This is a genomic window from Streptomyces sp. NPDC042346 (genome assembly GCF_055581845.1).
On sequence record NZ_JBVJEH010000009.1, the window covers coordinates 226,789 to 284,459 of the forward strand.

49 protein-coding genes (2 of these 49 only partly in view) are annotated in these 57,671 nt (G+C 71.4%); 33 read left to right on the top strand and 16 right to left on the bottom strand.

Features of this window, described 5'->3' with window-relative positions; genetic code table 11:
• From uvrB to ACZ6K0_RS30920, 4 genes are all read left to right on the top strand, one after another.
• Positions 1-791 carry the end of an excinuclease ABC subunit UvrB gene (gene uvrB, locus ACZ6K0_RS30905; RefSeq protein ID WP_376395065.1) on the top strand. It extends 1,345 nt beyond the left edge of the window, so only the last 791 of its 2,136 coding nucleotides appear in the window; its start codon lies beyond the left edge, outside the window; it ends in the stop codon at positions 789-791.
• A 139-nt stretch (positions 792-930) separates the two neighbouring features.
• The gene (locus ACZ6K0_RS30910; RefSeq protein ID WP_376395062.1) at positions 931-1,509 is read left to right on the top strand and encodes a TerD family protein; all 579 of its coding nucleotides are present in this window, start codon (positions 931-933) and stop codon (positions 1,507-1,509) included.
• A 156-nt stretch (positions 1,510-1,665) separates the two neighbouring features.
• The gene (locus tag ACZ6K0_RS30915) at positions 1,666-3,552 is read left to right on the top strand and encodes a TerD family protein (protein ID WP_469228184.1); all 1,887 of its coding nucleotides are present in this window, start codon (positions 1,666-1,668) and stop codon (positions 3,550-3,552) included.
• A gap of 244 nt (positions 3,553-3,796) precedes the next feature.
• Positions 3,797-4,810, top strand: a complete 1,014-nt coding sequence (locus ACZ6K0_RS30920) for a TerC family protein (RefSeq protein ID WP_469577395.1) — start codon at positions 3,797-3,799, stop codon at positions 4,808-4,810.
• A 72-nt stretch (positions 4,811-4,882) separates the two neighbouring features.
• On the opposite strand, the gene ACZ6K0_RS30925 is transcribed toward ACZ6K0_RS30920, so the two are convergent.
• The 3 genes from ACZ6K0_RS30925 to ACZ6K0_RS30935 form a co-directional block, all read right to left on the bottom strand.
• Positions 4,883-6,253: an MFS transporter gene (locus tag ACZ6K0_RS30925; protein WP_469228823.1), complete on the bottom strand. Its 1,371-nt coding sequence runs from the start codon at positions 6,251-6,253 to the stop codon at positions 4,883-4,885.
• 150 nt (positions 6,254-6,403) lie between these two features.
• Positions 6,404-7,060, bottom strand: a complete 657-nt coding sequence (locus ACZ6K0_RS30930) for an MBL fold metallo-hydrolase (protein WP_469228182.1) — start codon at positions 7,058-7,060, stop codon at positions 6,404-6,406.
• Positions 7,061-7,095: 35 nt separating this feature from the next.
• A complete protein-coding gene (locus ACZ6K0_RS30935; RefSeq protein WP_469228181.1) occupies positions 7,096-7,785 on the bottom strand; it encodes a maleylpyruvate isomerase family mycothiol-dependent enzyme in 690 nt (229 codons plus the stop codon).
• Between the two features lie 156 nt (positions 7,786-7,941).
• Between ACZ6K0_RS30935 and uvrA the strand changes: the two genes are divergently transcribed.
• Together uvrA and ACZ6K0_RS30945 are read left to right on the top strand one after the other, a co-directional pair.
• Entirely contained in the window at positions 7,942-11,013 is a 3,072-nt protein-coding gene (uvrA, locus tag ACZ6K0_RS30940) for an excinuclease ABC subunit UvrA (RefSeq protein WP_376395047.1), read from the top strand.
• A 136-nt stretch (positions 11,014-11,149) separates the two neighbouring features.
• A complete protein-coding gene (locus ACZ6K0_RS30945; RefSeq protein ID WP_376395044.1) occupies positions 11,150-11,575 on the top strand; it encodes a Rieske (2Fe-2S) protein in 426 nt (141 codons plus the stop codon).
• 45 nt (positions 11,576-11,620) lie between these two features.
• Here ACZ6K0_RS30945 and ACZ6K0_RS30950 read toward each other — a convergent pair whose 3' ends face one another.
• Positions 11,621-12,550: a hypothetical protein gene (locus tag ACZ6K0_RS30950; protein ID WP_376395041.1), complete on the bottom strand. Its 930-nt coding sequence runs from the start codon at positions 12,548-12,550 to the stop codon at positions 11,621-11,623.
• Between the two features lie 235 nt (positions 12,551-12,785).
• On the opposite strand from ACZ6K0_RS30950, the gene ACZ6K0_RS30955 reads away from it, so the two are divergent.
• Positions 12,786-13,373: a papain-like cysteine protease family protein gene (locus tag ACZ6K0_RS30955; RefSeq protein WP_376395038.1), complete on the top strand. Its 588-nt coding sequence runs from the start codon at positions 12,786-12,788 to the stop codon at positions 13,371-13,373.
• 5 nt (positions 13,374-13,378) lie between these two features.
• Positions 13,379-14,152 carry a hypothetical protein gene (locus ACZ6K0_RS30960; RefSeq protein WP_469228821.1) on the top strand — a complete coding sequence of 258 codons (774 nt, stop codon included), beginning with the start codon at positions 13,379-13,381 and terminating at the stop codon, positions 14,150-14,152.
• Between the two features lie 459 nt (positions 14,153-14,611).
• Here the strand turns inward: ACZ6K0_RS30960 and ACZ6K0_RS30965 are convergent, their stop codons facing one another.
• Positions 14,612-15,298, bottom strand: a complete 687-nt coding sequence (locus ACZ6K0_RS30965) for a response regulator (protein WP_469228818.1) — start codon at positions 15,296-15,298, stop codon at positions 14,612-14,614.
• A 45-nt stretch (positions 15,299-15,343) separates the two neighbouring features.
• On the bottom strand, positions 15,344-16,573 hold the full coding sequence (locus ACZ6K0_RS30970) for a sensor histidine kinase (protein ID WP_376395035.1): 1,230 nt from the start codon (positions 16,571-16,573) through the stop codon (positions 15,344-15,346).
• 259 nt (positions 16,574-16,832) lie between these two features.
• On the opposite strand from ACZ6K0_RS30970, the gene ACZ6K0_RS30975 reads away from it, so the two are divergent.
• Together ACZ6K0_RS30975 and ACZ6K0_RS30980 are read left to right on the top strand one after the other, a co-directional pair.
• A complete protein-coding gene (locus tag ACZ6K0_RS30975; RefSeq protein WP_376395032.1) occupies positions 16,833-19,070 on the top strand; it encodes an MMPL family transporter in 2,238 nt (745 codons plus the stop codon).
• Between the two features lie 220 nt (positions 19,071-19,290).
• Entirely contained in the window at positions 19,291-20,652 is a 1,362-nt protein-coding gene (locus ACZ6K0_RS30980) for an erythromycin esterase family protein (protein ID WP_469228177.1), read from the top strand.
• Between the two features lie 140 nt (positions 20,653-20,792).
• Here ACZ6K0_RS30980 and ACZ6K0_RS30985 read toward each other — a convergent pair whose 3' ends face one another.
• A complete protein-coding gene (locus tag ACZ6K0_RS30985; protein ID WP_469228174.1) occupies positions 20,793-21,557 on the bottom strand; it encodes an SDR family NAD(P)-dependent oxidoreductase in 765 nt (254 codons plus the stop codon).
• Between the two features lie 58 nt (positions 21,558-21,615).
• Here ACZ6K0_RS30985 and uvrC point away from each other — a divergent pair, with 58 nt between their 5' ends.
• The 10 genes from uvrC (at position 21,616) to ACZ6K0_RS31035 (ending at position 33,843) form a co-directional block, all read left to right on the top strand.
• A complete protein-coding gene (gene uvrC, locus ACZ6K0_RS30990) occupies positions 21,616-23,613 on the top strand; it encodes an excinuclease ABC subunit UvrC (RefSeq protein ID WP_376395023.1) in 1,998 nt (665 codons plus the stop codon).
• Positions 23,610-24,653 (top strand): RNase adapter RapZ, encoded by a 1,044-nt coding sequence (gene rapZ, locus ACZ6K0_RS30995; RefSeq protein WP_469228172.1) that lies wholly within the window; start codon positions 23,610-23,612, stop codon positions 24,651-24,653. Before uvrC ends, rapZ begins: the two co-directional genes overlap by 4 nt.
• On the top strand, positions 24,650-25,675 hold the full coding sequence (locus ACZ6K0_RS31000) for a gluconeogenesis factor YvcK family protein (RefSeq protein WP_376395017.1): 1,026 nt from the start codon (positions 24,650-24,652) through the stop codon (positions 25,673-25,675). The genes rapZ and ACZ6K0_RS31000 overlap by 4 nt, the downstream gene beginning before the upstream one ends.
• Positions 25,666-26,655, top strand: a complete 990-nt coding sequence (gene whiA, locus ACZ6K0_RS31005) for a DNA-binding protein WhiA (RefSeq protein ID WP_017238652.1) — start codon at positions 25,666-25,668, stop codon at positions 26,653-26,655. Before ACZ6K0_RS31000 ends, whiA begins: the two co-directional genes overlap by 10 nt.
• A gap of 164 nt (positions 26,656-26,819) precedes the next feature.
• Positions 26,820-29,771, top strand: coding sequence for a M14 family metallopeptidase (locus ACZ6K0_RS31010; protein ID WP_469228170.1), 2,952 nt, complete (start codon positions 26,820-26,822; stop codon positions 29,769-29,771).
• A gap of 218 nt (positions 29,772-29,989) precedes the next feature.
• Positions 29,990-31,000 (top strand): type I glyceraldehyde-3-phosphate dehydrogenase, encoded by a 1,011-nt coding sequence (gene gap, locus ACZ6K0_RS31015; protein WP_376395010.1) that lies wholly within the window; start codon positions 29,990-29,992, stop codon positions 30,998-31,000.
• A 105-nt stretch (positions 31,001-31,105) separates the two neighbouring features.
• Positions 31,106-32,317 (top strand): phosphoglycerate kinase, encoded by a 1,212-nt coding sequence (locus ACZ6K0_RS31020; protein ID WP_376395007.1) that lies wholly within the window; start codon positions 31,106-31,108, stop codon positions 32,315-32,317.
• Positions 32,318-32,346: 29 nt separating this feature from the next.
• Positions 32,347-33,102, top strand: a complete 756-nt coding sequence (tpiA, locus tag ACZ6K0_RS31025; protein WP_376396114.1) for a triose-phosphate isomerase — start codon at positions 32,347-32,349, stop codon at positions 33,100-33,102.
• Between the two features lie 97 nt (positions 33,103-33,199).
• Positions 33,200-33,430, top strand: coding sequence for a preprotein translocase subunit SecG (gene secG / locus ACZ6K0_RS31030; RefSeq protein WP_376395004.1), 231 nt, complete (start codon positions 33,200-33,202; stop codon positions 33,428-33,430).
• A 77-nt stretch (positions 33,431-33,507) separates the two neighbouring features.
• Positions 33,508-33,843, top strand: coding sequence for an RNA polymerase-binding protein RbpA (locus ACZ6K0_RS31035; protein ID WP_071891222.1), 336 nt, complete (start codon positions 33,508-33,510; stop codon positions 33,841-33,843).
• Positions 33,844-33,938: 95 nt separating this feature from the next.
• On the opposite strand, the gene ACZ6K0_RS31040 is transcribed toward ACZ6K0_RS31035, so the two are convergent.
• On the bottom strand, positions 33,939-34,790 hold the full coding sequence (locus ACZ6K0_RS31040; protein WP_376395001.1) for a MurR/RpiR family transcriptional regulator: 852 nt from the start codon (positions 34,788-34,790) through the stop codon (positions 33,939-33,941).
• A gap of 84 nt (positions 34,791-34,874) precedes the next feature.
• On the opposite strand from ACZ6K0_RS31040, the gene ACZ6K0_RS31045 reads away from it, so the two are divergent.
• The 6 genes from ACZ6K0_RS31045 (at position 34,875) to ACZ6K0_RS31070 (ending at position 41,772) form a co-directional block, all read left to right on the top strand.
• The gene (locus tag ACZ6K0_RS31045; RefSeq protein ID WP_469228166.1) at positions 34,875-35,825 is read left to right on the top strand and encodes an N-acetylglucosamine kinase; all 951 of its coding nucleotides are present in this window, start codon (positions 34,875-34,877) and stop codon (positions 35,823-35,825) included.
• A gap of 62 nt (positions 35,826-35,887) precedes the next feature.
• Entirely contained in the window at positions 35,888-36,664 is a 777-nt protein-coding gene (locus ACZ6K0_RS31050; RefSeq protein ID WP_376394995.1) for a sugar isomerase domain-containing protein, read from the top strand.
• Positions 36,665-36,750: 86 nt separating this feature from the next.
• Positions 36,751-37,974, top strand: a complete 1,224-nt coding sequence (locus ACZ6K0_RS31055) for an MFS transporter (protein WP_469228164.1) — start codon at positions 36,751-36,753, stop codon at positions 37,972-37,974.
• A 51-nt stretch (positions 37,975-38,025) separates the two neighbouring features.
• Positions 38,026-39,681, top strand: a complete 1,656-nt coding sequence (pgi, locus tag ACZ6K0_RS31060) for a glucose-6-phosphate isomerase (RefSeq protein WP_469228816.1) — start codon at positions 38,026-38,028, stop codon at positions 39,679-39,681.
• A 4-nt stretch (positions 39,682-39,685) separates the two neighbouring features.
• Positions 39,686-40,186, top strand: coding sequence for a PH domain-containing protein (locus ACZ6K0_RS31065; protein WP_386295843.1), 501 nt, complete (start codon positions 39,686-39,688; stop codon positions 40,184-40,186).
• Positions 40,183-41,772 (top strand): PH domain-containing protein, encoded by a 1,590-nt coding sequence (locus ACZ6K0_RS31070; RefSeq protein WP_469228162.1) that lies wholly within the window; start codon positions 40,183-40,185, stop codon positions 41,770-41,772. Before ACZ6K0_RS31065 ends, ACZ6K0_RS31070 begins: the two co-directional genes overlap by 4 nt.
• Positions 41,773-41,794: 22 nt before the next feature.
• Here ACZ6K0_RS31070 and pgl read toward each other — a convergent pair whose 3' ends face one another.
• From pgl to tkt, 5 genes are read right to left on the bottom strand one after another with little or no spacing between them, the layout of a single operon-like run.
• Positions 41,795-42,577, bottom strand: coding sequence for a 6-phosphogluconolactonase (gene pgl, locus ACZ6K0_RS31075; RefSeq protein ID WP_376394983.1), 783 nt, complete (start codon positions 42,575-42,577; stop codon positions 41,795-41,797).
• Positions 42,574-43,629, bottom strand: coding sequence for a glucose-6-phosphate dehydrogenase assembly protein OpcA (gene opcA / locus ACZ6K0_RS31080; protein ID WP_376394980.1), 1,056 nt, complete (start codon positions 43,627-43,629; stop codon positions 42,574-42,576). The genes pgl and opcA overlap by 4 nt, the downstream gene beginning before the upstream one ends.
• The gene (gene zwf / locus ACZ6K0_RS31085; RefSeq protein ID WP_376394977.1) at positions 43,626-45,158 is read right to left on the bottom strand and encodes a glucose-6-phosphate dehydrogenase; all 1,533 of its coding nucleotides are present in this window, start codon (positions 45,156-45,158) and stop codon (positions 43,626-43,628) included. Before zwf ends, opcA begins: the two co-directional genes overlap by 4 nt.
• 5 nt (positions 45,159-45,163) lie before the next feature.
• Entirely contained in the window at positions 45,164-46,282 is a 1,119-nt protein-coding gene (gene tal / locus ACZ6K0_RS31090; protein WP_024757161.1) for a transaldolase, read from the bottom strand.
• A 36-nt stretch (positions 46,283-46,318) separates the two neighbouring features.
• Positions 46,319-48,406 carry a transketolase gene (tkt, locus tag ACZ6K0_RS31095; RefSeq protein ID WP_469228159.1) on the bottom strand — a complete coding sequence of 696 codons (2,088 nt, stop codon included), beginning with the start codon at positions 48,404-48,406 and terminating at the stop codon, positions 46,319-46,321.
• 314 nt (positions 48,407-48,720) lie between these two features.
• On the opposite strand from tkt, the gene ACZ6K0_RS31100 reads away from it, so the two are divergent.
• From ACZ6K0_RS31100 to ACZ6K0_RS31110, 3 genes are all read left to right on the top strand, one after another.
• Positions 48,721-49,668, top strand: a complete 948-nt coding sequence (locus ACZ6K0_RS31100) for a heme o synthase (RefSeq protein WP_376394971.1) — start codon at positions 48,721-48,723, stop codon at positions 49,666-49,668.
• Between the two features lie 118 nt (positions 49,669-49,786).
• Entirely contained in the window at positions 49,787-50,107 is a 321-nt protein-coding gene (locus tag ACZ6K0_RS31105; RefSeq protein ID WP_376394968.1) for a hypothetical protein, read from the top strand.
• Between the two features lie 70 nt (positions 50,108-50,177).
• Complete coding sequence (locus ACZ6K0_RS31110) at positions 50,178-51,281, top strand: amidohydrolase family protein (RefSeq protein ID WP_469228156.1); 1,104 nt, start codon at positions 50,178-50,180, stop codon at positions 51,279-51,281.
• A 29-nt stretch (positions 51,282-51,310) separates the two neighbouring features.
• Here ACZ6K0_RS31110 and ACZ6K0_RS31115 read toward each other — a convergent pair whose 3' ends face one another.
• Entirely contained in the window at positions 51,311-52,282 is a 972-nt protein-coding gene (locus tag ACZ6K0_RS31115; protein WP_376394962.1) for a COX15/CtaA family protein, read from the bottom strand.
• A 187-nt stretch (positions 52,283-52,469) separates the two neighbouring features.
• On the opposite strand from ACZ6K0_RS31115, the gene ACZ6K0_RS31120 reads away from it, so the two are divergent.
• Complete coding sequence (locus ACZ6K0_RS31120; protein WP_376396108.1) at positions 52,470-53,675, top strand: RNA-guided endonuclease InsQ/TnpB family protein; 1,206 nt, start codon at positions 52,470-52,472, stop codon at positions 53,673-53,675.
• 34 nt (positions 53,676-53,709) lie between these two features.
• On the opposite strand, the gene ACZ6K0_RS31125 is transcribed toward ACZ6K0_RS31120, so the two are convergent.
• Together ACZ6K0_RS31125 and ACZ6K0_RS31130 are read right to left on the bottom strand one after the other, a co-directional pair.
• Positions 53,710-54,477, bottom strand: coding sequence for an ABC transporter permease (locus ACZ6K0_RS31125; protein ID WP_376394959.1), 768 nt, complete (start codon positions 54,475-54,477; stop codon positions 53,710-53,712).
• Positions 54,474-55,409 carry an ABC transporter ATP-binding protein gene (locus tag ACZ6K0_RS31130; RefSeq protein WP_469228153.1) on the bottom strand — a complete coding sequence of 312 codons (936 nt, stop codon included), beginning with the start codon at positions 55,407-55,409 and terminating at the stop codon, positions 54,474-54,476. The genes ACZ6K0_RS31125 and ACZ6K0_RS31130 overlap by 4 nt, the downstream gene beginning before the upstream one ends.
• Positions 55,410-55,520: 111 nt before the next feature.
• Here ACZ6K0_RS31130 and ACZ6K0_RS31135 point away from each other — a divergent pair, with 111 nt between their 5' ends.
• From ACZ6K0_RS31135 to sufB, 3 genes are all read left to right on the top strand, one after another.
• Entirely contained in the window at positions 55,521-56,321 is an 801-nt protein-coding gene (locus ACZ6K0_RS31135) for a formate/nitrite transporter family protein (RefSeq protein WP_469228151.1), read from the top strand.
• Positions 56,322-56,424: 103 nt separating this feature from the next.
• Positions 56,425-57,150: a helix-turn-helix transcriptional regulator gene (locus tag ACZ6K0_RS31140; protein WP_376394950.1), complete on the top strand. Its 726-nt coding sequence runs from the start codon at positions 56,425-56,427 to the stop codon at positions 57,148-57,150.
• Positions 57,147-57,671: the start of a Fe-S cluster assembly protein SufB gene (sufB, locus tag ACZ6K0_RS31145; RefSeq protein WP_376394946.1), read on the top strand. It continues 891 nt past the right edge of the window; only the first 525 of its 1,416 coding nucleotides appear in the window; the start codon lies at positions 57,147-57,149; the stop codon falls past the right edge of the window. The genes ACZ6K0_RS31140 and sufB overlap by 4 nt, the downstream gene beginning before the upstream one ends.

Genomic DNA, 57,671 nt, shown 5'->3' on the forward strand with positions numbered 1-57,671 from the left:
GCACCGAGAAGGACGAGCGGGTCCTCGTCACCACCCTCACCAAGAAGATGGCCGAGGACCTCACCGACTACTTCCTGGAGCTCGGCATCCAGGTGCGCTACCTCCACAGCGACGTCGACACCCTGCGCCGCATCGAGCTGCTGCGCGAGCTGCGCGCCGGCGAGTACGACGTCCTCGTCGGCATCAACCTCCTCCGGGAAGGCCTCGACCTCCCCGAGGTCTCCCTCGTCGCCATCCTCGACGCCGACAAGCAGGGCTTCCTGCGCTCCGGGACCTCCCTCATCCAGACCATCGGCCGCGCCGCGCGAAACGTCTCGGGCCAGGTCCACATGTACGCGGACCGGATCACCCCGGCGATGGAGCAGGCCATCGACGAGACCAACAGGCGCCGCGAGAAGCAGGTCGCGTACAACACCGCCCACGGCATCGACCCGCAGCCGCTCCGCAAGAAGATCAACGACATCGTCGCGACCATCGCCCGCGAGGAGGTCGACACCGAGGAGCTCCTCGGCAGCGGCTACCGCCAGGGGAAGGACGGAAAGGCCGCCAAGGCACCCGTCCCCTCGCTCGCCGCCCACGGCCCCAAGTCCCGGGGCAAGGCCGGCGGGTCCGGCACGATCGAACTGGGCGACCGGCCCGCCACCGAACTGGCCGCGATCATCGAGGAGATGACCGACCGGATGCGCGCCGCCGCCGCCGAGCTGCAGTTCGAGGTCGCGGCCCGGCTCCGCGACGAAGTGGGAGAGCTGAAGAAGGAGTTGCGCCAGATGAAGGAGGCGGGCATCGCCTGACCGGAGGCGGTCCGGTGTGTTGCAAGACCGACACAAATCCGGACCGCGGTTCTGCGGTGTCAGTACCTCTGCGTAGGGTGCTGGACAACCGCACGCACCGGACAGCGGGCGCGGGGAACGCAACGAGAGGGGCAAGCGCGTGACGGTCAACATGACCAAGGGTCAGGCCATCAGCCTGGAGAAGCAGGGCGGGGGCAGCCTCAGCCAGGTGCGGATGGGGCTCGGCTGGCAGGCGGCACCGCGCCGCGGTCTCTTCGGCAAGCGCACCCAGGAGATCGACCTGGACGCCTCGGCCGTCCTCTTCGCGGACAAGCAGCCGGTCGACGTGGTCTTCTTCCGGCACCTGGTCAGCGACGACGGCTCGGTCAAGCACACCGGTGACAACCTCGTCGGCGGCGCGGGCCAGGGCGGGGACGACGAGGCGATCCTCGTCGACCTCCAGCGGGTCCCGGTCCACATCGACACGATCGTCTTCACTGTGAACTCCTTCACCGGTCAGACGTTCCAGGAGGTGCAGAACGCCTTCTGTCGGATCGTCGACGAGACGAACGGCCAGGAGCTCGCGCGCTACACCCTCGACGGCGGCGGCAACTACACCGCGCAGATCATGGCGAAGGTGCACCGGGTCGGCTCCGGCTGGCAGATGACCGCCCTGGGCAACGCGGCCAACGGCCGTACGTTCCAGGACCTGATGCCCGCGATCCTGCCGCACCTGTAGGCAGGCCCGCGCAGGACGCACTCACAGCTCCCGGAGGCAGCAGGTCACCGGGAGCTGTCCCGCACCACCGCACCGCCGCACGACCGAACCACCGCACCGCTGCACCGCCGCACATCCGCACCATTCGTACCGGGAACCGCTGAGGGGACAGAGCCGATGACGGCCGAGCTGGTCCGGGGGCAGAACCACCCCCTGCCCGACACCCGACTGGAGATCAGGGTGTCGGCCGGTCACCCGGTCGTCGCCGGGGCCGCCCTCGGCGACGAGCGGGGCAGGGTCCCGGGCGTGGAGTGGATCGCCCACCCCGTCGCCCCCTCGCTCCCCGGCGTGGACGTCCCCCGGCAGGCCGCCGCCGACCAGCGCCTCGCCGTCGACCTGGCGGCGGTCCCGGACACCGTCCACCGCGTCTCCGTCCTCCTGGCACTGCCCGACGGCACCGGCGGGCCGACCTCCTTCGGGAGGGTCGCCGCCCCCTTCGTCGCCGTCACCGGCCCCGACGGCACCGAGATCGCCAGCTACACGATCACCGGGCTCGGCAGCGAGTCCGCCGTCGTCGCCCTGGAGCTGTACCGCCGGCAGGGCGCCTGGAAGGTCCGCGCCATGGGCCAGGGATACGAGGGCGGTCTCGCCGCCCTCCTCGGCGACCAGGGCCTGGAGCGCCCCGCCGACCTGGCCGCGTCGATCCTGGAGACGGAGCGCGCACGCCACACGCCGCCACCCGCCCAGGTCCCGGTCCACCCGGACCCTGCCCCGGAGCCCGCCCCCGCCGCCCCCCGGCCCGCCCCCGGCACGGGAGGCCCGATCAGCTACGCCCACCCCCGGCGCCGGCCCACCACGCCGGAGCCGCAGCCCGCACCGGCCCCCCAGGCTCCTCAGCGTCCGCCCGGGCCGCAAGGGCCGCAGGTGCCGCCCCTGCCCGTCGCCGGGGACGCGGCAGGCTGGTCCATGGACGAGCGCCTGTACAACCAGGTGTGGGGGATGTTCGAGGACCTGGCCCGTACCGCCGCCGCCTACCGCAGTGCCTGCGAGTTCGCCGAGTCCCGGCTCGACCGGGAGCTCGACGAGTCGCTCTCCGACTACCGCTCGCGGGTCGGCGGCGCGAACGACGCCGCGCGGGCGGCCGCCCGCGCCCGGCACGACGAGCTGGTCGAGCGGGCCCAGGAGGTCCTGGACCGGGACCTCGCCCAGCTCGCCGTCGAGTCCGAGGTCGTCGAACCGGCCCTGCCGCCCGCCTACGCCCGCTGGGACAACCCGGTCTGGCACGCCTACCGCCCCCCGGCGGAGGAGCCGATGGCCGTGCGCCTGGGCGACCTCCACCTCCCCGAGCGCACCGAGCTCCGCATCCCCATGCTCGTCCGGCTCCCCATGGAGCGAGGGCTCTGGGTGGACAGCGGCCGCGGCCGCTCGGAGGCGGCCGCCCTCCTCGACGAGACCGAGCTGAAGCGGCTCGCCCTCGACAGCGCGGTCGCGCACACGGCCCGGCTGCTCGCCGTCCACCCGCCGGGTGAGTTCGCGGTCCACGTCGTCGACGCGGCCGGTGCGGGCACCGCCGCGCTCGCGCCGCTCGTGGACACCGGTGTGCTCGCCGCCCCGCCCGCCCGGGGCGCGGCAGGCGTCTCGGCCGTCCTCGAGCAGCTCACCGAGCGGGTCGACCTGCTGCAGATGGCCCTGCGGAACGGCGCGGTCGACGCGCTGCCGCCCGGCCTGGACACGGCCCGGCAGCTCCTGATCGTGCACGACTTCCCGCACGGCTTCGACGACCGGGCCGTCACCCGGCTCCGGTACCTCGCCGACGAGGGCCCCGGGGTCGGCGTCCATCTGCTGATGGTGGCCGCCCGCGAGGACGCCGCCGCGTACGGACCCGTGCTCGACCCCCTCTGGCGCTCGCTGCTGAGGCTCACCCCCGTCCCCGACGACCACCTCGCCGATCCGTGGGTCGGTCACGCGTGGTCGTACGAGCCCCCGCTGCTGCCGCCGGGCAGCCGGATCCTCCGTCAGGTCCTCGCGCAGGTCGTGGACGCCCGCCCGGCAAAGCGACTCTGACCTGGCCTTTTGGCGGCTCTTTACCCTCCCCTTTACCTTCTCTTGGTCTTTCGGGTAGTGTTCATGGTGCGGAGGGGAGTACTCCCCGTGTGCGGCGTACCCGTCAATACGGACGGATCCTCAGTGATCCGATCCCGGGGCGTCGGCCCGACCGCGGTGTGAGCCGCTCGGGTGGAAGAGACCTCCGGCAGCGACGACGCTGATCAAAGAGCCGTACGACGCCGGAGGCGCAGTGGACGTTTCAATGACCCTGTGGGTGCTGACCATTCTCGGTCTGGTCGCCCTCATCGGAGCCGACTTCTTCATCGGGCGGAAGCCCCATGACGTCTCGGTCAAGGAAGCCGGAATCTGGACGATCGTCTGGGTCGTGCTCGCCGTGCTCTTCGGAGTCGGCCTGCTCTTGTTCGGCAACAGTCAGGCGGCCGGGGAGTTCTTCGCCGGCTACGTCACCGAGAAGTCGCTCAGCGTCGACAACCTCTTCGTCTTCATCCTGATCATGGCGAAGTTCTCGGTCCCCTCCCACCTCCAGCAGCGCGTGCTGCTCGTGGGTGTGGTGATCGCCCTGGTCCTCCGCACGATCTTCATCGTCGCGGGCGCCGCGGTCATCGCGAACTTCTCGTGGGTCTTCTACATCTTCGGCGCGTTCCTGATCTACACCGCCTGGAAGCTCATCCAGGAGGCGCGCGCCGACGAGGAAGAGGAGGACTGGGAGGAGAACCGCCTCCTCAAGTCCGTCGAGAAGAAGTTCGGCGTCGCCGACAAGTACCACGGCACCAAGCTCTTCATCCGCGTCAACGGCAAGCGCGTCCTGACCCCGCTGATGGTCGTCATGATCGCCATCGGCACCACGGACATCCTCTTCGCCCTCGACTCCATCCCGGCGATCTTCGGCCTGACCCAGGACCCGTACATCGTCTTCACCGCCAACGCCTTCGCCCTCATGGGCCTGCGGCAGCTGTACTTCCTGATCGGCGGCCTGCTCAAGAAGCTGGTCCACCTCAGCTACGGCCTGTCGGTGATCCTCGGCTTCATCGGCGTGAAGCTCGTGCTGCACGCCCTGCACGAGTCCGGGGTGCACGTCCCGGAGATCTCCATCGGGTTCTCGCTGGCGGTCATCGGTGGCGTCCTGGTCGTCACCACGATCACCAGCCTCATCGCCTCCAAGAAGCAGTCGGAGCGAGCCGCTGCCGAGGGCGCGGCCGACACCAAGGGTGTCGAGGACGCGGACGGCGTCGAGAAGGACAGCGTCGACGCCTGACGCGTCTTCCACGGCGACGGCCGGCCCGGGGCACCCGCCCCTGGCCGGCCGTCGCCGTCTCGCGCCCCTCCCTCAGGCGGGCGCGGCCCCCGCCGCCTCGGTCTCCGTCTCCTTGACGGCCGTCGCCTCGGCCTCGTCCGCCTCGACCTCGTCCGTCTCGGTCTCGCTCGCCTCGGTCTTCGTCGTCCCGACGCGGTCCGGCAGGGTCTCCGGGAGGAGCGCGAAGCAGCCCAGGCTGATGAGGGCCACCACGGTCAGATAGGCCGCGACGCCCCAGGGCGGGCCCGAGCCGCCGTCCGAGAGGGTCGTGGCGACGATGGGCGTGAGCGCGCCGCCGAGGACGCCCGCGAGGTTGTAGCCGACGGCCGCTCCGGTGCAGCGGACGCGGGGCTCGTAGAGCTCAGGGAGGTACGCGGCGATCACCGCGAACATCGTGATGAAGGCCAGCAGCGAGCCCAGGAAGCCGAGGAACATCAGGACCGGCTCCGCGGTGTGCAGCAGGGCCACCATCGGGAACATCCAGAGCGCGGAGGCCGCGCACCCCGCGAGACACAGCGGGCGGCGGCCCCAGCGGTCGGCCAGCAGGGCCACGAAGGGCGTGGCCGCGCCTTTGACCGCCACCGCGGCCATGACACAGGTCAGCATGACCGTGCTGCTCACCCCGAGCCGTTCGGTGCCGTAGGTCAGGGCCCAGGTGGAGACCGTGTAGAACACCGCGTACCCGACGGCGAGCGCCCCGGCCGTCAGCAGCACGAGACGCCAGTGGTCGCGCGCGATCTCGGCCAGCGGGGCGCTCGCCCGGCCTCCAGACGCGGACAGCTCCTCGAACTGCGGGGTCTCCGCCAGCGAGGAACGCAGCAGCAGCCCGGCCGCCGCGAGGACACCCGCCGCCCAGAAGGGCACCCGCCAGCCCCAGGAGCGGAACTCCGCGTCGCTCAGCCCCGCCGTGAGCGCCAGCATCACCCCGTTCGCGAGGAGGAAGCCGACCGCCGGGCCGATCTGCGGGAAGCTCGCCCACAGCGCGCGCCGGTTCGCGGGCGCGTGCTCGGCCGTCAGCAGGACGGCGCCGCCCCACTCGCCGCCGAGGCCGAGGCCCTGGAGGAAGCGGAGGGTGAGCAGGAGCAGCGGCGCGGCGATGCCGAGCGTCTCGTACGTGGGGACACAGCCGACCGCGACGGTGGCGCAGCCGGTCAGGAGCAGCGAGGCGAAGAGGACCGGCCGGCGGCCGTACCGGTCGCCGACGTGCCCGAAGAGCACCGAGCCGAGCGGGCGGGCGACGAAGCCGATGGCGAAGGTGCCGAAGGCGGCCAGGGTCCCGGCGAGCGGGGAGAAGGTCGGGAAGAAGAGCGGCCCGAGGACGAGGGCGGCGGCGGTCCCGTAGACGAAGAAGTCGAAGAACTCGATGGCGGTGCCGACGAGCGAGGCGGTGGCGAGCCGGACCATCGAGGGAGGAGCGGGCGGAGCCGGGGGAGCGGGCGGCGACGGAGAGTGACTGGTGCGCATGTGGCGCCAACTACCCGGCGGCCATCCGGGTTACGGGGGCGTACGGTAGCGCGCGGCCGGTGAGCCGCGCGCCGGGGGTACGGCGGTGGGTCACCAGCCGCGCTCGCGCCACTCCGTGAGGTGCGGGCGCTCGTCACCGAGCGTGGTGTCCTTGCCATGACCCGGGTAGACCCAGGACTCGTCCGGCAGGGCGGCGAAGAGCTTGGTCTCCACGTCGTGGATCAGGCTCGCGAAGGCCTCCGGGTCCTTCCAGGTGTTGCCCACCCCGCCGGGGAAGAGGCAGTCGCCGGTGAAGACGTGCGGGTGGCCGTGCGGGTCGTCGTAGACGAGGGCGATCGAGCCGGGGGTGTGCCCGACCAGGCGGCGGGCGGTCAGCTCGACCCGGCCCACGCGGACCGTGTCGCCGTCCTCGACCGGCACGTCGGTGGCGACCGGGATGCCCTCCGCGTCGTACGCCCCCGCGTAGGTCCGGGCGCCGGTCGCGGCGACGACCTCCGCCAGGGCCTGCCAGTGGTCGCCGTGCCGGTGGGTGGTGACGACGGCGGCGATGCCGTCGTCACCGATCAGCGTGAGCAGTGTGTCGGCGTCGTTGGCCGCGTCGATCAGCAGCTGTTCGCCGGTCGCCCGGCAGCGCAGCAGGTACGCGTTGTTGTCCATCGGGCCGACCGAGACCTTCGAGATCATCAGGTCCGTCAGCTCGTGCACGTCCGCCGGTCCGCCGACCTTCACACTTCCGCTGTACGTCATGGGCTCAGCCTAGCTCCGCCCACCGACAGCGGTGGCTACAGCGGCGGGAGAGCGGGGAGCGGGCCGCCCTCGGTCTTGAGGGCGGCGCCGTCGCGGCGGCCGGCGAGCCAGCCGAGGAGCTCGGCGGCCGGGCCGGTCACGGTCACCTCGGCGCCCTCGGCGGAGCCGGTGGTCCAGGTGCCCGTGCCCTCCGCGGCCACGATCCGGGTCGGCGGCACGGTCGCGTTGCCCGTGAAGCGCTCCGCGAGGAAGTCGATCTCCCGCCGGACGAACTCCCCGGGCAGGTCCTCCAGCTCGTAGCCGACGCCCAGGTCGACGTGGTGCAGGGCCACCTCCACCCAGCGGCGGAACGGGATCCGGGAGGCGCTGTCCGTGACGCCGTTGCGGAGCTCGACGGTGCGGCTCCAGTCGGCGGGCTCGGCGCCCGCGGCCTGGAAGCCGTCGCCGCTCTCGCGCACGTCGGCGAGCTGGACGGCGAGGGGGCGGGCGGCGTCGCGCTCGATGTCGGCGTCGCGGGTCGCGGCGTCGGCGTACATGGGGCGGCCCTGGAGGACGTTCACCAGAGCGTCGGCGTTCCGGGCGATGTGGGCCAGGACATGGCCGCGGGTCCAGCCCGGAAGCCGTGACGGCTGGGCCGCCGCCGCGTTGTCCCAGGAGGCGGCCGCGGCAAGCAGCAGGTCGGTCGCCGCCTTGACAGAGGCGAGATCACGTTCGTGGTCGATCATGGCGCCGACCCTAGCGCCGCCACTCGTTCGGGTGAAGCGGCCTCCATGAGGCCGGAAATCGAATGTGCGTGCTATAGGCTCGACGGAAGCATCCGGCATCCTTGGTTGTTGGGTGTGTCAGGCACATCCGCTCTCTCAAGAAAGGTGCGGACCGGCGTGGCCGACCGTCTCATCGTTCGTGGCGCTCGCGAGCACAACCTCAAGAACGTCTCGCTCGACCTCCCGCGTGACTCCCTCATCGTCTTCACCGGGCTCTCGGGATCGGGCAAGTCCTCCCTCGCGTTCGACACGATCTTCGCCGAGGGGCAGCGCCGGTACGTCGAGTCGCTCTCCTCCTACGCCCGGCAGTTCCTCGGTCAGATGGACAAGCCGGACGTCGACTTCATCGAAGGTCTGTCGCCCGCGGTCTCCATCGACCAGAAGTCGACCTCGCGCAACCCGCGCTCGACGGTCGGCACCATCACCGAGGTCTACGACTACCTCCGCCTGCTCTTCGCCCGCATCGGCAAGCCGCACTGTCCCGAGTGCCGCCGGCCGATCTCCCGCCAGTCGCCTCAGGCCATCGTCGACAGGGTCCTGGAGCTCCCCGAGGGCAGCCGCTTCCAGGTCCTCTCGCCGCTCGTGCGCGAGCGGAAGGGCGAGTTCGTCGACCTCTTCGCCGACCTCCAGACCAAGGGCTACAGCCGCGCCCGGGTCGACGGCGAGACCGTACAGCTGAGCGAACCGCCGACGCTGAAGAAGCAGGAAAAGCACACGATCGAGGTAGTCGTCGACCGCCTCACCGTGAAGGACAGCGCCAAGCGCCGCCTCACCGACTCCGTAGAGACCGCGCTCGGCCTCTCCGGCGGCATGGTCGTGCTCGACTTCGTCGACCTCCCCGAGGACGACCCCGAGCGCGAGCGGATGTACTCGGAGCACCTCTACTGCCCGTACGACGACCTCTCCTTCGAGGAGCTGGAGCCGCGCTCCTTCTCCTTCAACTCGCCCTTCGGCGCCTGCCCCGACTGCACCGGCATCGGCACGCGCATGGAGGTCGACCCCGAGCTGATCGTCCCGGACGAGGACAAGTCGCTCGACGAGGGCGCCATCCACCCCTGGTCGCACGGGCACACCAAGGAGTACTTCGGCCGGATGATCGACGGCCTCTCGCAGGCCCTCGGCTTCCGCACCGACATTCCCTTCGCCGGTCTTCCGCAGCGGGCCAAGAAGGCCCTCATGTACGGCCACAAGACCCAGATCGAGGTCCGCTACCGCAACCGCTACGGGCGGGAGCGCGCCTGGACCAGCCCCGCCTTCGAGGGAGCGGTCTCCTTCGTCAAGCGGCGGCACGGCGAGGCCGAGAGCGACTCCAGCCGCGAGCGCTTCGAGGGCTACATGCGTGAGGTGCCCTGCCCCACCTGCGAGGGCACCCGCCTCAAGCCGATCGTCCTCGCGGTCACGGTCATGGACCGGTCCATCGCCGAGGTCTCCGGGATGTCCATCAGCGACTGCGCCGAGTTCCTCTCCCGGCTGACCCTCAACGCCCGCGACAAGAAGATCGCCGAGCGGGTCCTCAAGGAGGTCAACGAGCGGCTGCGCTTCCTCGTCGACGTCGGCCTCGACTACCTCTCCCTCAACCGGGCCGCCGGCACGCTCTCCGGCGGCGAGGCCCAGCGCATCCGGCTCGCCACCCAGATCGGCTCCGGCCTCGTCGGCGTGCTGTACGTGCTCGACGAGCCGTCCATCGGCCTCCACCAGCGCGACAACCACCGGCTCATCGAGACCCTGGTCCGGCTCCGGGACATGGGCAACACGCTCATCGTCGTCGAGCACGACGAGGACACCATCAAGGTCGCGGACTGGGTCGTCGACATCGGCCCCGGCGCCGGCGAGCACGGCGGCAAGGTCGTCCACTCCGGCACCATGAAGGAGCTCCTCGCCAACGAGGAGTCGATCACCGGGCAGTACCTGTCCGGCCGGAGGGCGATCCCCACCCCGGACATCCGCCGCCCGGTGGACCCCGGGCGACGGCTCACCGTGCACGGCGCCCGCGAGAACAACTTGCTGGACATCGACGTCTCCTTCCCGCTGGGCGTCCTCACGGCCGTCACGGGCGTCTCCGGCTCCGGCAAGTCGACCCTGGTCAACGACATCCTCTACACCCACCTGGCGCGCGAGCTGAACGGCGCCAAGTCGGTGCCGGGGCGCCACACGCGCGTGGACGGCGACGACCTCGTCGACAAGGTCGTGCACGTCGACCAGTCCCCGATCGGCCGCACCCCGCGGTCGAACCCGGCGACCTACACCGGCGTCTTCGACCACGTCCGCAAGCTCTTCGCCGAGACGATGGAGGCCAAGGTCCGGGGCTACCTGCCCGGCCGGTTCTCCTTCAACGTCAAGGGCGGCCGCTGCGAGAACTGCTCCGGCGACGGCACGATCAAGATCGAGATGAACTTCCTCCCGGACGTCTACGTCCCGTGCGAGGTCTGCCACGGCGACCGGTACAACCGGGAGACCCTGGAGGTCCACTACAAGGGCAAGTCCATCGCCGAAGTCCTGAACATGCCGATCGAGGAGGCCCTCGACTTCTTCGAGGCCGTCCCCACCATCGCCCGGCACCTGCGCACGCTCAACGAGGTGGGTCTCGGGTACGTCCGCCTCGGGCAGTCGGCGCCGACGCTCTCCGGCGGTGAGGCCCAGCGCGTGAAGCTCGCCTCCGAGCTCCAGAAGCGCTCCACGGGCCGCACGGTCTACGTCCTGGACGAGCCGACCACGGGTCTGCACTTCGAGGACATCTCGAAGCTGATCAAGGTGCTGTCCGGCCTGGTCGACAAGGGCAACTCGGTGATCGTCATCGAGCACAACCTCGATGTCATCAAGACCGCCGACTGGCTCATCGACATGGGCCCCGAGGGCGGCAGCGGCGGCGGCCTGGTCGTCGCCGAGGGCACGCCGGAGGAGGTCGCCTCGGTCCCGGCCAGCCACACCGGCAAGTTCCTCCGCGAGATCCTCGGCGCGGACCGGATCAGCGACGCGGCCGGGACCGTTCCGGCGGCCCGGGGGGCGCGGAAGACGGCGGCGAAGAAGGCTCCGGCCAAGGCGCCCGCCAAGAAGGCCGCGGCGACGAAGACGGTTGCCGCGACCAAGACGGCCGCGGCGACCAAGACGGCCGCCAAGAAGTCGGCCACGAAGGCGACCGCCACCAAGGCCGCCGCGAAGAAGGCGACGACGCGGGCCCGCAAGGCCTGACGTTCCCGGCAGGGCCCCCCTCCTCGGGGGCCCTGCTCCGTCTCCGGACGGACCCCGGGCCCGGCCGTCGGCGCAGGGAACCCCGCCGGTATCGTCGGTTCGGTCACGCCTTGCCCCGATCCACCGTGGAGCGCCTATGTCCGGCCAGTCCAGCCGCCGCACCGTACTGAAGGGCGCCGCTCTCGCCGGTGCCGCCGGGCTGGGAGTCGCCGCCTGCTCCACCGAGTCCAAGCTGGGCCACGCCGGAGTCCCGACCCCGACCGCCCCGGTCGCCCTCGGCGCCCCGGACGAGATCCCCGTCGGCGGCGCCAAGCTCTACCGCGAACAGAAGGTCGTGGTGAGCTGCCCGGCCAAGGGCCAGTACAAGGCGTTCAGCGCCCAGTGCACCCACGCCGGCTGCGTCCTCGACAAGATCGAGGACAACGAGGGCAACTGCCCCTGCCACGGCAGCCGCTTCGACGTGACGACCGGCAAGGCGGTCAAGGGCCCGGCCACGGTCCCGCTCCCCGAGGTCCCGGTCCGCGTCGAGAACGGCAAGCTGGTCGCCGGCCCGGAGGCGTAGCCCCGAGTCACCGGCCCCGCGACGTAGGCCCCGAAGGCCGGACCCTCACGACCAGTCCCAGTCGATGCCCAGGATCCCCGGGCGTACCCCCTGCTCCACGACGTGCACCGTGCGGTGCCGGCCGCTCAGGGTCAGCTCCGCACGGCCCCCGCGCGGCGCGCCCGCCGAGGTCTGGGCGAACCTCCGGCACCGCACCGGCAGCGCCGCCTCGTCGAAGCGCACCTGGAGCACGTACTGCCCGCCGGCGAAGCTGAACCCGCGCACGTACTCCCCGCTCGGGCCCGCCGTGCCGTCCTCGAACCCGTACGAGAACAGATGCGTGTCCCCGGCCCGCAGCCGCGCGTCGAAGAGCAGCTCCGCGACCAGCACACCCGTCCCGGCGTGCCACCGCACCCGCCCGGTGCGGCAGTTCTCCACGGCCCGCACCTCCACCCGGGACGGATCGCACCCCGGATCCCCGTGGTGGATGGCCAGATAACGGTCGACCCCGTCCCGGTGCGCCCGCACGACGTGCTGCGACTCGCGCCCCACCAGCTCCCGCGCCGCCCCGATCCGTACCCGCTCGTGGTGCCCCACCGTGTGCAACCCGCCGTCCGCAGGGGACTCCAGCTCCGTGAGCAGCTCCTCGACCGACCCGGACGCCTCCACCAGTGAGCGGTACGAGCGGCCCGCCGGGCGCTCCACGTCCGCCCGGCCCGCCGCGTCCCCCGACAGGAGCCGGAGCAGCGAGTTCCCGGGCAGCTGGAGCACCTCCTCCAGGGCCCGCACGGCCTTCAGGGACTCCGGCCGCTGCGGGCGCCGGGCGCCCTGCTGCCAGTAGCTCAGGCTCGTCACCCCGACCCTGATGCCCCGGTGCGCCAGATGGTGCTGGACCCGCTGGAGCGGCAGCCCGCGCACGGCGAGCGCGGTGCGCAGCGCCAGATGGAAGGGACCGGTGTGCAGCAGCTGTGCCAGATCGGCCTCGGTGTGGCTCACGAGGGCTCCTCAGTGAACGTTCACGGTGGGGGAGCGGACCGTCGCGCCGCGAGCGGTGGGCGGGCAGGTGGGCCGAGGGCGTCCGTTCACACCCGGGTCACACCGTTCACAGTCCGATGTCACCCCGCATTGAAGCGTGTTGACCCGCTCCCGACAACGGCAGATGCTCCTGACCAGCGTCCGGACGCGATCCTCCACTCCCCACATCCCCACCCCCCTCCACGGGAGGAACGCGATGCGCAGCAGAAGACTGTCCCTCGCGGCACTCGCCGCAGCCGCCCTCTTCTTCGTCCCCACCACCACGGCGTCCGCCGCGCCCGCCGGTGAGGACGTCTCCACCCTCGCCTCCAAGCAGCTCGACATCACCATGCAGGCCCAGCAGAAGACCAACTGGTGCTGGGCGGCGGGCGGCAACACCATCGCCACCTGGTTCGGCCGCAACTACAGCCAGAACCAGTTCTGCAACGCCGCCTTCAACCGCCAGCAGGGCTACGACTGCCCCAACAACCAGGCCACCCTCGGCAACGTCCAGACGGGACTGAGCTGGGCCGGCGTCAACCCCGGCTCGTACGTCACCGGCTGGCTGCGCTACCCGACCGTACAGACCGAGATCAACGCGAACAGGCCGATCGAGACCCGCATCCAGTGGTCGAGCGGCGGCGGTCACATGCACGTGATCTACGGCTACGACGACGCCAACAGCTGGGTCTACTGGGGCGACCCCTGGCCCTCCAGCGACCGGTACAACTGGGCCTCGCACGCCTGGTACGTCAACAACAACTCCTTCTCCTGGACCCACTCGCTCTACCGGATCGGGGCGTGACGACGATGAACGGACGTGCCATCGGCGCCGGTCTCCTGACCACCGCCGCCCTCGTCGCCCTCGGGGCGCTCCCCGCCGCCGCGGAGACCCTGCCGTCCGCGCCGACCCCCGAGCAGGCCGCCTCCGCGCCGCAGACCCTGGACACCCTGTCCCGGTTCTTCGCCCGGGACGGGGCGCTCGCCCGCTCGGCCGCCGCCCCGCGCGTCGAGGGCGGATCGGTGCCGGTACGGATCCTGTCCCCGGACTTCGTCGCCGGGAAGGCGGGGGCGCCGGTCGCCCGCGTCGAGTTCCGGGCCAGCCGGGCCGTCGCCTCCGACGGCCAGAAGGCCTCGCTGTGGACGGTGAAGCAGCCCGGCGGCTGGCAGGTCGTGAACATCGCCACCGGCGACGACGAGATCCGGTACGCCGAGCAGGGCGGGCGCGTGCTGCCCGGCGGGCTCGTCTTCCGGGAGCCGCAGATCGACGCGTGGTACGTCCAGAAGGGCGCGAAGGTGCTGCCGCTGGACGAGGACGCGGTGCGGGCGGTCGGGAAGAACGGGACGAGTCTGGCCGCGTACCGGGAGCGGGTCGCTCGCGACTATGGGGACAAGCTGCCCGGCTCGGCGTACGCGAAGAAGGGGGCGGCGGGCGGGTACGCGCCGCAGGCGAGCGGGCCGGTGCCGCACGAGGAGCCGGCCGTCACGGTGGCCTCCACGGCGGCGGGCGCAGGTGCGGTCCTGGCCCTCGCCCTGATCGCCACAACGGCGATACGCCGTCGGCGCGCGACCCAGGAGCCCTGAGCCGCCCCCGGTGGCTGGCGCGCCGCCTCCGGTGGCCGGCGCGCCGCCTCCGCGCTGGGGCCTGCCCCCTCTCGGGGCAGGCCCCAGCGGGCTACTTCCGAGACGTCGGGCTGGGAGGCCAGGGCCCGGACTCGAGGCTGAATCCGTCGTTCCGCGGAAGCTCGCCGCGCCGCGACAGGGCCGGCGCTGATCTCGCGGTGTGCAGCGGGATGCGGTGGCAGGAGTGGGCGACGGTGCTGCTCCCCGCGCTGGGGATGGGCCCGGGCGCGTGCGCGGAGGAGGCCGATTTTCGGGTTCAGGCGTGTGCGAAGTCGGCGGTCGGGTTCCCGAGCAGGCGATGCGGTCGGTCGAGACGTATTGCCTGCTGGAGCGTCCACCGTACCCAGCGCCGTCGCCTCTGGCCTGAGGCGGGGCAACAGATGACACGGCGGGACGTCATCCTGGCCCGAAGGGCTCGGTTCAGTCCGGATCGGCGGCCTGTCGGGCTGCCACCAGGCCCGACTCGTAGGCCGCAATCACAGCCTGCGCCCGGTCACGGACGCCGAGTTTGTCGAAGATGCTGGTGATGTAGTTCTTGACGGTGGAGACACTGATCTCCATGGTGCGTGCGATCTGGTTGTTGTCCAGGCCGGTAGCCACCAGGCGCCAGACCTCCACCTCGCGCGGGGTGAGACCGGGGGTGCTTTCTGCGGCGGGCAGCCGACGGTTCGGGGGCGCAACCTGCTCGTTCCTGACGTAGGCGGAGATCAGCCGGGTCAGCAGACGGGGAGCGACGGCGGCCTCGCCCGCACGGACGGTGCGGATCGCGGCCACGAGGTCCTCGGGCGAGCTGTCCTTGGGCAGGAAACCGTATGCGCCGGCGCGCAGGGCGGCGACCACGTACTCGTCCATGTCGAAGGTGCTGAGGGCGAGCACCCGGCACTCGGGAAGGTCACGAGCCAGTCGCTCGGTGGCGGCCACCCCGTCGAGGACGGGCATCCGGATGTCCATCACCACGACGTCGGGACGGTGCTCGCGGGCGAGCACAAGAGCCTGCTCGCCGTTCTCGGCCTCGGCAACCACGGTGATGGCAGGAGAGGGGCCGAGGATCAGGGCCAGCCCGCGCCGCACAAGCGGCTGGTCGTCCGCGATCAGTACCCGGATCATCCGCTCGCCCGCGGCCTCGTTTTCGGCGTCTGTCCCGCTCACCGGTCAGTCCTCCTCATCCTCGCCCGTCGGAGCTTCCAGCGGCAGGCTGGCCACGACCCGGAAGCCGGCCTCGGGCAGCGGACCGGCCTCCAGCGCGCCGCCGTGCAAGGCGACCCGTTCACGCATGCCGACCAGACCGTATCCAGCGCCCTGCCTGATGCCGGGGGCCAAAGCTGCCGCGTCCATCGCGCCTTGGTCGGTGACGGACACACGGACACGCTCGGGCAGACAGGTGAGGCGGACCTCCACCGGGACGTCGGGCCCTGCATGCTTGCGGGCATTGGTCAGTGCCTCCTGGACGACCCGGTAGAGAGTGAGACCGACCACCGGCGGCAGTCGTCCGGGCTCGCCATCCACGGTCAGCTCGGTGGGCTGTCCGGCCTCCCGAGATTCCTTGATCAGGCGGTCGAGGTCGGCAAGGCCAGGCTGTGGCGCCTCCGGGGTGCCGTGCCGGTCGGTCGCCGTGTCCTCGTCGGTCCGCAAGACGTCGAGGAGCTGCCGCATCTCGCGCAGGGCCAGCCGCCCCGACTCCTCCAAGGTGACCAGGGCATCGCGGGCGACACCGGGGTCGTGGTCGAGGTTGGCGCGGGCGCCGCCCGCCATCAGCTGCATGATCGTGATGCGGTGGGCGACGATGTCATGCAGCTCCCTGGCGATGCGGCGGCGTTCCTCGGCTACCGCCCGGTCGGCGAGGAGCCGGCGGTTGGCCTCCGTCTCCTGGTGCCACCGGTTGACCGCGAGGCCGGTGGCGGCGATGAGGCAGGCGGCGAGGCAGGCGCTGGTCACGTTCAGGAGCCCGTGCGGGGCGGAGAGGTCCGGGGTGAGCAGGGTGACGCCGATCGCCCCGATCGTCAGGGCGGCCGTCGCCCACGGGCGGCCGGTCCGGGCGGCCGAGTAGAGGGCAACCGCCAGGGCGGCGCCGAAGTGGTGGTCTATGGGCGTCGTCAGGTTCAGCAGCGCGACGAGCACCAGGCTGACGGTCATGACGGTGAGCGCGAAACGGCGCCTCATGAGCAGCGGCAGCGCGGAGACGGTCACCAGCAGGACGCCGGCACTTGACACGGGTGAACCCTTGACCTGCGAAAAAGCGGTATATCCGACGAGGTCCACGACAGCCGCGCCGACGGCCACCAGGGCGTCGTTGCGGGTCCACGGCAACGTGTCGGCGTCCGGCGGGAAGAGGCGCCCGCGCAGCGCCTGACGCGTCGGCACGGTGCTGCGACGCGTCACCATTTTGGTCCTCTCTTGCTGTTCTCCGCTGTGGTGCCGGACGGTCCGCCCGGCACCGGGGCCTTCCGCCATTGTCCCTGCGCGCCGCAGCCCCTGGCTCCGCCCCAGGGCCGAAACCGGACCAGGACCAGGGTCCCGGTCCGGCGGATGGCCGGTCCCAGGGCCCTGTACGGCTTCTCGTCCCACGCTCGTACGATCTCCGCGCATTCCGGTGATGTGCTGTAAGGGAACTGCCCGAGATAGTTTTCGAACGGAAGTCCCTGTGATTCGCACCCTGGCCGGATTCTCCACGAGAAATCCATGGAAGGTCATCACCCTCTGGGTACTGCTGGGAATTGGACTGGCCATAGTGGGTCAGGCGCTGATGTACCGGGCCACCGAGAGCCAGCTCGGTGACTTCCTGCCCGAGAAGTACGATTCGGCAGCGGCGCTGAAGGTCGCCGAGGACAAGTTCGGGATCAAGCCGGACGCCAATGCGGTGACCATGCTGGTGAAGCGGGCCGACGGAAAGCCGCTCGGCGCGGCCGACCAGCAGCGCGCGGAGGCAGCGGCAGCGGCGCTCGGCAGGCAGCGGGTGACCATGCCGAAGCCCAAGGACACCCCCGACTTCCTGGCGAAGGACTATTCCCAGACGCCGAAGGTGACGCCCGGCACGGTCGCACCCCACCGCGCTTTCGTTCTCTTTTCCGTAGGCCTTTCCGGTAATTCGACCGACCCCGGCCTGCAGAACCTATTCAAGGAATTCCGGAATACCGCCTCCGACAGGTACGCGCAGGACGGACTGCGCACCGGATTCGCCGGCGGTCTGGCCGACCTCGTCGACAGCCACGAGGCGGAGAAGACCACGAGCACAGTGGCCGGGGCACTCACCATCGGTCTGATCGTGCTGCTGAACGTGCTGGTGTTCCGTAGTGCCTTGGCGGCGCTGCTGCCGCTGCTGGCGGTCAGCATCGTCGGCGGGGCCGCCGCGGGTGCGGTGGTCGGCACGGCGCTGCTCACCGGGATCAAACTGGACCCGAGCACACCGCAGCTGATCAACGTGGTGCTGCTCGGCATCGGGATCGACTACTTCCTGTTCCTGCTGTTCCGCTTCCGTGAGCGGCTGCGCGCGCAGCCCGAGCGGAGCGCCCGCGAGATCGCGGGTGAGGTGACGGGGCGGGTGGGCTCCGCGATCACCTCGGCGGCGCTCACCATCGTCGCCGCCTTCGCCACTCTCGGTGTCGCCAGCTTCGGGCAGTTCCGGGTGCTCGGCCCGGCCGTCGCGATCTCGGTCATGGTGATGCTGCTGGCCAGCCTGACCTTCATGCCCGCCCTGCTGGCGGTCACCGGACGCAGGATGTTCTGGCCCTCCCGCGCCCTGAAGCGCGCGCCGCGCGAGGGTTCGGCCGGACGCTTCGGCGACACCGTCGCCCGGCGACCGCTCGCCGTCACGGTCGGCGCCGTCGTCCTGCTGGGTGCGCTGGCCGCCGGGATGGCCGGCATGAAGATGGACTACAGCACCGGCAGCGGCAGCGGCGGTACACCGGCCGCGGCCACCGCCGCAGAGATCTCCCGCGCCCTGCCCGCGGGGGTGTCCGACCCAACCGAGGTCTACGTCACCAGCGGCGACGGCGGCGCCCTCGACCGGCACGGCGTCGACGTCCTGGTCAAGGCGCTCGGCCGCACGCAGGGCGTGGGCCAGGTGACTCCGGTCGTCTACGACAAGGCGGGCGGCGCCGCCCGGATCGGCCTCTACCTGACCGCCGACCCACAGAGCCAGGAGGCACGCGACCTGGTGTCCGGGCCGGTGCGGGCGACCGTCGCACGGCACACACCCACGGGCGTCGAGGCACACGTCGGCGGCACGGCGGCGATCTTCGCGGACATTTCCACCGCCGTCTCCGAGGATCTGGAGCTGGTCTTTCCCATCGCCGCCGCGCTCATCGCGCTGATCCTGCTCGTCCTGCTTCGCAGCCTGCTGGCACCGGTGGTGCTCATGCTCTCCGTCGGGCTCGGCTTCGCCGCCACGCTCGGCGCCTCCACCCTGGTGTTCCAGCACGTACGCGGCGAAGCGGGCGTCAACTTCACCCTGCCGCTGGTGCTCTTCCTGTTCGTGGTCGCCCTGGGCACGGACTACAACATCCTGATGAGCGACCGCATCAGGGAGGAGATGGAGCGCCCGGGCCCGGCCCGCTCGGCAGTGGCCCGCGCCGTACGGCACACGGCACCGGCCATCGCCACCGCCGGACTGGTGCTGGCCGGTTCCTTCGGCAGCCTCGCGGTGAACCCCGCCCCGTCCACCCAGCAGATCGGCTTCGCGACTGCCCTCGGCATCCTGCTGTCGGCGTTCGTTCTGTCCGTCGCGCTGGTCCCGGCGCTCGCCGCGCTGCTCGGCCGCTCCCTGTGGTGGCCCGTCCGGCCGCGCCGCGCCGCGAGGCAGCCCTTGCCGTACGAGCCCGGGCGGCAGCCCGGCGAGCCGGGTCCCACCCCGGTCCCGTACGACCGCATCGGCACAAACTGACCGCCGCACCGCCGCCTTCGCGCTCCCGCACGGCCGTCACCGCAAGGAACGCGCGGGCGAACACGGCGAGCCTGTGTGCCGATCGCGTCCGGGGAGGGCGTTCACCACCCGAACCGCCTGTAAACCTCCACCCGATCGAGCGCTCGGACGGCCACGCGCAGTGGCGGGTCCCGTGCGCCTTCTGGAATCCACACGCAAGTTGATCGAAGGGCAAGAACACATGGCTAGGCACACGAAGCGCATCACCCGCCGGCGGCTGCTGGCAACGGCGGCGATCGTGGCGGGGGCTGTCCTCACTCCGGTGGCGGTCCAGGCGGCCACCGTCGACAAGGTCGACACGACCAGGGGGAAGCAGAACCCGGTACACGGGCTGGAGCGGGCGGCCCACCCGCTGCGTGCGACCGAGCCCGGCGGAAACACGGCCGACCTGCGAGCCCTGTCCACGATGATCGGCGACGCCAAGGTGGTCGGCCTCGGCGAGGCCACCCACGGCTCCCACGAGTTCTTCACCATGAAGGAGCGGGTCTTCCGCCACCTGGTGGAAAAGAAGGGCTTCACCACCTTCGCCCTGGAGCTGAGCTGGTCCGCGGGACTCCAGATCGACGACTACCTCCAGACCGGCAAGGGCGACGCTCGCGAGATCGCCGAACAGACGCTGGCCAACTCTCCTTGGGAACGCGAAGAATTCGTGAGTCTCATCGAGTGGATGCGCGACTACAACCGCAACCACCCCGACCGTCCCGTGCACTTCATGGGCGACGACATCGGCGCCCCCTCGTTGAATGACGCGTTCTTCGAACGAGTGACCGGCTACGTGAAGAAGAACCACCCCGATGCGCTGCCGCGGCTCAACGAGCTCTACACCGGCCTGCGGCCCATCGACGACGTCTTCGCCTACCTGGCCAAGCCGCTCGCGGAGCGGCAGCAGCTCGCCGCCAAGGCGCAGCAGGCCCTGGAACTGGTCAGCAGCCAAAAGGGCTCCGGCGGAGACGCGTTCGACTGGGCCGAGCAGAACGCCCGCTCCATCGCCCAGACCGCCAAGTTCCTCACCTTGAACCCCGCCGACCCGGAGTCCCTGAACAGCCTTCAGCGCTTCCGCGACGAGGTCATGGCCCAGAACGTCACGTGGTGGCAGAAGCACACCGGCGACAAGATCCTGGTGTCGGCGCAGAACAACCACGTCGGCTACGTCTCCGACAACCCCGAGATGTACTCCAAGACGCAGGGGGCGTTCCTGCGCGACACCATAGGCAAGAACTACCTGCCCATCGGCTTCACCTTCAACCAGGGCTCGTTCCTGTCGAAGGACGCCGCCCTCGGCGGCGAGTGGAAGAAGTTCACCGTGGGCGCCGCCGAGCCCGGCCGGAATGAGCACACCCTCGACCAGGTCCGTTACCGGGACTTCTACCTCGACGTCCGCAAGGCCCCGGCCGCCGCGCGCGCCTGGCTGAACGTCGCCCGGCCCACGCTCAACATCGGCACGCAGTTCCCCGAGAAGCCCCGCGACGTCACGATCGCCAAGTCCTTCGACGTTCTCATCCACCTCCACGAAATCCGGGAGGCCGAAAAGATGAAGCCGTGACGCCCGCGACGCGCCCCGCCTGGACGAGCCGCGAGAAGAGGCGGGTCAACGACTCACCGTCCACAGCCCACGACGCTCCGTAGCAGGAGGGGCCGGCACCAACCCGGCGGGCGCTGACACGCCCGCCGGGCCGGCGCTCATCAGCGGGCCAGGTAGCCGCCGTCTACCGGGAGGATCGCGCCCGTGATGAAGGACGCTTCGGCCGAGGCCAGGAAGAGGATCGCCGCCGCCACCTCCTCCGGCGTGCCGAAGCGGGCCATGGGGTGGGCCCGGAGGACCTCGGAGAGGTACTCCGGGCCGCCGGGCTCCACGCGGGCCGCCGCGACCCGCTCCGTCTCGATCGTGCCCGGGGCCACCGCGTTCACCCGGATCCCGCGCTCCGCCCACTCCACCGCCAGGTGCTTGGTCAGCCCGCTCGCGACGAACTTCGCCGGACCGTAGACCGCCTGCCGTGCCTGCCCGGCGACCCCCGAGATCGACGACGTGCACACGATCGCCCCGCCGCCCGAGGCGAGCATGGCCTCGATCGCGTACTTGCAGGTCAGGAACATGCCCCGGCCGTCGACGGCCATGACCGCGTCGAAGTCCGCCCCATCCGCCTCGGTGATGTCGAGTAGCGGGATGACGCCCGCGTTGGCCACGAGCACGTCGAGCCGTCCGAAGCGCTCCACCGCCGTGTCGATCATCCGCCGTGCGTCCTCCGCCAGGGAGACGTCGCCGATCACGGGGACGACCCCCTCCAGCGTCGCGAGACCGTCCCCGTCGAGGTCCGCGGCCACGACCCGCGCGCCTTCGGAGAGGAAACGCTTCGTCGTCGCCCGGCCGATCCCGCTCGCCGCGCCCGTGATCACGCACACCCGGTCCGCCAGCCGTCCCGCGGCCCGTCCCGTCACCTGATTCGCCATGCTTCGCCAACGAGTGCGCGAGGCCGGAGTGTCGGTCCCCGCCAGTAGGGTGGGGAGTATGGCAGACCCCTCCAGCTACCGCCCCAAGCCGGGGCAGATCCCCGACTCGCCGGGGGTCTACAAATTCCGCGACGACCACCGCCGGGTGATCTACGTGGGGAAGGCGAAGTCCCTGCGTCAGCGGCTGGCGAACTACTTCCAGCCGCTCGTGAGCCTGCACCCGCGCACGGCCACCATGGTGACGACCGCCGCCTCCGTGGAGTGGACCGTCGTCTCGACCGAGGTCGAGGCGCTCCAGCTGGAGTACTCCTGGATCAAGGAGTTCGACCCCCGGTTCAACGTCAAGTACCGGGACGACAAGAGCTATCCGTACCTCGCGGTCACGCTCAACGAGGAGTTCCCGCGCGTCCAGGTCCTGCGCGGTCACAAGAAGAAGGGCGTGCGCTACTTCGGTCCGTACGCGCACGCGTGGGCGATCCGCGAGACCGTCGACCTGATGCTGCGGGTCTTTCCGGTGCGGACCTGCTCGGCGGGAGTGTTCCGGAACGCCGCTTCGGCCGGCCGCCCCTGCCTCCTCGGCTACATCGGCAAGTGCTCGGCGCCGTGCGTCGGCCGGGTCACGCCCGAGGAGCACCGCGAACTGGCCGAGGAGTTCTGCGACTTCATGGCCGGCCGCACCGGCACGTACATCCGCCGGCTGGAGAAGCAGATGATGCTCGCCGCCGCGGACATGGAGTACGAGAAGGCCGGCCGGCTCCGGGACGACATAGAGGCCCTGCGCCGGGCCATGGAGAAGAGCGCGGTCGTCCTCGCCGACGCCACCGACGCCGACCTGATCGCCCTCGCCGAGGACGAGCTTGAGGCCGCCGTCCAGATCTTCCACGTCCGCGGCGGGCGCGTGCGCGGCCAGCGCGGCTGGGTCACGGACAAGGTGGAGGCCGTCGACACGGCCGGGCTCGTCGAGCACGCGATCCAGCAGCTGTACGGGGAGGAGAGCGGCGACGCCGTCCCCAAGGAGGTCCTGGTCCCGGCGCTCCCGGAGGACGCCGAGGCCGTCACCGCCTGGCTCTCCGGCCGTCGCGGCTCCAACGTCTCGCTGCGGATCCCGCAGCGCGGCGACAAGAAGGACCTGATGGAGACGGTCGCGCGCAACGCGCAGCAGGCCCTCGTCCTGCACAAGACCAAGCGCGCCAGCGACCTGACCACCCGCTCCCGGGCCCTGGAGGAGATCGCCGAGGCCCTGGACCTGGACTCGGCGCCGCTGCGGATCGAGTGCTTCGACATCTCCCACCTCCAGGGCGAGGACGTCGTCGCCTCGATGGTCGTCTTCGAGGACGGGCTGCCCAGGAAGAGCGAGTACCGCCGCTTCCAGATCAAGGGCTTCGAGGGACAGGACGACGTCCGCTCGATGCACGAGGTGATCAGCCGGCGCTTCAAGCGCTATCTCGCCGAGAAGGAGAAGACCGGCGAGTGGGTCGACGGGGACGTGCCGGAGGGCGAGGTCCCCGCGCAGGCCCCCGGCGAGGACGACGGCCGGCCCAAGCGCTTCGCGTACCCGCCCCAGCTCGTCGTCGTCGACGGCGGGCAGCCGCAGGTCGCCGCCGCCCGGCGCGCGCTCGACGAGCTCGGCATCGACGACATCGCGGTCTGCGGGCTCGCCAAGCGCCTGGAGGAGGTCTGGCTCCCCGGCGACGACGACCCGGTGGTGCTGCCCCGCTCCAGCGAGGGCCTCTACCTCCTCCAGCGCGTGCGTGACACGGCTCACGACTTCGCCATCCGCTACCAGCGCTCCAAGCGGACGAAACGCATCCGGACCAGCCCCCTTGACGCGGTCCCGGGTCTCGGCGAGACGCGGAAACAGGCGTTGATCAAGCATTTCGGCTCGGTGAAGCGGCTCCGGCAGGCGACAATCGAGCAGATCTGCGAGGTCCCCGGCATGGGCCGGAAGACCGCGGAGTCGGTGGTCGTGGCCCTCGCCCAGGCGGCCCCGGCCGCACCCGCCGTGAACACGGCGACAGGAGAGATCATGGAAGACGACGGGGGCGGCACGGCATGACCGCGCACGAGCAGCACGACGAGAACGAGCAGCACGAGCAGCACGAGCAGCACGACGAGAACGAGCAGCAGGACCAGCAGGACCAGAGCGAAGAGCAAGACCAGCACGACCGAGAAGACGGAGCAGGACACGTGAGTACGGGCACGAAGGAGACCCCCGGCGACAACGGCGCCGAGGCGGCCATTCCCGAGCTGGTGATCATCTCCGGCATGTCCGGAGCCGGCCGGTCCACCGCGGCGAAGTGTCTGGAGGACCTCGGCTGGTTCGTCGTGGACAACCTGCCGCCCGCGCTGATCCCCACCATGGTGGAGCTCGGCGCCCGCTCCCAGGGCAACGTCGCGCGGATCGCCGTCGTCGTGGACGTCCGCGGCCGGCAGTTCTTCGACAACCTCAGGGACTCCCTCGCCGACCTCGACTCCAAGCAGGTCACCCGCCGGATCGTCTTCCTGGAGTCGTCCGACGACGCCCTGGTCCGGCGCTTCGAGTCGGTCCGCAGGCCGCACCCCCTCCAGGGCGACGGCCGGATCACCGACGGCATCGCCGCCGAGCGCGACCTGCTGCGCGAGCTGCGCGGCGACGCCGACCTGGTGATCGACACCTCCAGCCTCAACGTCCACGAGCTGCGCGCCAAGATGGACGCCCAGTTCGCCGGGGACGAGGAGCCCGAGCTCCGGGCGACCGTCATGTCCTTCGGCTTCAAGTACGGCCTGCCGGTCGACGCCGACCTCGTCGTCGACATGCGCTTCCTGCCGAACCCGCACTGGGTCCCCGAGCTGCGCCCCTTCACCGGCCTCAACGAGGAGGTGTCGAACTACGTCTACAACCAGCCCGGCGCCAAGGAGTTCCTGGACCGCTACACGGAGCTCCTCCAGCTGATCGCCGCGGGCTACCGCCGCGAGGGCAAGCGGTACGTGACCATCGCCGTGGGCTGCACGGGCGGCAAGCACCGCTCCGTCGCCACCGCCGAGAGGCTCGCCGCCCGCATCGCCGCCGAAGGGGTCGAGACCGTCGTCGTGCACCGGGACATGGGGCGCGAGTGAAGCCGTACCGCCGCCGCGCCTCCACCCTGACGGCGCGGCGCTCGCTCCGCAGACGAGGTGCCCAGCCCAAGGTCGTCGCCCTGGGCGGCGGCATGGGCCTGTCGGCCTCCCTGGCCGCCCTCCGCCGGATCACCGGTGACCTCACCGCCGTCGTCACCGTCGCCGACGACGGGGGCTCCAGCGGCCGGCTCCGGGAGGAGCTCGGCGTGCTGCCCCCGGGCGACCTGCGCAAGGCGCTCGCCGCGCTGTGCGGGGACGACGACTGGGGCCAGACCTGGGCCCGGGTGATCCAGCACCGCTTCCAGTCCAAGGGCGAGATGCACGGCCACGCCGTCGGCAATCTGCTGATCGTCGCCCTCTGGGAACAGCTCGGCGACCCCGTGCAGGCCCTGGACCTGGTGGGCAGGCTGCTCGGCGCCCAGGGCCGGGTGCTGCCCATGTCCGCCGTACCGCTGGAGCTCCAGGCCCTGGTCAAGGGTCACGACCCGGAGCGGCCGGAGGACGTGGACACCGTGCGGGGGCAGGCGACGGTGGCGCTCACCCCGGGTGAGGTGCAGTCCGTGCACCTCGTGCCGCACGACCCGCCGGCCGTGCCCGAGGCGGTCGCGGCCGTGCTCGACGCGGACTGGGTGGTCGTGGGTCCGGGCTCCTGGTTCTCCTCGGTGATCCCGCACCTTCTGGTCCCCGAAATCCTCGACGCGCTCGTGGAGACGAAGGCCCGGAAGGTGCTCTCGCTGAACCTCGCGCCGCAGCCCGGAGAAACAGAGGGCTTCTCTCCGCAGCGTCATTTGGAGGTTTTGGGACGACACGCCCCTAAACTCGCCCTGGACGTGGTGCTCGCCGACGAGGCAGCCGTGCCCGATCGCGAGTCCCTCGCCGATGCCGCCAAGCGGCTCGGTGCCGCGGTCGAGCTGGCGCCGGTGGCCGGGCCCGACGGCTCCGCGAAGCATGACCCGGAGCTGTTGGCCGCCGCGTACGACCGTATTTTTCGGATGCATGGAAGGATCGGCCCATGGCGATGACGGCAGCGGTGAAGGACGAGATCTCCCGGCTTCCCGTCACCCGGACCTGCTGCAGGAAGGCAGAGGTCTCGTCGATCCTGCGGTTCGCGGGCGGGCTGCACCTGGTGAGCGGCCGCATCGTGATCGAGGCGGAGCTGGACACGGCGATGGCGGCGCGCCGCCTGAAGCGGGACATTCTGGAGATCTTCGGACACAGCTCCGAACTGATCGTGATGGCCCCCGGCGGGCTGCGGCGCGGCTCGCGCTTCGTGGTGCGGGTGGTGGCCGGCGGCGACCAGCTGGCCCGCCAGACGGGCCTCGTGGACGGCAGGGGCCGCCCCATCCGGGGTCTCCCCCCGCAGGTGGTCTCCGGCGCGACCTGTGACGCGGAGGCGGCCTGGCGCGGCGCCTTCCTCGCCCACGGCTCGCTGACCGAGCCCGGCCGGTCCTCCTCCCTGGAGGTCACCTGCCCGGGACCGGAGGCGGCGCTCGCCCTGGTCGGCGCGGCCCGTCGGCTCTCCATCGCGGCGAAGGCCCGCGAGGTGCGGGGCGTGGACCGGGTCGTCGTCCGCGACGGCGACGCGATCGGCGCCCTGCTGACCCGGCTCGGCGCGCACGAGTCGGTGCTGGCCTGGGAGGAGCGGCGGATGCGGCGCGAGGTCCGCGCCACGGCCAACCGCCTGGCCAACTTCGACGACGCCAACCTGCGCCGCTCGGCGCGGGCCGCGGTCGCCGCGGGGGCCCGGGTGCAGCGCGCCCTGGAGATCCTCGCCGAGGAGGTGCCCGAGCACCTCGCCGCCGCGGGCCGCCTCCGCATGGAGCACAAGCAGGCCTCCCTGGAGGAGCTGGGCGCGCTCGCCGACCCGCCGCTGACCAAGGACGCGGTGGCCGGACGGATCCGCCGTCTCCTCGCGATGGCCGACAAGCGGGCGCAGGACCTGGGCATTCCCGGGACCGAGTCCAACCTGACCGAGGAGCTCGACGACAGCCTGGTCGGCTGACCGGCCCCCGTCGCCGTACGGAATCACGAACTCCACGCTGCCGGTGCCCTTCTGAGGCACCGGCAGCTTTTCCGTACCACCGCGAGGCACCCTTGACAGGCCCATGGGTGCCCATGAGCCTGGCGTCTGTTCACCTTCGTGGCAGGCAACAGCAAGGGGGGCTCATGAGACGCAGAGCGAGATCGATCCTCGCCGCGGCTTCACTGCTGATCGCGGGAGTGGCGGCGGCACCCGTCGCCGGAGCACAGCCGAACGACCGGGACGGCGGCGACGCCCTCTCCGTATGGCGCGCCAAGGTCACGCAGGAGCAGGTTCCGCTGCTCCTCGACGCCGGCGCCGACGCCCATGAGATGACCGAGCAGGTGCCCGACCAGGGCTCCGCGACGGTCGAGCTCTTCCTCACCGACCGGCAGGCGGGGCAGCTGCGCGGCCAGGGGGTCGAGCTCGCCGAGCACACCCTGACCGAGCGGGCCGAGCAGCGGAACGCCGCCGCCGGCGACGGCGTCTTCCGCCCGTACGGCGGTCCGAACGGCCTCAAGCAGGAGATCCTCGACACCGCCCGGGCCAACCCCGGCATCACCAAGGTCGTCTCCATCGGCAAGACCCTCAAGGGCCAGGACATCCTCGCCCTCAAGGTCAGCAAGGGCGCGCAGCGCGTCAAGGACGGCTCCAAGCCCGCCACGCTGTACATGTCCAACCAGCACGCGCGCGAGTGGATCACCCCCGAGATGACGCGGCGGCTGCTCCACCACTACCTCGACGGCTACGGCAAGGACGAGCGGCTCACCCGGATCGTCGACTCCACCGAACTGTGGTTCGTGCTCTCCGCCAACCCGGACGGCTACGACTTCACCCACGCCGACCCCGACAACCGGCAGTGGCGCAAGAACCTCCGCGACAACGACGGGGACGGGCGGATCACGTCGGGCGACGGCGTCGACCTCAACCGCAACTTCGCCTACAAGTGGGGCTACGACAACGAGGGTTCGTCCCCCGACCCGGCCGACGAGACCTTCCGCGGCACCGGCCCCGTGTCCGAGCCCGAGACCAAGGCCCTCGACGCCTTCCAGAAGCGGATCGGCTTCTCGTACGGCATCAACTACCACTCGGCCGCGCAGCTCCTGCTGTACGGCGTCGGCTGGCAGGTCGCCACCGACACCCCCGACGACGTGGCCCTCAAGGCCCTCGCCGGCACCCCGCAGAACTCGGCCGTGCCCGGCTACCGGCCGCAGGTCTCCTCGGAGCTGTACATCACCAACGGCGAGGCGGACGGACACGCCGCCAACGTCAACGGGATGCAGATGTTCACCCCGGAGATGTCGACCTGCGCCACCGCCTCCCGGGTCGACCCGAACGACGCCTGGAACCCGGCCGACTGCGCCTCCGTCTTCACCTTCCCGGACGACGAGAAGCTGATCCAGGCCGAGTTCGCCAAGAACATCCCGTTCGCGCTCGCCGTCGCCGAGACCGCCGCCCACCCGGACCGGCCCGTCTCCCCGGTCGGCATCGACGCCCCCGACCTCACCCCGGCCGCCTTCACCGCCTCCTACGCCCGCGGCGGGGAGCAGGAGGTCGCCGTCACCGCGCGCAAGTCCCTGCGCGACAAGACCCTCACCTACCGGATCAACGGCGGCCGCACCCACCGCGAGGACCTCGACGCCTGGAAGGGCGGCGAGACCTACGGCGGCGAGGACAACCTCTACTTCGACGAGTACCGCGCCGAGGTCGAGGGCGCCCGGCCCGGCGACTCCGTCGAGGTCCGCTTCACCGCCCGCACCCGCGAGGGCCGCGCCACCGCCTCCGCCCCCTTCACCTACAAGGTGGCCGAGCGGCCCCGCGGCGACGTCCTCGTCCTCGCCGACGAGGGCGGCACCACCGCCGCGAAGCACACCGCCGCGTACGTGAAGGCGCTCGCCGACAGCGGGCGCAAGGCCGCCGTCTGGGACGTCGCCACCCAGGGCACCCCGGACGCCCTCGGCGTCCTCTCCCACTTCCGCACCGTCGTCTGGTACACCGGCGCCGAGCGGCCCTCCGGGCCCACCCAGCTCGCCGTCCGCGCCTACCTCAACGAGGGCGGGAAGCTGATCAACGCCGGCGAGAAGTCCGGCGGACTCACCGAGGTCGGCCGGGCCGAGACCAACGACTTCGCCCAGTACTACCTCGGCGCCTACCACCGGGCCGGCCTCGGGCAGCCGCCCGCCTTCGCCGGCACCGGCGCCTTCGCCGGCGTCGGCGCGAGCCTCGGCGCCGCCGCCGACAACCCGCTGGACAACGCCGGCGCGTACACCGTCACCTCGGACACCCTGAAGCCGAAGGAGTTCCCGCAGTTCGCGAGCAGCGCCTCCGCCGGTGACTACCCGGGCGTCCGCACCCCCTTCGAGCCCGCCGAGGGCACGACCTTCGCGGCCGTCAAGCACGCCGACGGCACCTGGGCCCGGCTCGGCAGGACCGTCGACCTCACCGGCGTCCCCGCCGCGTCGAAGCCGCGCCTGGACTTCCAGGTCAGCTACGACACCGAGCCCGGCTACGACAACGTCATCGTCGAGGCCCACACCGTCGGCCAGGACGACTGGACGACCCTGCCCGACACCAACGGCGGCACCTCCACCGCGCCCCCGGCCGACTGCGGCGAGGGCTACTACGTCCGCGGCCACCCCTTCCTCGCCCGCTACCTCACCGTCGGCGAGGACGGCTGCGCGTCGACCGGCACCACCGGCTCCTGGAACGCCTTCACCGGCCCCTCCAACGGCTGGCGGCAGGCCTCCGTCGACCTGAGCGCCTGGGCGGGCAAGCAGGTCGAGCTCTCGATCTCGTACGTCTCCGACCCCGGTACGGGAGAGATGGGTGCCTTCGTCGACGACACCCGGCTCGTCACCGGCACCACCACGCAGGCGGAGGGCTTCGAGACCGGCCTCGGCGCCTGGTCGGTCCCGGGCGCACCGGAGGGCAGCCCCGGCAACGGCGCCGACTGGACGCGCTCCGCGGCGCTCTTCCACTCCCAGGCCGCCGTCACCACCCGGGACACCGTCCTCCTCGGCTACGGCCTGGAGCACGTGCCCGGTGCGACCGAGCGGGCGAGGCTCGTCGGCCGCGCCCTCGCGGTGCTCCGGCGCTGACGGAGAGTAGTGGGGACAAAGGTCCCACGACGGCCCGTACCCGTTGGTAGGTGCGGGCCGTCGGCCGTTTTTCCTCACTTTCCGGGCTCGTACGGTTGCGCTCGATGTCACTCCCAGGGTCCCGGAGAGGTAGGGTCGTAAGCGGTCGGGGACATCCCTAAAAACAAAAATCTCGCCGGCGTCGAGCACACCGGCGTACCTAACGAGGAGATCGGTTCGTGACGATCCGCGTAGGCATCAACGGCTTTGGCCGCATCGGCCGGAACTACTTCCGCGCGCTCCTTGATCAGGGTGCTGACATCGAGATCGTGGCCGTCAACGACCTGGGTGACACCGCGACCACCGCGCACCTTCTGAAGTACGACACCATCCTGGGGCGCCTCAAGGCCGAGGTCACCCACACCGCCGACACCATCACCGTCGACGGCCGCACCATCAAGGTGCTCTCCGAGCGCAACCCGGCCGACATCCCCTGGGGCGAGCTCGGCGTCGACATCGTCATCGAGTCGACCGGCATCTTCACCAAGAAGGCCGACGCCGAGAAGCACATCGCCGGCGGCGCCAAGAAGGTCCTCATCTCGGCTCCGGCCTCCGACGAGGACATCACCATCGTCATGGGCGTCAACCAGGACAAGTACGACGCGGCCAAGCACCACGTCATCTCGAACGCGTCCTGCACGACCAACTGTGTCGCGCCGATGGCCAAGGTTCTCGACGAGAACTTCGGCATCGTCAAGGGCCTGATGACCACGGTCCACGCGTACACCAACGACCAGCGCATCCTGGACTTCCCGCACAAGGACCTGCGCCGCGCCCGCGCCGCCGCGGAGAACATCATCCCGACCACGACGGGTGCCGCCAAGGCCACCGCCCTGGTCCTCCCGCAGCTCAAGGGCAAGCTCGACGGCATCGCGATGCGCGTCCCGGTCCCGACCGGTTCCGCCACCGACCTGGTCGTCACCCTGGACCGCGAGGTCACCAAGGACGAGGTCAACGCCGCGTTCAAGAAGGCCGCCGACGACGGCGACCTCAAGGGCATCCTGTACTACACCGAGGACCCGATCGTGTCCTCGGACATCGTGAGCGACCCGGCCTCCTGCACCTTCGACGCCTCCCTGACCATGGTTCAGGAAGGCACCACGGTGAAGATCCTGGGTTGGTACGACAACGAGTGGGGCTACTCCAACCGTCTCGTCGACCTCACCGTCTTCGTCGGCGGCCAGCTCTAAACTTCAGGGCAGGCTTTCGATGTGAGCAGGGCTCGGGCAGCGCAACGCCGCGCTGTCTGAGCCCTGTCTCGTGTGCTCCACCGCGTACCAAGGAGTCTGTGACAGATGAAGACGATCGACGAGCTTCTCGCCGAAGGCGTCTCCGGCAAGCGGGTGTTCGTCCGCGCCGACCTCAACGTGCCCCTCGACGGCACGACCATCACCGACGACGGCCGCATCCGCGCCGTCGTCCCCACGGTGAAGGCACTCGCCGACGCCGGCGCCCGTGTCGTGGTCGCCTCGCACCTGGGCCGCCCCAAGGGCGCCCCGGACCCGGCGTTCTCGCTCGCCCCGGCCGCCGCTCGCCTCGGTGAGCTGCTCGGCGCCGAGGTGGCCTTCGCGACCGACACGGTCGGCGATTCCGCCACCGCCACCGTCGCCGGCCTCGCCGACGGCGGGGTCGCCGTGATCGAGAACCTCCGGTTCAACGCCGGCGAGACCTCGAAGGACGACGCCGAGCGCGGCGCCTTCGCGGACCAGCTGGCCGCGCTCGCCGACCTGTACGTCGGCGACGGCTTCGGCGCCGTGCACCGCAAGCACGCCTCGGTCTTCGACCTCCCGGCGCGCCTCCCGCACGCCGCGGGCTACCTCATCGCCACCGAGGTCGGCGTCCTGAAGAAGCTCACGGACGACGTCCGGCGGCCGTACGTGGTCGCGCTCGGCGGCGCCAAGGTCTCCGACAAGCTCGGGGTCATCGACCACCTCCTGGAGAAGGCCGACCGCATCCTCATCGGCGGCGGCATGGCGTACACCTTCCTCAAGGCCCAGGGCCACGAGGTCGGCATCTCGCTGCTCCAGGAGGACCAGATCCCGGCGGTCAAGGAGTACCTGGAGCGCGCCGAGGCCCGCGGGGTGGAGTTCGTGCTCCCCGTCGACGTCCTCGTCTCGCCCGAGTTCCCGGACCTGAAGACCAAGGCTCCGGCCAACCCGACCACGGTCGCCGCGGACGCCATCCCGGCGGACGAGGAGGGCCTGGACATCGGCCCGGAGACCCGTAAGCTCTACGCCTCGAAGCTCGCCGACGCGGGAACCGTCTTCTGGAACGGTCCGATGGGCGTCTTCGAGCACCCCGACTACGCCGAGGGCACCAAGGCCGTCGCCCAGGCGCTCGTCGACTCCCCGGCCTTCACGGTGGTCGGTGGTGGCGACTCCGCCGCCGCCGTCCGCATCCTGGGCTTCGACGAGAAGGCATTCGGCCACATTTCGACCGGCGGCGGCGCCTCCCTCGAGTACCTCGAGGGCAAGACGCTTCCCGGCCTCGCCGCACTGGAGGACTGAACACCTTGAGCAGCACCCGCACCCCGCTGATGGCGGGCAACTGGAAGATGAACCTCAATCACCTCGAGGCCATCGCCCACGTCCAGAAGCTCGCCTTCGCCCTGACCGACAAGGACTATGACGCCTGTGAGGTCGCCGTCCTGGTCCCCTTCACCGACCTGCGGTCCGTCCAGACCCTGATCGACGGCGACAAGCTGAAGATCAAGTACGGCGCCCAGGACCTCTCGGCCCACGACTCCGGTGCCTACACCGGTGAGATCTCGGGCTCGATGCTGGCCAAGTTCAAGTGCGCCTACGTGGCCGTCGGCCACTCCGAGCGCCGCCAGTACCACGCCGAGAACGACGAGGTCTGCAACGCGAAGGTGAAGGCCGCCTTCAAGCACGGCGTGACCCCGATCCTCTGCGTCGGCGAGGGCCTGGACATCCGCAAGGCCGGCCAGCAGGTCGCGTACACGCTCGCCCAGCTCGACGGCGGCCTGAAGGACGTCCCGGCCGAGCAGGCCGAGACCATCGTGATCGCGTACGAGCCGGTGTGGGCCATCGGCACGGGCGAGGTCGCCACCCCCGAGGACGCGCAGGAGGTCTGCGGGGCGATCCGCGGCCGTCTCGCGGAGCTGTACTCGCAGGAGCTGGCCGACAAGGTCCGCATCCAGTACGGCGGCTCGGTCAAGTCCGGCAACGTGGCCGCGATCATGGCGCAGCCGGACGTCGACGGCGCCCTGGTGGGCGGCGCGGCGCTGGACGCCGACGAGTTCGTCAAGATCGCGCGCTTCCGCGACCAGTGAGTATGCGGTAGCTGAGTTACGTCGTACCCTTGCGGGGGTCGGGCAGGTGCCCGGCCCCCGTCCGTATAAGTCCGAGGAAGTTGGTTCAGCCGTGGTTATGGGGTTCTCGATCGCCCTGCTCGTCTTCAGCGCGCTGCTGATGCTGCTCGTACTGATGCACAAGGGGAAGGGCGGCGGCCTCTCCGACATGTTCGGTGGCGGCATGCAGTCGTCCGTCGGTGGCTCCTCGGTCGCCGAGCGCAACCTGGACCGGATCACGGTTGTGGTCGGTCTGCTCTGGTTCGCCTGCATTGTGGTACTTGGTCTGCTGATGAAGTTGGACGGGTAACTCCAATCACTGGACGCGCGTTGGGCCTTACGTAGACTGGGGCATCTTCGAGCACCATCACGCAGGGAGTTACGACCGTGGCAAGTGGCAACGCGATCCGGGGAAGCCGGGTCGGAGCGGGGCCGATGGGCGAGGCCGAGCGGGGCGAATCGGCGCCGCGCGCCCGCATCTCCTTCTGGTGCTCGAACGGGCACGAGACGCAGCCGAGCTTCGCCAGCGACGCGGCGATCCCGGAGACCTGGGACTGTCCTCGCTGCGGCTTCCCGGCCGGGCAGGACCGGGACAACCCGCCGGACCCGCCGCGCACGGAGCCGTACAAGACCCACCTCGCCTATGTGCGGGAGCGGCGCAGCGACGCGGACGGCGAGGCCATCCTCGCCGAGGCGCTGGCCAAGCTGCGCGGCGAGATCTGAGCGTGGTGTGACGATGTGACGAACGGGCCTTGCCTGCGAACGCTGTTCGCGGACAAGGCCCGTTCGCCGCTTCGCAGCCGCTATTCCGTCACGCTTCAGCGGTGGCCGTCGGCGATGTGCGCGGTGAGCGCGAGGGACGCCGTCGCCCTGCCGTACGTCAGCTGTGCCACGCGCGCGTAGAGGCAGTCCACGATCAGCAGGACCGAGTGGCGCGTTCCGAAGCCGCCGCGGCGGAAGCCGGTCTCGGCGGAGGTCGAGCCGAGATGGACGCCGGCCGCGCGGGCGACGGGGGAGCGGTGGTCGCCGGTGACCGCGATCGTGGCCGCGCCGCGCTCGGCGGCGAGCCGCAGCGGGCCGAGGACCTCCCGGGTGGCGCCCGAGTGGGAGAAGGCGACGACCGCGTCGGCCGGGGTCAGCAGGGCCGCCGAGGTCTCCGCCGCGTGCACCTCGGTCCGGGCGCGGGCGTCGCAGCCGATGCCGAAGAGCCGGGCCTCGGCCTCCAGGGCGATCACGCCGGAGCCGCCGACCCCGTAGACGTCGATCCGGCGGGCCGCGGCGAGCGTCCGGGCGGCCCGGTCCAGGGCGTCGAGGTCGAGACTCTCCGCGGTCCTGCGCAGCGCCTGGAGGTCGGCCCGCGCGACGACGGAGACGAGCCGGTCCAGCGGGTCGTCGGGGCCGATGTCCGGGCCGAGCGGCCGGGGTTCCGGCTCCTCGGAGTCCACCTGGCCCTGCTCCTTGGCGAGTTCGTACTGGAGGTCCCGGTACGACGGGAGGCCGAGGGCCTGGCAGAAGCGGGTGACGGTGGCCTGGGACGTCCCGGTCCGCTGCCCGACCTCGGATGCGGACGCCTTCGGGACGTCGGCGGGGCGCTCCAGGACCCAGAGGCCGACCTTCCGCAAGGAGCCGGACATCCTGGGCAGTTCGGAGCGGATCAGTGCGGTGATCATGCGGCGCGCCTTCGGTCCGTCGTGTCGTGTCTTCGCGTGGCGGGTCTTGTCGTGCGGTGAATCTATCAACCACCATGCGGACTGATGGACGAATCCAGTATTCACGCGGAGCGCTCATGGGTGGTCGGGATCGACGCGGGCGGTACGCGGATCAGGGCGCGGCTCGCGGACGCGGCGGGCGGTCCGGCCCTCGCTGAGGGGGCGGGTGGTCCGGGCAACGCGCTGAGCGTGGCGCCCGCCGCGCTCGCGCGCCACCTCACGGACGCGCTCCGGGAGGCGCTGCCGGAGGGCGGGGGGCGGCGCGTCCGGGCCGTTGTGGCCGGGTTCGCCGGCGGGGGAGAGGGCGCGGGGCGGGAGCGCGCCCTGACGGCCCTCGCGCGGGCCCTCGACGCGGTGGGCGCGGCGCCCGGCGCGGTCGAGGTGTACGGGGACGCGGAGGTCGCCTTCGCCGCCGGGCCGGGCGCCCCGGCCGACGGGCTCGTCCTGATCGCGGGGACGGGCGCCGCCGCCGCACGGGTGGAGCGGCGCCGCGCCCTCCGGGTCGTGGACGGCGACGGCTGGCTCCTCGGGGACGCGGGCAGCGGCTTCTGGCTCGGCCGCGAGGCGGTCCGGACCGTGCTGCGCGCCCTGGACGGCCGCGGGCCGCGGACCGCGCTCGCCGGGCCGGTGGGCGAGGTGTGCGGCGGGCTCACCAAGGAGGCCGTCGTGCGGTACGCGTACGAGGGGCATCCGGTCCGGCTCGCGGCGCTGAGTCCGCTCGTGGTCGCCGCGGCGGCGGCCGGGGACGGCCCGGCGCGGGAGCTCCTGGACCGGGCGGGAGCCGAACTCCGCGCCACCGTGCGGGCGCTGGGGCCGCGCCCCGGCGAGCCCCTGGTGGTGACGGGCGGGCTCGTCGGTCCGGGCGGCCCGCTGCTCGGCCGGCTGGTGGAGGGGGTGCGGGAGTGGGGCCTCGTCCCCGTGCCCGTACCGGACGGGGTGGCGGGCGCGGTGGCGCTCGCCCGCCTGGCCGGGTCCCTTGACGGCGCGTCACCCTGACTGGTTCATTGATTCGCGTCGATCAGAAGATATGGGTTCACTGAACCAGTGGAGGCTCCGTCATGTCCGCCGCCCTGCCTCGACCCGACCTCGGCGCCGCCCGGTTCGCCGACCACGCCCGCGGCGCCGTCGACCACGCCGTCGCCGCCAACGAGGACACCGTCCCGCTCGCCGCCCGCCTCCTCGCCGACTGCGTCGCCGCCGACGGGGTGATCCACGCCTTCGGCACCGGCCACTCCCAGGCCGCCGCCCTGGAGATCGCGGGCCGGGCCGGCGGCCTCGTCCCCACCAGCCGGATCTCCCTCGCCGACCTCGTCCTGCGCGGCGGCGAGGACCCCGCCGTCCTCGCCGACCCCCTCCTCGAACGCTCCCCGGGCCTCGCCGACCGGCTCTACGCCCTCGCCGACCCCCGCCCGCAGGACCTGTTCGTCGTCATCTCCAACTCCGGCGTCAACAACGCGATCGTCGACCTCGCCCTCAAGGTCACCGCGGCCGGACACCGGCTGATCGCCCTCACCTCGCTCGAACACACCCACGCCGTCCCCGCCCTCCACCCGAGCGGCAAGCGCCTCGCCGACCTCGCCGACGCCGTCCTCGACAACTGCGCCCCCACCGGCGACGCCGTCCTCCCGCTCCCCGGCGGCGGCGGACTGTGCGGGATCTCCACCCTCACCTCCTCGCTCCTCGTCCAGATGACCGTCGCCGAAGCCGTCGCCCTGCTCCTCGCCGAGGGCCACGAACCGCCCGTGTACGTCTCCGCCAACATCCCCGGCGGCCACGAGCGCAACGCCCTCCTCGAAGCCCGCTACGAGGGGCGGCTGCACCGCGGCGGGTACTGACACCGCCGACGCCCGCCGGACCGGCGTTGTCAGTGGCGTCCTCTACGGTCGATCGGGCAAGGGGATCATCGACGCAGGGGGGCGCCGTGACGGCGACCGAGACAGCGGCGGCCAGGGCCGTACCCGACTGGCGAGGCGGCTTCGGACGGTTGTGGACGGCCGCGGTCGTCTCCCGGTTCGGCGACTCGCTGCGTACCGCCGCCCTGCCCCTCCTCGCCGCCTCGCTCACCGACGACCCCCTCCTCATCGCCTCCGTCACCGCCTGCGGCTTCCTGCCCTGGCTGCTCTTCGGACTCCTCGGCGGAGCGGTCGCCGACCGGGTCGACCAGCGACGGGCCATGTGGGCGGTCGACCTCGTCCGCGGTGCGCTCATGGCCGCGTTCGCCGTGGCCGTCGCGCTCGGACACGCCACGATCGCCCTGCTGCTCGTCCTCGCCTTCGCCCTCACGACCCTGCAGACCCTCTTCGACAACGCGGCCACGGCCCTTCTCCCCGCCCTCGTCCCCACCGAGGCCCTCGCCGCGGCCAACGCCCGCCTGATGACCGGTCAGCAGTTCGCGGGCGGCCTCCTCGCCGCGCCCCTGGTGCCCGCCCTGCTCCTCGCAGGCGACGCCGTGCCGTACGTGGCCGACGCCGCCACCTACGTCCTCGCCGCGCTCCTCATCGCCTCCCTGCGGACCGGGGCACCCGAGAGACCGCCCCGCCCGGCCGGGTCCACCCTCCGTAAGGAGATGACCGAAGGGCTCGCCACGCTCCGCCGGGACCGGCCCCTGCGGTGGCTCTGCACGGCCACCACCCTCTGCAACATCGGCATGGGCGCCCTCATCGCCACCCTCGTCGTCCACGTGACGGACGGGCACCAGGCTGGCAGCGCCGGAAACGCCGCATACGCCGCCACCCTCACCGCCTACGCGGTGGGCGGCGTCATCGGCGGCTTCCTCGCCCGCCGCGTCGCCGAGCGGACCGGACGGATACGCGCCGTCGCCCTCGCCGGGACGGTCCAGACGGGCTGCCTGGTCCTGATGGGCGCCGTCCCCGCCCTCGCGGTATCGATCGCCGCCATGGCGGTGTTCGGCTTCATGGGGACGGTGTGGAACGTCAACCAGACGACCCTCATGCAGGAGCGCGCCCCCGAGGGGATGCTCGGCCGCATCGCCGCGGCCTTCCGCACCCTCGCCGTCGCGGGCGCTCCCCTCGGGGCCCTCCTCGGCGGCGCCGCGGCCGCCGGCTGGGGACCGCACACACCGGCCCTCCTCGCGGCGGCACTGTTCGCGCTCGCCGTAGCGTCGTTGGCCCCCCTGATCAATTAGGTTGGAGGGGCAGCGGGGCAGACATACGAGAAGAAGTGGGCGATGTCCGAGATGAACAACGAAGGCCGCACCAGGCTGAACCGGCTGCCCGAGTGGGCGGCCCTCGGCAAGCACCGTGAGCAGCTGGGCGACACCCACCTGCGCGAGCTCTTCGCCGCGGACCCGGCGCGCGGCACCGACCACACCCTGCGGGTCGGCGACCTCTACCTGGACTACTCCAAGCACCTCGTCACCGACGAGACGCTGACCCTGCTGCGCGAACTCGCCGCCGTCACCGGCGTGGCCGAGCTGCGCGACGCCATGTTCCGCGGCGAGAAGATCAACACCACCGAGGACCGCGCGGTCCTCCACACCGCGCTGCGCGCCCCGCGCGGGGCCGTCATCGAGGTCGACGGGGAGAACGTCGTCCCCGGCGTCCATGCCGTCCTCGACACGATGGGCGCGTTCTCCGACAAGGTCCGCGCGGGCGAGTGGACCGGCCACACCGGCAAGCCGGTCAAGAACATCGTGAACATCGGCATCGGCGGCTCCGACCTCGGCCCCGCCATGGCCTACGAGGTCCTGCGCTCCTTCACCCAGCGGGACCTGACGCTCCGTTTCGTCTCCAACGTGGACGGCGCCGACCTCCACGAGGCCGTCCGCGACCTCGACCCCGCCGAGACGCTGTTCATCGTCGCCTCGAAGACCTTCACCACCATCGAGACGATCACCAACGCCACCTCCGCGCGCGACTGGCTCCTCGGCGGCCTCGGCGCCGGCCAGGAGGCCGTCGCCAAGCACTTCGTGGCCCTCTCGACCAACGCCGAGAAGGTCGCCGAGTTCGGCATCGACACCACGAACATGTTCGAGTTCTGGGACTGGGTCGGCGGCCGCTACTCCTACGACTCCGCCATCGGCCTCTCCCTGATGATCGCCATCGGCCCGGAGCGCTTCCGCGAGATGCTCGACGGCTTCCACCTCGTCGACGAGCACTTCCGCACGGCCCCGCCCGAGGAGAACGCGCCGCTGCTGCTCGGCCTCCTCGGCGTCTGGTACGGCGCGTTCTTCGACGCGCAGTCGCACGCCGTCCTGCCGTACTCCCACTACCTCTCCAAGTTCACCGCCTACCTCCAGCAGCTCGACATGGAGTCCAACGGCAAGTCGGTGGACCGCGAGGGCAACCCGGTCGACTGGCAGACCGGCCCCGTCGTCTGGGGCACCCCCGGCACCAACGGGCAGCACGCCTACTACCAGTTGATCCACCAGGGCACCAAGGTCATCCCGGCCGACTTCATCGGCTTCGCCCGGCCCGTCGCCGACCTGCTCCCCGGCCTCGTCGCCCAGCACGACCTGCTGATGGCCAACTTCTTCGCCCAGACCCAGGCGCTCGCCTTCGGCAAGACGCCCGAGGAGGTACGGGCCGAGGGCGTCCCCGAGGAGCTCGTCCCGCACAAGACCTTCCAGGGCAACCACCCGACCACCACGATCCTCGCCGACGCGCTCACCCCGTCCGTCCTCGGCCAGCTGATCGCGCTCTACGAGCACAAGGTCTTCGTCCAGGGCGCGATCTGGAACATCGACTCCTTCGACCAGTGGGGCGTCGAACTCGGCAAGGTCCTCGCCAGGAAGATCGAGCCGGTCCTGACGGAGGGCGAGGGCGGCGAGCACCTCGACAGCTCGACCGCCGGGCTCGTCTCGGCCTACCGCGCGCTGCGCGACCGGGGCTGATCGCATGACGGGGGAGAACGCGGTGCGGCTGCGGCCGCCCAGGAACGCCGTCGACGAGCGGGCCGTCGCCTGGTGGCGGAGCCAGCTCCTGGTGACCACCGCCGTGCCGGTGGTGGTCCTCGCCGTCCTCGGCGCGCTCATCGGGCCCGCCCGGTTCTGGCTGCTGCTCGCGGCCGGGACCGTCGCGGCCCTCGGCCTCGCCTGCGCCGCGTTCTTCCCCGCCTGGTGGTTCCGGGTGCACCGCTGGGAGGTGACCGACGAGGCCGTCTACGTCCGCACCGGGGCCCTGTGGCAGGAGTGGCGGATCGCCCCGATGTCCCGGATCCAGACGGTCGACACCGTACGAGGCCCGCTGGAGCAGCTCTTCCGGCTCGGCACCGTCACGGTGACCACCGCCTCCTCGAAGGGCGCGCTCCGGATCGAGGGCCTCGACCACGAGCTCGCCGCCGAGCTCGGCGAGCGGCTCACGGCCCTCACCCAGGCCACCCCCGGGGACGCCACATGAGCGAGGAGGGGCCCGTCGGGGGAGTACCCGGCGGGGAAGGCCACGACGAGGAGTGGCGGCGCCTGGAGCGGCGCATGCTCCTGGCCACCGCCGCCGTCCTGTGCGGCGTGGCGGGCGGCGCCGGACTGCCCACGTTGGTCGGCCTCGCCGGATCCAGGCCGCTGTGGCAGGCCCTCTCCTGGGTCCTCGCCGGAGCCTTCCTCCTCGTCCTCGGCGGCACCCTCGTCGACTACGTCCGCTTGCGCCGTACCCGCTACCGGATCGGCCCCGAGCGGGTCGAACTCCACACCGGGCTCCTGCTGATCAAACGCCGCTCCCTGGCCCGTGAGCGCATCCGCAGCGTCGACCTCACCGCCAACCCCCTCCAGCGCGTCCTCGGGCTCGTCAAGGTCCGCATCGGCACCGGAGAGAGCACCGGCGGCAGCGAGTCCACGCTCGAACTCGACCTGGTCACCCGCGCCGAGGGCGAGCGCCTCCGCCACGACCTCCTCGCCCGCACCACCACCGACCCCGCCGGCGTTCCCGACGAGGGCGCCCTCGCCACCGTCGACCCGCGCTGGATCCGCTACGCCCCGGTCTCCTTCCTCGCCCCGGCCCTCGGCGGCGCGGCGGCCGGGGCCGTCATGCAGGTCAGCGAGTGGTTCGGCGCCCAGGCCGAGGTCATCGGCTGGATAGGGGACCGCTTCCGGGACGTCTCCCTCACCTGGATGATCGTCGACCTGATCCTCATCGCCACCGTCGTCGGTGCCGTCGGCTCCCTCGGGCTGTGGGTCGAGATGTGGTGGAACCACCGCCTGGAGCGCGAGCCCGGCGGCACCCTCCGCGTCCGCCGCGGCCTCCTCACCGCCCGCTCCGTCTCCATCGAGGAGCGCCGGCTGCGCGGGATCGAGGTCGTCGAGCCGCTGGGCGTACGCCTGGTCGGGGCCGCCCGGGTCGACGCCGTCGCCACCGGCCTCGCCAAGGACGACGGGGACAAGCACGCCGACCTCAAGACCCTGCTGCCGGCCGCGCCCCGGGAGACGGCCGACCGCGTCGCCGCCCAGGTCCTGCGCGAGCCGGAACCGCCCACCGGGGCGCCGCTCGCCGCCCATCCCCGCGCCGCCCGCACCCGCCGGCTGCGCTGGGCCCTCTGGTCCGTCGCCGCCCCGGCCGCCCTCCTCGCCGTCCTCGGGCTGCTCCTCACCCCGGTCCTGCTGTACGTGGCGGCGGGCTGCGTCGTCGTCCTCACCCCGCTCGCCGTGCTCCTCGCCCTCGACGCGTACCGCAGTCTCGGACACGGCGTCAGCGGCGCCTATCTGGTGACCCGTTCGGGCACGGTCCGGCGCGCCACGGTCGCCCTCCAGCGCTCCGGCGTCATCGGCTGGACCGTCAAGCAGTCGTATTTCCAGCGCCGCGCGGGCGTCCTCACGCTGACCGCCACGACGGCGGCCGGCGAGGGCGCCTACGACATCCACGACGCGGGCGAGAGCCAGGGCCTGACCTTCGCCGCCGAGGCCGTACCGGACCTCCTCGCGCCCTTCCTGGAGCCCGTACCGACGCCGGAGGCCCGATCCACCTCCCGCCGGACGAAGTCCAGGGGGAGGTGAACCGGGCCTCCAGGTCGTGGAATCAGGCCGAAGCCGGCGGATACAGGCTCCGCGGCAGCTCCGAGGCGGCCGCCGCGTCGAGCAGCCACAGCGTGCGCGAGCGGCCGTAGGCGCCCGCCGCCGGGGCCTGCACCTCGCCCGCACCGGACAGCGCGATCGCCGCGGCCTTCGCCTTGTCCTCGCCGGCCGCGAGCAGCCAGACCTCCTTGGCCGCCCTGATCGCCGGAAGCGTCAGCGAGACCCGGACCGGCGGCGGCTTGGGAGCGCCGTGCACCCCGACCACCGTCCGCTCGGTCTCGCGGACCGCCGGCAGCTCCGGGAAGAGCGACGCCACATGCGTGTCCGGGCCGACGCCCAGCATCAGCACGTCGAAGGTCGGCACCCCGCCATGGTCACCGGGACCCGCGGCGGCGGCCAGCTCCGCCGCGTACGCGGCGGCGGCGGCGTCGACATCGCTGCCGTACGGACCGTCCGAAGCCGGCATCGCGTGCACCCGCGCCGGGTCGAGAGGCACCCGGTCGAGCAGCGCCTCACGGGCCTGGGTGACGTTCCGCTCGGGATCGCCCTCCGGCAGGAAACGCTCGTCGCCCCACCACAGGTCGAGCCGCGACCAGTCGACCGCGTCCCGCGCGGGCGCCGAACCCAGCGCCGCGAGCAGGCCGTTGCCGTTGCGCCCGCCGGTCAGTACGACCGAGGCGGAGCCGCGGGTGGCCTGGGCGTCCACGATCCGGGTGATCAGCCGGGCCGCGGCGGCCTGCGCCATCAGCTCCTTGTCGCGGTGGACGACCAGCTGAGGAGTGCTCACTTGGCCGCCGCCTTCTTGGCCGGAGCCTTCTTCGCGGCGGGCTTCGCGGGGGCCGGGGCCGACTCCACGACCACGGCCGCCTCGGCGACGGGCTCGTCGACAGGCACGGGAGCGACGGTCGCCGCCTCCTCGTCGAGCCGCTCAAGACCGAACTTGAGCGCCGTCGCGTAGGTGTCGTCCGGGTCGAGCCGGCGCAGCTCCTCCGCGATCAGCTCGGCCGTGTCCCGGCGCTTGAGCGCCACGCCGCGGTCCGGCTGCCCCTGGATGGAGAGCGTCGCGAGCGAGCCGTCCGGCCGGTCCAGCACGATCGGCCCGGAGCTGGTCTCCATCCGTACGGAGGTGAGCCCCGGCCCGGTCGACTTCGCGCGCCGCACCGGCACCTTCAGCCGCTCGGCGAGCCACATCGCGAGCAGCTCGACGCTCGGGTTGAACTCCTCGCCCTCGACCTCGGCCGAGGTGACCTCGCACGCGACCTGGTCGAGCGCGGCGGCGAGCATCGAGCGCCACGGGGTGATCCGGGTCCACGAGAGGTCCGTGTCGCCCGGGGTGTACGTGTCCGCCCGCGCCGTCAGCTCCTGGATGGGCTGCTCGGCGGCGTACGTGTCGGTCACCCGGCGCTGGGCGAGCGCGCCCAGCGGGTCGTTCGCCGGGTCGGTCGGCGCGTTCACCGGCCACCAGACGACGACGGGGGCGTCCGGGAGGAGCAGCGGCAGCACCACCGACTGGGCGTGGTCGACGACCTCGCCGTACAGCCGGAGCACAACCGTTTCGCCGGTGCTGGCGTCGGCGCCGAGGCGGACCTCGGCGTCGAGCCGCGCCTTGGCGCGGTCCCGCGGGGAGCGCGAGACCCGCTTGATGACGACGAGGGTCCGCGAGGGGTGCTCGCGGGACGCCTCGTTGGCCGCCTTCAGCGCGTCGTAGGCGTTCTCCTCGTCGGTGACGATGACGAGGGTGAGCACCATGCCGACGGCCGGGGTGCCGATCGCCCGCCGCCCGAGCACCAGCGCCTTGTTGATCTTGGAGGACGTGGTGTCCGTCAGGTCGGTCTTCATGGCCGGCGCCAGCTCCGTCCGTCTCGTGCGAGCATCTCGTCCGCCTCGACCGGACCCCAGGTCCCGGACTGGTACTGCGCGGGCGTGCCGTGCGTGTCCCAGAACTGCTCGATCGGGTCGAGGATCTTCCAGGACAGCTCGACCTCCTCCACGCGCGGGAAGAGGTTCGAGTCGCCGAGCAGGACGTCGAGGATGAGCCGCTCGTACGCCTCGGGGCTGGACTCCGTGAAGGACTCGCCGTAGGCGAAGTCCATCGACACGTCCCGGATCTCCATCTGGGTGCCGGGCACCTTGGAGCCGAACCGCACCGTCACGCCCTCGTCCGGCTGGACCCGGATCACGATGGCGTTGCGGCCGAGCTCCTCGGTCGCGGTGTGGTCGAAGGGGGAGTGCGGGGCGCGCTGGAAGACGACCGCGATCTCGGTGACGCGGCGGCCCAGGCGCTTGCCCGTACGGAGGTAGAAGGGGACGCCCGCCCAGCGGCGGTTGTCGATCTCCAGCTTCACGGCCGCGTAGGTGTCGGTCTTCGACTGGGGGTCGATGCCGTCTTCCTGGAGGTAGCCGACGGCCTTCTCGCCGCCCTGCCACCCGGCCGCGTACTGCCCCCGGACCGTGGTCTTCCCCGGGTCCGTCGGCAGCTTCACCGCGCCGAGGACCTTGGTCTTCTCGGCGGCGAGCGCGTCGGCGTCGAAGGAGGCGGGCTCCTCCATCGCGGTCAGCGCCAGCAGCTGGAGCAGGTGGTTCTGGATGACGTCACGGGCGGCGCCGATGCCGTCGTAGTACCCGGCCCGGCCGCCGATGCCGATGTCCTCGGCCATGGTGATCTGGACGTGGTCGACGTACGACCTGTTCCAGATCGGCTCGAAGAGGGTGTTGGCGAAGCGGAGCGCCAGGATGTTCTGGACGGTCTCCTTGCCGAGGTAGTGGTCGATGCGGAAGACCGCGTCGGGCGGGAAGACCTCGTGGACGACCTCGTTGAGCTCCTTGGCGGAGGTCAGGTCGTGACCGAAGGGCTTCTCGATGACCGCGCGGCGCCAGGAGCCGTCCTTCTGGTCGGCCAGGCCGTGCTTCTTGAGCTGCCGGACCACCAGGGGGAAGAACTTCGGCGGCACGGAGAGGTAGAAGGCGAAGTTGCCGCCCGTACCCTGCGCCTTGTCCAGCTCCTCGACGGTGGACTTCAGCTTCTCGAAGGCCTCGTCGTCGTCGAAGTCGCCCTGGACGAACCGCATGCCCTGGATCAGCTGCTGCCACACCTCCTCGCGGAACGGGGTGCGCGCGTGCTGCTTGACCGCCTCGTAGACCTCCTGCGCGAAGTCCTCGTCCTGCCATTCGCGGCGGGCGAAGCCGACGAGCGAGAAGCCCGGCGGCAGCAGACCGCGGTTGGCCAGGTCGTAGACGGCAGGCATCAGCTTCTTGCGGGACAAATCGCCCGTGACGCCGAAGATCACCAGGCCCGACGGCCCCGCGATACGCGGGAGCCGTCGGTCGGCGGCGTCACGGAGCGGGTTGGCTCCGTCGACTGCGCTCAAAGTGCTTACGCCTCCGCAGGTACGCGGCGCGCGAGCTCCGCCTCGGTGGACTTGAGCAGGTCGTTCCAGGACGCCTCGAACTTGTCGACGCCCTCGTCCTCCAGGAGCTGCACGACCTCGTCGTAGCTGATGCCCAGCTTCGCGATGGCCGCCAGCTCCGCGCGGGACTGGTCGTACGTGCCGCGCACGGTGTCACCGGTGACCTCGCCGTGGTCGGCGGTGGCCTCCAGGGTGCCTTCCGGCATGGTGTTGACCGTGCCGGGGGCGACCAGGTCCACGACGTACAGCGTGTCCTTGTACGCCGGGTCCTTGACGCCGGTCGAGGCCCACAGCGGACGCTGCTTGTTGGCCTGCGCCTTGTCGAGGGCGGCCCAGCGGTCCGAGGAGAAGACCTCCTCGAACGCCTCGTAGGCCAGGCGGGCGTTGGCCAGAGCGGCCTTGCCCTTGAGCGCCTTGGCCTCGTCGGTGCCGATGCCGTCCAGGCGCTTGTCGATCTCCGAGTCCACACGGGACACGAAGAAGGACGCCACCGAGTGGATCTTCGAGAGGTCGAGGCCGCGCTCGCGGGCCTTCTCCAGGCCCGCCAGGTAGGCGTCCATGACCGCGCGGTAGCGCTCCAGCGAGAAGATCAGCGTGACGTTGACGCTGATGCCGAGGCCGATGACCTCGGTGATCGCCGGCAGACCCGCCTTGGTGGCCGGAATCTTGATGAGCGTGTTGGGGCGGTCCACCAGCCAGGCCAGCTGCTTGGCCTCGGCGATGGTGGCGACCGTCTCGTGGGCGAGACGGGGGTCGACCTCGATGGAGACCCGGCCGTCCTGGCCGTCGGTCGCCTCGAAGACCGGCCGCAGGATGTCGGCGGCGTCGCGCACGTCCGCCGTCGTGATCATGCGGATGGCCTCGTCGACGGTCACCTTGCGGGCGGCGAGGTCGGCGAGCTGCTGCTCGTAACCGTCACCCGAGGTGATGGCCTTCTGGAAGATCGACGGGTTCGTGGTCACGCCGACCACGTGGCTCTGGTCGATGAGCTCGGCCAGGTTGCCGGACGTGATCCGCTTGCGCGAGAGGTCGTCCAGCCAGATCGCGACGCCTTCGTCGGAGAGGCGCTTGAGAGCGTCTGTCATGAGAATTGCATCTCCATTAAGTCGTACGTATGGGCGTCAGCGCGCGGCGGCGGCGAGAGATTCCCGGGCGGCGGCGACGATCGCCTCCGGCGTGAACCCGAACTCGCGGAAGAGGACCTTCGCGTCCGCCGAGGCACCGAAGTGCTCCAGCGAGACGATCCGGCCGGCGTCCCCGACGTACCGGTGCCAGGTGAGACCGATGCCGGCCTCGACCGCGACGCGGGCCTTGACCGACGGCGGCAGGACGGAGTCCTTGTACGCCTGGTCCTGCTCCTCGAACCACTCGACGGACGGCATCGAGACCACCCGGGTCGGGACGCCGGCGGCCTGGAGCTGCTCGCGGGCGTCGACGGCCAGGTGGACCTCGGAACCGGTCGCGATCAGCACGAGCTGCGCGTCGCCACCGTCGGCGTCGAACAGCACGTAGCCGCCCTTGGCCGCGTCCTCGTTCGGCGCGTAGGTCGGCACGCCCTGACGGGTGAGGGCCAGACCGTGCGGGGCACCCTTGCCGAAGACCTTGGTGTGCCGCTTCATGATCTCGCGCCAGGCGATCGACGTCTCGTTGGCGTCGGCCGGACGGACCACGTTCAGACCCGGGATCGCGCGCAGCGAGGCGAGGTGCTCCACCGGCTGGTGCGTCGGGCCGTCCTCGCCCAGACCGATCGAGTCGTGCGTCCAGACGTACGTCACCGGCAGGTGCATCAGGGCCGACAGACGCACCGCGTTGCGCATGTAGTCGGAGAACACCAGGAAGGTGCCGCCGTAGATGCGCGTGTTGCCGTGGAGCGCGATGCCGTTCATCTCGGCGGCCATCGAGTGCTCGCGGATGCCGAAGTGGATCGTGCGGCCGTACTTGTCGGCCTCCGGCAGCGGGTTGCCCTCGGGCAGGAACGACGAGGTCTTGTCGATCGTCGTGTTGTTCGAGCCGGCCAGGTCGGCCGAGCCGCCCCACAGCTCCGGGATGATCGCGCCGAGCGCCTGGAGGACCTTGCCCGAGGCCGCGCGGGTGGCGACACCCTTGCCCGGCTCGAAGACGGGGAGCTTCTCCTCCCAGCCGGCCGGCAGCTCGTTCGCCTGGATGCGGTCGAACTCCGCCGCCCGCTCCGGGTTGGCCGTGCGCCACTCCGCGAGGGACTTCTCCCACGCGGCACGCGCCTCACGGCCCCGGTCGCCGAGCGAACGGGTGTGCGTGATGACCTCGTCGGTGACCTCGAAGGTCTGCTCCGGGTCGAAGCCCAGGACGCGCTTGGTGGCCGCGATCTCCTCGTCGCCGAGCGCCGAGCCGTGCGAGGCCTCGGTGTTCTGCGCGTTCGGCGCGGGCCAGGCGATGATCGAGCGCATCGCGATGAACGACGGACGCTCGGTCTCGGCCTCGGCGGCCCTGACCGCCGCGTACAGCGCCGCCGGGTCCAGGTCGCCGTTGGCCTTCGACTCGACGCGCTGGACGTGCCAGCCGTACGCCTCGTACCGCTTCATCGTGTCCTCGGACACGGCCGTCTCGGTGTCGCCCTCGATCGAGATGTGGTTGTCGTCCCACAGCAGGATCAGGTTGCCGAGCTTCTGGTGACCGGCGAGCGAGGACGCCTCGGCGGAGATGCCCTCCTGGAGGCAGCCGTCACCGGCGATCGCGTAGATGCGGTGGTCGAACGGGGAGGTGCCGGGGGCCGCCTCCGGGTCGAACAGACCGCGCTCGAAGCGGGCGGCCATCGCCATGCCCACGGCGTTGGCGACACCCTGGCCCAGCGGGCCGGTGGTCGTCTCGACGGCGGCCGTGTGGCCGTACTCCGGGTGACCGGGGGTCTTCGAACCCCAGGTCCGGAAGGCCTTCAGGTCGTCCAGCTCAAGACCGAAGCCACCCAGGTACAGCTGGGTGTAGAGGGTCAGGGACGAGTGGCCCGCGGAGAGGACGAACCGGTCGCGCCCGACCCACTCGGGGTCGGCCGGGTCGTGCCGCATCACCTTCTGGAAGAGGGTGTACGCGGCGGGCGCCAGGCTCATCGCCGTACCGGGATGGCCGTTGCCGACCTTCTGTACGGCGTCCGCGGCCAGGATGCGGGCGGTATCGACAGCCCGCTGGTCCAATTCGGTCCACTCGAGGTCTGTGGTGGTCGGCTTAGTGCTCACCCTGGGTCAGGGCTCCTCTCCACATGTTCTGAAGCCGGTGACTGAGGGTGTACCGGCGGTGTCGAGCCTACCCCCGACAGGGCCCCCTCTTTTCGTGTGCGGGCCCCTCAAATGAGCGGACACAGCAAGACTGCCGGTGGCCGTGTCGGTTCGCCTCCCGAGCGGTGTCCACGCCTTGGGACACACCCCTCCAACACGACCCCACCCCCGCGAAGATCGGCGTCTGGGCAACGTCTACAGTGGCGTGGTACGCGCAAGCTTCACCCCGTCTTCATCAGGGGAGCTTGCTGGGAATTTCTCTGTCAGGGGTGTGCGTGACGGCCGTCGAGTCCCGACCCGCAGGGGTCGTCTTGACTCCCAGCCCGGGGGCCCATCGGCCGTTCGGGGCCCGCGTCAAGGCATACGTGGCGCTGACCAAGCCGCGGATCATCGAGCTGCTGCTCATCACGACCGTTCCGGTGATGTTCCTCGCCGAACAGGGCGTGCCGAACCTGTGGCTGGTGCTCGCCACCTGCTTCGGCGGCTACCTGTCGGCGGGCGGCGCCAACGCGCTGAACATGTACATCGACCGCGACATCGACGCCCTGATGGACCGCACCTCCCAGCGCCCGCTGGTCACCGGTGTACTCACGCCGCGTGAGGGCCTCGTCTTCGGCCTCAGCCTCGCCGTGATCTCCACGCTCTGGTTCGGCCTGCTGGTCAACTGGCTCTCCGCCGCGCTCTCGCTCGGGGCGCTCCTCTTCTACGTGGTCGTCTACACGATGATCCTGAAGCGGCGCACCGCGCAGAACATCGTCTGGGGCGGCATCGCCGGCTGCCTGCCGGTGCTCATCGGCTGGTCGGCCGTGACGAACTCGATGTCGTGGGCCGCGATCATCCTCTTCCTCGTCATCTTCTTCTGGACGCCGCCGCACTACTGGCCGCTCTCGATGAAGGTCAAGGACGACTACGCCCGCGCCGGCGTGCCGATGCTCCCCGTCCTCGCCTCCAACAAGGTCGTGGCCAAGCAGATCGTCGCCTACAGCTGGGTGATGGTCGCCGTCTCCCTGCTGCTGACCCCGCTCGGCTACACCGGCTGGTTCTACACGGCCGTGGCGCTGATCACCGGCGGCTGGTGGCTGTGGGAGGCCCACGGGCTGCTCAACCGCGCGAAGGCGGGCGCGACCGGCGCGAAGCTCAAGGAGATGCGCCTCTTCCACTGGTCCATCACCTACGTCTCGCTGCTCTTCGTGGCGGTCGCGGTGGACCCCTTCCTCCGCTAGTTCCTCCAGCGGGCGCGAAGCGCTCAGATGATTCGCTCGGCCGACGGCCGGGTCACGTGGGATAGACCACGTGGCCCGGCCGTCGCCAGTCGATCTACCCCTCGGTAGCATCCTTGACATGGCAGAAACGAAGCAGGAAGAGCGCAGGGCGGCCAGGCTCGCGAAGCAGATCCGGGCGTTCTCCGCGGAGCACGGCGGCGCCGAGGGCCAGCTCGCCCACATCGGCCAGGCGGGCACCCGGATCGTGCTCGTCGGCACGGACGGCGGCTGGGGCGACCTGGTGGCCCCCACGTACCCGATCGCGCAGCAGGCCGCCGAGAAGGCCGGTCTGACGCTCCACGACGAGTTCGACGGCGAGTTCGCCGCGAAGGTCGTCACCGGCCCGTACGAGTGGAGCCGGATGGCCGGTATCCAGATCGGCGGCCCCTCCAACAGCTGAGGCAACAACCTCGCGCGGGGCTCACCCGTTAGGACGTGTGGAGACACGTCCACACAGGGAGCCCCCCGAGATGATCGACACGCCGAGCCTGGTGGACCAGTACTGCCACGGAGTGCTCCGTACGGAGCTCGGCCTCGGCACCTTCGAGACCCGCCTCGGCGCGCACCTCGGCGACCGGGGCGACGCTCCGCCCGGCCTGCCCGCCGCCGGGACGACCTTCTTCGACACCCAGACCGGATTCGCGGTACGGCGCTGGTGTCCGCCGCTCCTCGGCCTCGAACCGCACTGCCCGCCGGCCCGCTACCTCGCCCGCCGTCGCGAACTCGGCGTCGTCGAGGCCGGCCGCCGGCTCCTGAGGGCCTCCGGGATCTCCACCTACCTGGTGGACACGGGGCTCCCCGGCGATCTGACCGGGCCCGCCGAGATCGCCGCCGCGGGCGACGCCGAGGCCCACGAGATCGTCCGCCTCGAACCCCTCGCCGAACAGGTCGCCGACACCTCGGGGACCGTCGAGGCGTTCCTCGCCAACCTCGCCGAGGCCGTCCACGGGGCCGCCGCGAACGCCGTCGCCTTCACCTCGGTGGAGGGCGTACGCCGAGGGCTCGCGACGGCGCCCGAGCCACCGGGACCGGGGGAGGTGCGCGGGGCGGCGGGGCGCTGGCTGGCCGGACGCCCGGCGGGCGGGCGGCTCACCGACCCCGTCCTGCTGCGGCATCTCCTCTGGATCGCCGTCACCGCGGGGCGCCCGCTCCAGCTGCACACGGGGGCCCGCGACCCGGCCGTCCTCGGCGGCTTCGCCGCCGCCACGACGGGGCTCGGCGCCGACCTCGTCCTGCTGCACGCCTACCCGCACCACCGCGCGGCGGCGCACCTGACGGTCGCCCACCCGCACGTGTACGCGGACCTCGGCCCCGTCCTCGCCCACACCGGGGCCCGGGCGGCGGCCGTCCTCGCCGAGGTCCTGGAACGGGCGCCGTTCGGCAAGCTGCTGTTCTCCAGCGGCGCCCAGGGGCTGCCCGAGCTCCACGTGGTCGCCGCCGGCGCCTTCCGCTCGGCGCTCACGCGGGTGCTCGGCGAGTGGGTGTCGGAGGGCGCCTGGTCCCACGCGGACGCCCAGCGCGTCGCCACGATGCTCGCGGCGGGCAACGCCCGGCGGGTCTACCGACTGGCCTGAGGCCCGTCGGTGGACCCCGGACCGGTGGATCAGACGGTCGCCGTGAGCTCCGGGTCGGCCTGGGCCGGGATCTCCGCCGTCGCCACCGGGCGCTCGCGCAGGCTCAGGGCCAGCCGCAGCACCGCGATCCACATCAGCGAGGAGCCGAGCATGTGGACGGCGACCAGGACCTCGGGGACCCCGGTGAAGTACTGGACGTAGCCGATCCCGCCCTGCGCGAGCAGCACGATCAGGAGGTCACGGGCCCGGGCCCGGGTGTCGTCCGGGGCGTCCACCACGCGCAGCACCAGCCACATGGCGAGCGCGAGCGCGCAGACGACCCAGGCGGCGATGGCGTGGAGGTGGGCGGCGTTCGTCCAGTCCCACGGCATGCGCGGGACCTCGCTGCTGTCACCGGCGTGCTTGCCGGCGCCGGTCACCGTCGTACCGAGCACGATGAGCAGACCCGAGGCGATCGTGATCGCCCACGACAGCTTGCGGACCGGGCGCGGCGCGCGCGGCCGGGGGGCGGTGTCGCCCTCGCCGGTCCGGTGCCAGGTGATGACCGCGACCGTGAGCAGGGCGTTCGCGGCCAGGAAGTGGCCGGCGACCGTCCACGGGTTGAGGCCCATCCACACCGTGATGCCGCCGATGACGGCGTTGCTCATCACGATCCAGAACTGCGCCCACGCCCAGCGGGTGAGGTTCCGGCGCCACGGCTTGGTCGACCGGGCGGCGATGATCGCCCACCCGACGGCCGCCGACAGGACGTACGTCAGCATCCGGTTGCCGAACTCGATCATGCCGCGGTAGCCCTGCTCCGGCGTCACGATGAGGCTGTCGTCCGTGCACTTCGGCCACGTGTCGCAGCCGAGACCGGAACCGGTCAGCCGGACCGCGCCACCCGTGACGATGATGAACACGCTCATCACGACGGCGGAGAGCGCGGCGCGCCGGAGAGTCCGGGGGGACGGGGTCCAGCGCTGGGCGATGAAGGCGAGGGGGGTCAGCACGGGCCCCATCGTAGGGCGGGGCTTGTGCACGCTTTCACGAGGGGGGTGGCTTGTCGGGATGCGTCACCCTCTGAGTCTTATCGACTACAGCGTTCAGCCGTTGATGCGCTGGGTTTGCGCTGACCGAACCCGCGGTGACGCCTCGAATGAATGTTCTTGTGTCGGATCGTGGGGCGATGGTCGTACGTTGAGCGTCGTGCAGCTTCGGTACTCGTTTCGCGTGTACCCGAACGGTTCGCAGCGTGCGGCGTTGGCGAGGGCGTTCGGGTGTGCGCGGGTGGTCTACAACGACGCGCTCCGCGCTCGCGAGATCGCCCTCGCTGAGGGGCTGCCGTTCCCGAAGACCGGGGATCTGTCCAAGGCCTTGATCACCGAGGCGAAGAGGACCGCCGAGCGTGCCTGGCTGGCCGAGGTTTCGGCTGTGGTGCTTCAGCAGTCGTTGCGGGATCTGGACACCGCGTACCGGAACTTCTTCGACGGTCTGAAGGGCAAACGTCCGCGGATGGGCGCGCCCCGGTTCAAGTCGAAGCGGGACGGTCGGCAGGCGGTCCGGTTCACCGCGAACGCGCGATGGAAGATCACTCCGGGTGGCGACCTGTCGCTGCCGAAGATCGGGGACGTGAGGGTGAAGTGGTCCCGCGCCCTGCCGTCCGTGCCGGCGACGGTGACCGTGATCAAGGACGCGGCCGGCCGGTACTTCGCGTCGTTCGTGGTGGAGACCGATCCGGCCGTGCTGCCCGAGGTGGAACCGGTCGTCGGCATCGACCTGGGCCTCGGGCACTTCGCAGTGCTCTCCGACGGCACGAAGATCGATGCCCCGCGCTTCCTGCGCCGGGCGGAGAAGAAGCTCAAGAAGGCCCAGCGGAATCTGAGCCGTAAGGCCAAGGGCAGCAACAACCGGGACAAGGCCCGCGTCAAGGTCGCCCGTGCGCACGCGCGGGTGGCCGACGCGCGGCGCGAGTTCCACCATCAGCTCTCCACGAAGGTCATCCGCGAGAACCAAGCGGTGGCCGTGGAGAACCTGGCGGTGAAAGGGCTCGCCCGTACGCGCCTGGCCAAGTCCGTCCACGATGCCGGCTGGACGTCGTTCGTCGCGATGCTGGAGTACAAGGCCGCCCTGTACGGCCGGACCTTCCTCCGCATCGGACGATTCGAGCCCACCAGCCAAGTCTGCTGCGTATGCGGGACCAAGGACGGCCCCAAACCCCTGCACATCCGCCTGTGGGAGTGCCAGGGCTGCGGGACCGTCCTCGACCGTGACATCAACGCGGCCGTCAACATCGCCAAGGCCGCCGGACTGGCGGTGTCAGCCTGTCGAGCACAGGTAAGCCGGGGACTCGTCCCCGCACAGCGCGAAGAAGCAGGAACCCGCCCGACACCTTGGCCCTCGACGGCACGGTAAGCGGGGATCGCCGCCTCTCAAGGCGGCGAGGAGGTCAATCCCAGCGGAAGAACTTCGCCGCCGCGCCGAGGCCGAGGACCGCCCAGATCGTCAGGATCAGCGCGTTGCCCCAGGGCATCGACGCACCGTTCTGGAGGACGTCCCGGAGGCCGTCGGAGAGGGCGGAGATCGGGAGGAGTTCCAGGAGGGAGCGGGCCGGTTCGGGGAACTTGTCCAGGGGCACGATGACGCCGCCGCCCACCAGGAGCAGCAGGAAGACCAGGTTGGCGGCGGCCAGGGTGGCCTCCGCCTTGAGGGTGCCCGCCATCAGGAGGCCGAGGCCGGAGAAGGCGGCCGTGCCGAGGATCAGGAGGAGGGCGACGGAGGCGGGGTTGCCGTTCGGGGACCAGCCGAGGGCCAGGGCGATCGCCGTGAGGAGCGCGACCTGGAGCACCTCGGTGACGAGGACGGCGAGCGTCTTGGCGGTCATGAGCGCCCAGCGGGGGAGCGGTGAGGCGCCGAGTCGCTTGAGCACCCCGTAGCGCCGCTCGAAACCGGTCGCGATGGCCTGGCCGGTGAAGGCGGTGGAGAGGACGGCGAGGGCGAGGACGCCGGGGGCGAGGAAGTCGACGGCCTTGTCGGCTCCCGTGTCGACGATGTCGACCGTGGAGAACAGGACGAGGAGGAGGGAGGGGATGATCACCGTCAGGAGGAGCTGCTCGCCGTTGCGCAGCAGCATCCGGGTCTCCAGGGCCGTCTGCGCCGCGATCATCCGGCCTACGGGGGCCGCGCCCGGCTTGGGGGAGTAGGTGCCCGTGCTCATGACCGCAGTTCCTTGCCCGTGAGTTCCAGGAAGACGTCTTCCAGGGTGTGGCGTTCGACGGAGATGCCCTCGGGCATGACGCCGTGCTGGGCGCACCAGGTGGTGACCGTGGCGAGCAACTGGGGGTCGATGCCGCCGGTGATCCGGTACGTGCCCGGGAGGGGTTCCGCGGCGGCCGTGCCGTCCGGGAGCGCCTTGAGCAGGGAGCCGAGGTCGAGCCCGGGGCGTCCGGTGAAGCGCAGGGTGTTCTCGGCGCCGCCGCGGCAGAGCTGTTCGGGGCTGCCCTGGGCGGCGACCCGGCCGGCGTCGACGATGGCGACGTCGTCGGCGAGCTCCTCGGCCTCCTGCATGAAGTGGGTGGTGAGGACGACGGTCACGCCGTCGGCGCGCAGCTCGCGGACGAGGTCCCAGGTGGCGCGGCGGGCCTGCGGGTCGAGTCCGGCGGTGGGCTCGTCGAGGAAGACGAGCTCGGGGCGGCCGACGACGGCCATGGCGAGCGCGAGGCGCTGCTGCTGGCCGCCGGAGAGCCGGCGGTAGCTGGTGCGGCCGCAGGAGCCGAGGCCGAGGCGCTCGATCAGGGCGTCCACGTCGAGGGGGTGGGCGTGCAGCTTCGCCATGTGGCGGAGCATCTCGTCGGCGCGGGCGCCGGAGTAGACGCCGCCGGACTGGAGCATCACGCCGATCCGGGGGCGCAGGGCGGCCGCGTCGGCGATCGGGTCGAGGCCGAGGACGCGGACGGTGCCGCCGTCGGGTCTGCGGTAGCCCTCGCAGGTCTCGATGGTGGTGGTCTTGCCGGCCCCGTTGGGGCCGAGGACGGCGGTGACGGTGTGTGCCCGCACGTCGAGGTCGAGGCCGTCGACGGCGGTCTTGCTTTCGTACCGCTTGACGAGGCCGTGTACGCGGACGGCGCTGTCGACGGACTCATTTCCCATGGGCGGAAGTCTAGAGAGGGGGCGAAGGTCCTTCCGGCGCGGGGCCCGGGTCCCTTGAATCGGGACTTTTACGTGCGGTTCACCCGGGTGGGCGGGCATAGCGTCGGCGGTGTGATCAGCGTGGCGGAGAACCTGCGGGAGACGGCCGGACAGGCCGAGCACAAGGCGCACGACCTGGCCCGGCCCGGCCGCTACGCGGTCTCGGCGATGCTGGCCGGGGCGTACATCGGGATCGGCGAGGTGCTGCTGCTCGTGGCGGTCTCGCCGTTCGTGGCCGAGCACTCGGCGGCGGCGAGGCTGCTTGAGGGGGCGGTGTTCCCGGTCGCGCTGACGATCGTGATGTTCGCCGGGGCGCAGCTGTTCACCAGCAACGTGATGGTGATGCTGGTGGGTGCCCTGTCCGGGCGTACGGGGGTGAAGGACCTGGTGGGGAGCTGGGTGCTCTCGCTCGGCGGGAACCTGGCGGGGGCCTTCGCCTTCGGGGCGATGGTGCACGCCTCGGGGGTGCTCTCGGCGCCCTCGGCGAAGGCGATGCTGGCGGAGCTGGTGGCCGGGAAGCAGGCGCTGGACGGCGGTCAGCTGTTCTGGCGGGCGGTGCTCTGCAACATGCTGGTCTGTCTCGGCGTGTGGATGTTCTCGCGGGCCCGGGGCGACGCGGCGAAGGTCTTCGTGCTGTGGCTGCCGGTGCTGGTCTTCGTCGCGGTGGGCTTCGAGCACTGCGTGGCGAACATGGCTCTTTTCTCGCTGGCGATCCTCGACGGGACGGCCGGTTTCGGTGATCTCGGGCGCAGTCTGCTCTTCACCGTGCCGGGCAACATCGTGGGCGGCGGAGCGCTTGTGGCCTGCACGTATTGGTTCACCGGACGGCCGGACGCCGACGTGGTGCGGGCCCGTGATTCGTCCTACGAATGATCATTTCCGCAGGTCAGGTAAGCCTTACCTGAGTGACGCACCGCACCGCCGCCGCCGTGGACGCGGCTTGTCAGTCCTCGATTAATTACGCAACAATGGCGTTGTGAAAAACGTTGGCGCGGCTCCCGTGGAGGAACTCGCGACCCGTGAGCGCTCGACGCGCAACCGGGTCGCGCGGTCGATCCTGGACCACGGTCCCTCGACCGTCGCCGATCTGGCCGAGCGACTGCGCCTCACCCAGGCCGCCGTCCGCCGCCACCTCGACTCGCTGGTCGCGGACAACGTCGTCGAGGCCCGCGAGAAGCGCGTCTACGGCGCCCGCGCCCGAGGCCGCCCCGCGAAGATCTTCGCGCTCACCGACTGCGGCCGGGACGAGTTCGACCAGTCGTACGACTCCCTGGCCGTCGAGGCGCTCCGCTGGATCGAGCGCAACGCCGGCGGGGAAGCGGCCGTCGCCGCCTTCGCCCGCGACCGGATCGAGGCCCAGGGCGACACGTACAGGGAAGCCGTCGAGACGGCCGACCCCGCCCGGCGGACCGAGGCACTTGCCAAGGCCCTGACAGCGGACGGGTACGCTGCCACTGCGCGGAACGCGCCGGTCGGCGAGCAGCTCTGCCAGCACCACTGCCCGGTCGCCCACGTCGCCGAGCAGTATCCGCAGCTGTGCGAGGCGGAGACGGAGTTCTTCTCCCGCCTCCTGGGAACGCACGTCCAGCGTCTGGCCACCATCGCGCATGGTGACGGCGTCTGCACGACGTTCATCCCGCACAGCGCCCCACAGACCAGTTCATCAGCATCCGTCAGCACGGCCGGGAGGAACCCCGCATGACCACCGAGATCAGCCACCCCGAGCTTGAGGGCCTGGGTCGGTACGAGTACGGCTGGGCCGACTCCGACACGGCCGGTGCCACGGCCAAGCGCGGTCTGAACGAGGACGTCGTCCGCGACATCTCCTCGAAGAAGAACGAGCCCGAGTGGATGCTGAAGCTGCGTCTCAAGGGTCTGCGGCTCTTCGGCAAGAAGCCCATGCCCACCTGGGGCTCCGACCTCTCCGGCATCGACTTCGACAACATCAAGTACTTCGTGCGGTCCACCGAGAAGCAGGCCGAGTCCTGGGAGGACCTGCCGGAGGACATCAAGAACACGTACGACAAGCTCGGCATCCCGGAGGCGGAGAAGCAGCGCCTCGTCGCCGGTGTCGCCGCCCAGTACGAGTCCGAGGTCGTCTACCACCAGATCCGCGAGGACCTGGAGGAGCAGGGCGTCATCTTCGTCGACACCGACACCGCGCTGAAGGAGCACGAGGAACTCTTCAAGGAGTACTTCGGCACCGTCATCCCGGTCGGCGAC

Excerpts from the sequence above, each read along its gene's own strand:
- ACZ6K0_RS30980 (WP_469228177.1), top strand. The coding sequence starts at position 19,291 with ATGGCTAGGCACACGAAGCGCATCACCCGCCGGCGGCTGCTGGCAACG.
- ACZ6K0_RS30955 (WP_376395038.1), top strand. The coding sequence starts at position 12,786 with ATGCGCAGCAGAAGACTGTCCCTCGCGGCACTCGCCGCAGCCGCCCTC.
- ACZ6K0_RS31050 (WP_376394995.1), top strand. The coding sequence starts at position 35,888 with ATGTCCGCCGCCCTGCCTCGACCCGACCTCGGCGCCGCCCGGTTCGCC.
- ACZ6K0_RS31110 (WP_469228156.1), top strand. The coding sequence starts at position 50,178 with ATGATCGACACGCCGAGCCTGGTGGACCAGTACTGCCACGGAGTGCTC.
- ACZ6K0_RS31105 (WP_376394968.1), top strand. The coding sequence starts at position 49,787 with ATGGCAGAAACGAAGCAGGAAGAGCGCAGGGCGGCCAGGCTCGCGAAG.
- ACZ6K0_RS31020 (WP_376395007.1), top strand. The coding sequence starts at position 31,106 with ATGAAGACGATCGACGAGCTTCTCGCCGAAGGCGTCTCCGGCAAGCGG.
- ACZ6K0_RS30970 (WP_376395035.1), bottom strand. The coding sequence starts at position 16,573 with ATGGTGACGCGTCGCAGCACCGTGCCGACGCGTCAGGCGCTGCGCGGG.
- ACZ6K0_RS30915 (WP_469228184.1), top strand. The coding sequence starts at position 1,666 with ATGACGGCCGAGCTGGTCCGGGGGCAGAACCACCCCCTGCCCGACACC.
- ACZ6K0_RS31040 (WP_376395001.1), bottom strand. The coding sequence starts at position 34,790 with ATGATCACCGCACTGATCCGCTCCGAACTGCCCAGGATGTCCGGCTCC.
- ACZ6K0_RS30930 (WP_469228182.1), bottom strand. The coding sequence starts at position 7,060 with ATGACGTACAGCGGAAGTGTGAAGGTCGGCGGACCGGCGGACGTGCAC.
- tal (WP_024757161.1), bottom strand. The coding sequence starts at position 46,282 with ATGACAGACGCTCTCAAGCGCCTCTCCGACGAAGGCGTCGCGATCTGG.
- whiA (WP_017238652.1), top strand. The coding sequence starts at position 25,666 with ATGGCGATGACGGCAGCGGTGAAGGACGAGATCTCCCGGCTTCCCGTC.
- ACZ6K0_RS30935 (WP_469228181.1), bottom strand. The coding sequence starts at position 7,785 with ATGATCGACCACGAACGTGATCTCGCCTCTGTCAAGGCGGCGACCGAC.
- ACZ6K0_RS30985 (WP_469228174.1), bottom strand. The coding sequence starts at position 21,557 with ATGGCGAATCAGGTGACGGGACGGGCCGCGGGACGGCTGGCGGACCGG.
- rapZ (WP_469228172.1), top strand. The coding sequence starts at position 23,610 with ATGACCGCGCACGAGCAGCACGACGAGAACGAGCAGCACGAGCAGCAC.
- ACZ6K0_RS31045 (WP_469228166.1), top strand. The coding sequence starts at position 34,875 with ATGGACGAATCCAGTATTCACGCGGAGCGCTCATGGGTGGTCGGGATC.
- ACZ6K0_RS30960 (WP_469228821.1), top strand. The coding sequence starts at position 13,379 with ATGAACGGACGTGCCATCGGCGCCGGTCTCCTGACCACCGCCGCCCTC.
- ACZ6K0_RS30925 (WP_469228823.1), bottom strand. The coding sequence starts at position 6,253 with ATGGTCCGGCTCGCCACCGCCTCGCTCGTCGGCACCGCCATCGAGTTC.
- ACZ6K0_RS31065 (WP_386295843.1), top strand. The coding sequence starts at position 39,686 with ATGACGGGGGAGAACGCGGTGCGGCTGCGGCCGCCCAGGAACGCCGTC.
- ACZ6K0_RS31115 (WP_376394962.1), bottom strand. The coding sequence starts at position 52,282 with ATGGGGCCCGTGCTGACCCCCCTCGCCTTCATCGCCCAGCGCTGGACC.
- ACZ6K0_RS31125 (WP_376394959.1), bottom strand. The coding sequence starts at position 54,477 with ATGAGCACGGGCACCTACTCCCCCAAGCCGGGCGCGGCCCCCGTAGGC.
- secG (WP_376395004.1), top strand. The coding sequence starts at position 33,200 with ATGGGGTTCTCGATCGCCCTGCTCGTCTTCAGCGCGCTGCTGATGCTG.
- ACZ6K0_RS30920 (WP_469577395.1), top strand. The coding sequence starts at position 3,797 with ATGACCCTGTGGGTGCTGACCATTCTCGGTCTGGTCGCCCTCATCGGA.
- opcA (WP_376394980.1), bottom strand. The coding sequence starts at position 43,629 with ATGAAGACCGACCTGACGGACACCACGTCCTCCAAGATCAACAAGGCG.
- uvrC (WP_376395023.1), top strand. The coding sequence starts at position 21,616 with ATGGCAGACCCCTCCAGCTACCGCCCCAAGCCGGGGCAGATCCCCGAC.
- ACZ6K0_RS31070 (WP_469228162.1), top strand. The coding sequence starts at position 40,183 with ATGAGCGAGGAGGGGCCCGTCGGGGGAGTACCCGGCGGGGAAGGCCAC.
- ACZ6K0_RS30965 (WP_469228818.1), bottom strand. The coding sequence starts at position 15,298 with ATGATCCGGGTACTGATCGCGGACGACCAGCCGCTTGTGCGGCGCGGG.
- pgi (WP_469228816.1), top strand. The coding sequence starts at position 38,026 with ATGAACAACGAAGGCCGCACCAGGCTGAACCGGCTGCCCGAGTGGGCG.
- ACZ6K0_RS31130 (WP_469228153.1), bottom strand. The coding sequence starts at position 55,409 with ATGGGAAATGAGTCCGTCGACAGCGCCGTCCGCGTACACGGCCTCGTC.
- tpiA (WP_376396114.1), top strand. The coding sequence starts at position 32,347 with ATGGCGGGCAACTGGAAGATGAACCTCAATCACCTCGAGGCCATCGCC.
- ACZ6K0_RS30945 (WP_376395044.1), top strand. The coding sequence starts at position 11,150 with ATGTCCGGCCAGTCCAGCCGCCGCACCGTACTGAAGGGCGCCGCTCTC.
- ACZ6K0_RS31010 (WP_469228170.1), top strand. The coding sequence starts at position 26,820 with ATGAGACGCAGAGCGAGATCGATCCTCGCCGCGGCTTCACTGCTGATC.